The organism is Actinoplanes philippinensis (assembly GCF_900113015.1).
GTDB lineage: Bacteria > Actinomycetota > Actinomycetes > Mycobacteriales > Micromonosporaceae > Actinoplanes > Actinoplanes philippinensis.
The window spans coordinates 1-55,578 of record NZ_FONV01000017.1 but is presented as its reverse complement, the minus strand read 5'-3'; the positions used below and the strand labels follow the sequence as shown (position 1 = coordinate 55,578).

The 55,578-nt window shown below is 70.4% G+C and carries 55 protein-coding genes, 3 tRNA genes and 2 pseudogenes (1 of these 60 only partly in view); 34 read left to right on the top strand and 26 right to left on the bottom strand.

All coding sequences use genetic code 11. The features are described from left to right. The 3 genes in view from BM290_RS37495 to BM290_RS48765 are tightly spaced (at most 41 nt apart) and all read right to left on the bottom strand, a layout consistent with a single transcriptional unit that may run on beyond the window. Positions 1–265, bottom strand: the 5' portion of a protein-coding gene (locus BM290_RS37495) for a polynucleotide kinase-phosphatase (protein ID WP_093620711.1). 2,231 nt of this gene lie to the left of the window's left edge; only the first 265 of its 2,496 coding nucleotides appear in the window; the start codon lies at positions 263–265; the stop codon falls past the left edge of the window. Then, the gene (locus BM290_RS37490; RefSeq protein WP_093620710.1) at positions 262–1,611 is read right to left on the bottom strand and encodes a 3' terminal RNA ribose 2'-O-methyltransferase Hen1; all 1,350 of its coding nucleotides are present in this window, start codon (positions 1,609–1,611) and stop codon (positions 262–264) included. Before BM290_RS37490 ends, BM290_RS37495 begins: the two co-directional genes overlap by 4 nt. 41 nt (positions 1,612–1,652) lie before the next feature. Next, entirely contained in the window at positions 1,653–1,805 is a 153-nt protein-coding gene (locus tag BM290_RS48765; protein WP_177320059.1) for a hypothetical protein, read from the bottom strand. Positions 1,806–2,003: 198 nt separating this feature from the next. Here BM290_RS48765 and fbaA point away from each other — a divergent pair, with 198 nt between their 5' ends. Beyond that, positions 2,004–3,029: a class II fructose-bisphosphate aldolase gene (gene fbaA / locus BM290_RS37485; RefSeq protein ID WP_093620709.1), complete on the top strand. Its 1,026-nt coding sequence runs from the start codon at positions 2,004–2,006 to the stop codon at positions 3,027–3,029. 114 nt (positions 3,030–3,143) lie between these two features. Continuing rightward, positions 3,144–3,665, top strand: a complete 522-nt coding sequence (locus BM290_RS37480) for a hypothetical protein (RefSeq protein ID WP_239143893.1) — start codon at positions 3,144–3,146, stop codon at positions 3,663–3,665. Between the two features lie 3 nt (positions 3,666–3,668). Here the strand turns inward: BM290_RS37480 and BM290_RS37475 are convergent, their stop codons facing one another. Then, a complete protein-coding gene (locus tag BM290_RS37475; protein ID WP_093620708.1) occupies positions 3,669–4,007 on the bottom strand; it encodes a hypothetical protein in 339 nt (112 codons plus the stop codon). A 39-nt stretch (positions 4,008–4,046) separates the two neighbouring features. Beyond that, complete coding sequence (locus tag BM290_RS37470) at positions 4,047–5,234, bottom strand: hypothetical protein (protein ID WP_093620707.1); 1,188 nt, start codon at positions 5,232–5,234, stop codon at positions 4,047–4,049. 55 nt (positions 5,235–5,289) lie between these two features. On the opposite strand from BM290_RS37470, the gene BM290_RS37465 reads away from it, so the two are divergent. Next, complete coding sequence (locus tag BM290_RS37465; protein WP_093620706.1) at positions 5,290–6,279, top strand: ADP-ribosylglycohydrolase family protein; 990 nt, start codon at positions 5,290–5,292, stop codon at positions 6,277–6,279. Between the two features lie 85 nt (positions 6,280–6,364). Continuing rightward, the gene (locus BM290_RS37460) at positions 6,365–6,787 is read left to right on the top strand and encodes a DUF3151 domain-containing protein (protein ID WP_093620705.1); all 423 of its coding nucleotides are present in this window, start codon (positions 6,365–6,367) and stop codon (positions 6,785–6,787) included. A 61-nt stretch (positions 6,788–6,848) separates the two neighbouring features. On the opposite strand, the pseudogene BM290_RS51155 reads toward BM290_RS37460, so the two are convergent. The 3 genes and pseudogenes from BM290_RS51155 to BM290_RS37445 all read right to left on the bottom strand — a co-directional run. Continuing rightward, positions 6,849–8,126: pseudogene (locus tag BM290_RS51155) on the bottom strand (MinD/ParA family ATP-binding protein); the annotation flags it as partial. Positions 8,127–9,186: 1,060 nt separating this feature from the next. Next, positions 9,187–10,143: a diacylglycerol kinase family protein gene (locus BM290_RS37450; RefSeq protein ID WP_093620704.1), complete on the bottom strand. Its 957-nt coding sequence runs from the start codon at positions 10,141–10,143 to the stop codon at positions 9,187–9,189. Next, positions 10,143–11,435, bottom strand: a complete 1,293-nt coding sequence (locus BM290_RS37445) for an adenylosuccinate synthase (RefSeq protein WP_093620703.1) — start codon at positions 11,433–11,435, stop codon at positions 10,143–10,145. Before BM290_RS37445 ends, BM290_RS37450 begins: the two co-directional genes overlap by 1 nt. Positions 11,436–11,526: 91 nt before the next feature. Here BM290_RS37445 and purD point away from each other — a divergent pair, with 91 nt between their 5' ends. Next, the gene (purD, locus tag BM290_RS37440) at positions 11,527–12,768 is read left to right on the top strand and encodes a phosphoribosylamine--glycine ligase (RefSeq protein ID WP_093620702.1); all 1,242 of its coding nucleotides are present in this window, start codon (positions 11,527–11,529) and stop codon (positions 12,766–12,768) included. Here the strand turns inward: purD and BM290_RS37435 are convergent. Continuing rightward, the gene (locus BM290_RS37435; protein ID WP_093620701.1) at positions 12,758–13,339 is read right to left on the bottom strand and encodes a hypothetical protein; all 582 of its coding nucleotides are present in this window, start codon (positions 13,337–13,339) and stop codon (positions 12,758–12,760) included. The genes purD and BM290_RS37435 overlap by 11 nt on opposite strands. Positions 13,340–13,513: 174 nt before the next feature. Between BM290_RS37435 and BM290_RS37430 the strand changes: the two genes are divergently transcribed. Together BM290_RS37430 and BM290_RS37425 are read left to right on the top strand one after the other, a co-directional pair. Then, positions 13,514–14,665 (top strand): sensor histidine kinase, encoded by a 1,152-nt coding sequence (locus BM290_RS37430; RefSeq protein ID WP_093620700.1) that lies wholly within the window; start codon positions 13,514–13,516, stop codon positions 14,663–14,665. Further along, positions 14,662–15,306: a response regulator gene (locus tag BM290_RS37425; protein WP_093620699.1), complete on the top strand. Its 645-nt coding sequence runs from the start codon at positions 14,662–14,664 to the stop codon at positions 15,304–15,306. The genes BM290_RS37430 and BM290_RS37425 overlap by 4 nt, the downstream gene beginning before the upstream one ends. A gap of 32 nt (positions 15,307–15,338) precedes the next feature. Here BM290_RS37425 and BM290_RS37420 read toward each other — a convergent pair whose 3' ends face one another. Further along, positions 15,339–15,791, bottom strand: a complete 453-nt coding sequence (locus BM290_RS37420) for an SCP2 sterol-binding domain-containing protein (protein WP_093620698.1) — start codon at positions 15,789–15,791, stop codon at positions 15,339–15,341. A gap of 130 nt (positions 15,792–15,921) precedes the next feature. Between BM290_RS37420 and BM290_RS37415 the strand changes: the two genes are divergently transcribed. Genes BM290_RS37415 through purB form a run of 3 tightly spaced genes read left to right on the top strand, consistent with a single transcriptional unit; the run spans position 15,922 to position 19,210 of the window. Beyond that, on the top strand, positions 15,922–16,452 hold the full coding sequence (locus tag BM290_RS37415) for an ArsR/SmtB family transcription factor (protein ID WP_093620697.1): 531 nt from the start codon (positions 15,922–15,924) through the stop codon (positions 16,450–16,452). Beyond that, complete coding sequence (locus tag BM290_RS37410; RefSeq protein ID WP_093620696.1) at positions 16,449–17,792, top strand: MFS transporter; 1,344 nt, start codon at positions 16,449–16,451, stop codon at positions 17,790–17,792. The genes BM290_RS37415 and BM290_RS37410 overlap by 4 nt, the downstream gene beginning before the upstream one ends. Beyond that, positions 17,789–19,210: an adenylosuccinate lyase gene (gene purB / locus BM290_RS37405; RefSeq protein ID WP_093620695.1), complete on the top strand. Its 1,422-nt coding sequence runs from the start codon at positions 17,789–17,791 to the stop codon at positions 19,208–19,210. The genes BM290_RS37410 and purB overlap by 4 nt, the downstream gene beginning before the upstream one ends. Before the next feature lie 5 nt (positions 19,211–19,215). Here purB and BM290_RS37400 read toward each other — a convergent pair whose 3' ends face one another. Continuing rightward, a complete protein-coding gene (locus BM290_RS37400) occupies positions 19,216–19,893 on the bottom strand; it encodes a S1 family peptidase (RefSeq protein WP_093620694.1) in 678 nt (225 codons plus the stop codon). A 233-nt stretch (positions 19,894–20,126) separates the two neighbouring features. On the opposite strand from BM290_RS37400, the gene purS reads away from it, so the two are divergent. The 3 genes from purS to purL are packed head-to-tail and all read left to right on the top strand — an operon-like array spanning position 20,127 to position 23,526. Next, on the top strand, positions 20,127–20,381 hold the full coding sequence (purS, locus tag BM290_RS37395) for a phosphoribosylformylglycinamidine synthase subunit PurS (protein ID WP_093620819.1): 255 nt from the start codon (positions 20,127–20,129) through the stop codon (positions 20,379–20,381). Continuing rightward, the gene (gene purQ / locus BM290_RS37390; RefSeq protein WP_093620693.1) at positions 20,378–21,079 is read left to right on the top strand and encodes a phosphoribosylformylglycinamidine synthase subunit PurQ; all 702 of its coding nucleotides are present in this window, start codon (positions 20,378–20,380) and stop codon (positions 21,077–21,079) included. The genes purS and purQ overlap by 4 nt, the downstream gene beginning before the upstream one ends. Positions 21,080–21,117: 38 nt before the next feature. After that, complete coding sequence (gene purL, locus BM290_RS37385; protein WP_239143898.1) at positions 21,118–23,526, top strand: phosphoribosylformylglycinamidine synthase subunit PurL; 2,409 nt, start codon at positions 21,118–21,120, stop codon at positions 23,524–23,526. A 62-nt stretch (positions 23,527–23,588) separates the two neighbouring features. Here purL and BM290_RS37380 read toward each other — a convergent pair whose 3' ends face one another. Beyond that, on the bottom strand, positions 23,589–25,211 hold the full coding sequence (locus tag BM290_RS37380; protein WP_143134067.1) for a carboxypeptidase-like regulatory domain-containing protein: 1,623 nt from the start codon (positions 25,209–25,211) through the stop codon (positions 23,589–23,591). A 277-nt stretch (positions 25,212–25,488) separates the two neighbouring features. Here BM290_RS37380 and BM290_RS37375 point away from each other — a divergent pair, with 277 nt between their 5' ends. The 5 genes from BM290_RS37375 (at position 25,489) to amcA (ending at position 30,219) form a co-directional block, all read left to right on the top strand. Continuing rightward, positions 25,489–25,848, top strand: a complete 360-nt coding sequence (locus BM290_RS37375; RefSeq protein ID WP_093620690.1) for a sterol carrier family protein — start codon at positions 25,489–25,491, stop codon at positions 25,846–25,848. 100 nt (positions 25,849–25,948) lie between these two features. Continuing rightward, on the top strand, positions 25,949–27,559 hold the full coding sequence (gene purF / locus BM290_RS37370; RefSeq protein ID WP_093620689.1) for an amidophosphoribosyltransferase: 1,611 nt from the start codon (positions 25,949–25,951) through the stop codon (positions 27,557–27,559). Positions 27,560–27,595: 36 nt separating this feature from the next. Then, positions 27,596–28,747, top strand: coding sequence for a phosphoribosylformylglycinamidine cyclo-ligase (gene purM / locus BM290_RS37365; RefSeq protein ID WP_093620688.1), 1,152 nt, complete (start codon positions 27,596–27,598; stop codon positions 28,745–28,747). Between the two features lie 172 nt (positions 28,748–28,919). Further along, positions 28,920–30,023 (top strand): cyclophane-forming radical SAM peptide maturase AmcB, encoded by a 1,104-nt coding sequence (gene amcB, locus BM290_RS37360; protein WP_307837962.1) that lies wholly within the window; start codon positions 28,920–28,922, stop codon positions 30,021–30,023. Further along, on the top strand, positions 29,992–30,219 hold the full coding sequence (gene amcA, locus BM290_RS37355; RefSeq protein ID WP_093620686.1) for a multiple cyclophane-containing RiPP AmcA: 228 nt from the start codon (positions 29,992–29,994) through the stop codon (positions 30,217–30,219). Before amcB ends, amcA begins: the two co-directional genes overlap by 32 nt. A 129-nt stretch (positions 30,220–30,348) precedes the next feature. On the opposite strand, the gene BM290_RS37350 is transcribed toward amcA, so the two are convergent. After that, positions 30,349–30,582 carry a DUF3073 domain-containing protein gene (locus BM290_RS37350; RefSeq protein WP_093620685.1) on the bottom strand — a complete coding sequence of 78 codons (234 nt, stop codon included), beginning with the start codon at positions 30,580–30,582 and terminating at the stop codon, positions 30,349–30,351. Positions 30,583–30,764: 182 nt separating this feature from the next. Next, a complete protein-coding gene (locus tag BM290_RS37345) occupies positions 30,765–31,829 on the bottom strand; it encodes a Glu/Leu/Phe/Val family dehydrogenase (protein WP_093620684.1) in 1,065 nt (354 codons plus the stop codon). A gap of 150 nt (positions 31,830–31,979) precedes the next feature. On the opposite strand from BM290_RS37345, the gene BM290_RS37340 reads away from it, so the two are divergent. After that, positions 31,980–32,819, top strand: a complete 840-nt coding sequence (locus tag BM290_RS37340; RefSeq protein WP_093620683.1) for a DUF8083 family protein — start codon at positions 31,980–31,982, stop codon at positions 32,817–32,819. A 282-nt stretch (positions 32,820–33,101) separates the two neighbouring features. Further along, the gene (locus tag BM290_RS37335; RefSeq protein ID WP_014687221.1) at positions 33,102–33,311 is read left to right on the top strand and encodes a BldC family transcriptional regulator; all 210 of its coding nucleotides are present in this window, start codon (positions 33,102–33,104) and stop codon (positions 33,309–33,311) included. 101 nt (positions 33,312–33,412) lie between these two features. On the opposite strand, the gene BM290_RS37330 is transcribed toward BM290_RS37335, so the two are convergent. Continuing rightward, a complete protein-coding gene (locus BM290_RS37330) occupies positions 33,413–33,787 on the bottom strand; it encodes a PPOX class F420-dependent oxidoreductase (RefSeq protein WP_093620682.1) in 375 nt (124 codons plus the stop codon). An 18-nt stretch (positions 33,788–33,805) separates the two neighbouring features. Here BM290_RS37330 and BM290_RS37325 point away from each other — a divergent pair, with 18 nt between their 5' ends. From BM290_RS37325 to BM290_RS37310, 4 genes are all read left to right on the top strand, one after another. Next, the gene (locus BM290_RS37325; protein ID WP_093620681.1) at positions 33,806–34,582 is read left to right on the top strand and encodes a class I SAM-dependent methyltransferase; all 777 of its coding nucleotides are present in this window, start codon (positions 33,806–33,808) and stop codon (positions 34,580–34,582) included. After that, a complete protein-coding gene (locus BM290_RS37320) occupies positions 34,579–35,145 on the top strand; it encodes an RNA 2'-phosphotransferase (protein WP_093620680.1) in 567 nt (188 codons plus the stop codon). Before BM290_RS37325 ends, BM290_RS37320 begins: the two co-directional genes overlap by 4 nt. 82 nt (positions 35,146–35,227) lie before the next feature. Then, positions 35,228–35,809 (top strand): hypothetical protein, encoded by a 582-nt coding sequence (locus BM290_RS37315; protein WP_093620679.1) that lies wholly within the window; start codon positions 35,228–35,230, stop codon positions 35,807–35,809. Beyond that, positions 35,806–37,080 carry a PrsW family intramembrane metalloprotease gene (locus BM290_RS37310; RefSeq protein WP_093620678.1) on the top strand — a complete coding sequence of 425 codons (1,275 nt, stop codon included), beginning with the start codon at positions 35,806–35,808 and terminating at the stop codon, positions 37,078–37,080. Before BM290_RS37315 ends, BM290_RS37310 begins: the two co-directional genes overlap by 4 nt. Before the next feature lie 9 nt (positions 37,081–37,089). Here BM290_RS37310 and BM290_RS37305 read toward each other — a convergent pair whose 3' ends face one another. Continuing rightward, entirely contained in the window at positions 37,090–37,344 is a 255-nt protein-coding gene (locus BM290_RS37305) for a hypothetical protein (protein WP_093620677.1), read from the bottom strand. A gap of 200 nt (positions 37,345–37,544) precedes the next feature. Here BM290_RS37305 and BM290_RS37300 point away from each other — a divergent pair, with 200 nt between their 5' ends. Then, complete coding sequence (locus BM290_RS37300) at positions 37,545–37,895, top strand: hotdog fold thioesterase (protein WP_093620676.1); 351 nt, start codon at positions 37,545–37,547, stop codon at positions 37,893–37,895. 50 nt (positions 37,896–37,945) lie between these two features. Continuing rightward, entirely contained in the window at positions 37,946–38,335 is a 390-nt protein-coding gene (locus BM290_RS37295; RefSeq protein WP_093620675.1) for a hypothetical protein, read from the top strand. Between the two features lie 6 nt (positions 38,336–38,341). Here BM290_RS37295 and BM290_RS37290 read toward each other — a convergent pair whose 3' ends face one another. Then, complete coding sequence (locus BM290_RS37290; protein WP_093620674.1) at positions 38,342–38,650, bottom strand: hypothetical protein; 309 nt, start codon at positions 38,648–38,650, stop codon at positions 38,342–38,344. A 129-nt stretch (positions 38,651–38,779) separates the two neighbouring features. Between BM290_RS37290 and BM290_RS37285 the strand changes: the two genes are divergently transcribed. The 3 genes from BM290_RS37285 to BM290_RS50850 all read left to right on the top strand — a co-directional run bounded on the left by BM290_RS37285 (position 38,780) and on the right by BM290_RS50850 (position 41,464). Further along, positions 38,780–39,265: a permease-like cell division protein FtsX gene (locus BM290_RS37285; RefSeq protein ID WP_143134066.1), complete on the top strand. Its 486-nt coding sequence runs from the start codon at positions 38,780–38,782 to the stop codon at positions 39,263–39,265. A gap of 43 nt (positions 39,266–39,308) precedes the next feature. Beyond that, positions 39,309–40,262, top strand: a complete 954-nt coding sequence (locus BM290_RS37280; RefSeq protein ID WP_143134065.1) for a calcium-binding protein — start codon at positions 39,309–39,311, stop codon at positions 40,260–40,262. A 143-nt stretch (positions 40,263–40,405) separates the two neighbouring features. Next, the gene (locus BM290_RS50850; RefSeq protein WP_093620671.1) at positions 40,406–41,464 is read left to right on the top strand and encodes a calcium-binding protein; all 1,059 of its coding nucleotides are present in this window, start codon (positions 40,406–40,408) and stop codon (positions 41,462–41,464) included. A 57-nt stretch (positions 41,465–41,521) separates the two neighbouring features. Here the strand turns inward: BM290_RS50850 and BM290_RS37270 are convergent, their stop codons facing one another. Next, positions 41,522–42,811, bottom strand: coding sequence for a hypothetical protein (locus tag BM290_RS37270; protein WP_093620670.1), 1,290 nt, complete (start codon positions 42,809–42,811; stop codon positions 41,522–41,524). Positions 42,812–42,991: 180 nt separating this feature from the next. On the opposite strand from BM290_RS37270, the gene BM290_RS37265 reads away from it, so the two are divergent. Continuing rightward, positions 42,992–44,641, top strand: a complete 1,650-nt coding sequence (locus BM290_RS37265) for a hypothetical protein (RefSeq protein ID WP_093620669.1) — start codon at positions 42,992–42,994, stop codon at positions 44,639–44,641. A 79-nt stretch (positions 44,642–44,720) separates the two neighbouring features. Here the strand turns inward: BM290_RS37265 and BM290_RS37260 are convergent, their stop codons facing one another. The 8 genes and pseudogenes from BM290_RS37260 to BM290_RS37225 all read right to left on the bottom strand — a co-directional run bounded on the left by BM290_RS37260 (position 44,721) and on the right by BM290_RS37225 (position 50,339). Next, a complete protein-coding gene (locus tag BM290_RS37260; RefSeq protein ID WP_093620668.1) occupies positions 44,721–45,032 on the bottom strand; it encodes a hypothetical protein in 312 nt (103 codons plus the stop codon). 180 nt (positions 45,033–45,212) lie between these two features. Beyond that, positions 45,213–45,286 (bottom strand) — tRNA-Phe (locus BM290_RS37255). A 13-nt stretch (positions 45,287–45,299) separates the two neighbouring features. Continuing rightward, positions 45,300–45,373: transfer RNA gene (locus tag BM290_RS37250), tRNA-Asp, on the bottom strand. A gap of 57 nt (positions 45,374–45,430) precedes the next feature. Next, a tRNA-Glu gene (locus tag BM290_RS37245) sits at positions 45,431–45,503 on the bottom strand. Between the two features lie 171 nt (positions 45,504–45,674). Then, positions 45,675–46,892 carry a MerR family transcriptional regulator gene (locus BM290_RS50985; RefSeq protein WP_093620667.1) on the bottom strand — a complete coding sequence of 406 codons (1,218 nt, stop codon included), beginning with the start codon at positions 46,890–46,892 and terminating at the stop codon, positions 45,675–45,677. Positions 46,893–47,172: 280 nt separating this feature from the next. Continuing rightward, positions 47,173–47,664, bottom strand: a pseudogene (gene idi, locus BM290_RS50310) (isopentenyl-diphosphate Delta-isomerase); the annotation flags it as partial. An 86-nt stretch (positions 47,665–47,750) separates the two neighbouring features. Next, a complete protein-coding gene (crtI, locus tag BM290_RS37230; protein WP_093620666.1) occupies positions 47,751–49,232 on the bottom strand; it encodes a phytoene desaturase family protein in 1,482 nt (493 codons plus the stop codon). Positions 49,233–49,265: 33 nt separating this feature from the next. After that, a complete protein-coding gene (locus BM290_RS37225; RefSeq protein WP_093620665.1) occupies positions 49,266–50,339 on the bottom strand; it encodes a polyprenyl synthetase family protein in 1,074 nt (357 codons plus the stop codon). 68 nt (positions 50,340–50,407) lie between these two features. Here BM290_RS37225 and BM290_RS37220 point away from each other — a divergent pair, with 68 nt between their 5' ends. From BM290_RS37220 to BM290_RS37205, 4 genes are all read left to right on the top strand, one after another. Next, positions 50,408–51,295, top strand: coding sequence for a phytoene/squalene synthase family protein (locus BM290_RS37220; protein ID WP_093620664.1), 888 nt, complete (start codon positions 50,408–50,410; stop codon positions 51,293–51,295). Further along, complete coding sequence (locus BM290_RS37215; protein ID WP_093620663.1) at positions 51,295–52,617, top strand: cryptochrome/photolyase family protein; 1,323 nt, start codon at positions 51,295–51,297, stop codon at positions 52,615–52,617. The genes BM290_RS37220 and BM290_RS37215 overlap by 1 nt, the downstream gene beginning before the upstream one ends. Before the next feature lie 220 nt (positions 52,618–52,837). After that, positions 52,838–54,187 (top strand): dihydrolipoyl dehydrogenase family protein, encoded by a 1,350-nt coding sequence (locus BM290_RS37210; RefSeq protein WP_093620662.1) that lies wholly within the window; start codon positions 52,838–52,840, stop codon positions 54,185–54,187. A 35-nt stretch (positions 54,188–54,222) separates the two neighbouring features. Beyond that, on the top strand, positions 54,223–55,065 hold the full coding sequence (locus BM290_RS37205) for a Rieske (2Fe-2S) protein (RefSeq protein ID WP_177320058.1): 843 nt from the start codon (positions 54,223–54,225) through the stop codon (positions 55,063–55,065). Positions 55,066–55,578 lie beyond the last annotated feature (513 nt).

The window sequence follows — 55,578 nt, the reverse complement described above, 5'->3', positions numbered from 1 at the left end:
CGGCACGGGCGTGCGACTGCAGGTTGGTGGCGTCGACCACGGTGAGCCGGCCGGCCGCGAGCCGCTTGCCGGCCACGTAGTGCAGCACGTCGAAGGCGTCACCGGACGCGGACTGGTCGTTCTCGTCGTCGGCGACCAGACCCCGGAAGTAGTCCGAGGAGAGCACCTGGGTGGGCTTGAACCGGGCGCGGGCGAAGGTCGACTTGCCGGAGCCGGAGATGCCGACCAGGGCCACCAGCGACAGCTCGGGAACGTCGAGGATCATGCGGACACCTCCTGGGTACGGAAGAGAGCGAGCTGGGTCGGAGCGCCGGTGACCTCGTCGTGCTCACCGACACCACGGATGGTCACCGTGTAGCCGTATTCGTCCGCCGTCCTGGACGCCCACCCGGCGAACTCGGCGCGCGTCCACTCGAAGCGGTGATCCGAATGCCGCATCCCGGTCAGGCCCTCGTAGTGCACGTTGTATTCGACGTTCGGCGTGGTCACGATCACGGCACGAGGCTTGGCGTGCCCGAAGACGGCCGACTCCAGCGCCGGCAGCCGCGGCAGGTCGACGTGTTCGATGACCTCCATCAGCACCGCCGCGTCGAAGCCGCGCAGCCGGTCGTCACGGTAGGTGAGCGCGGTCTGGATCAGCCGGACCCGGTCACCCAGCCGTTCGATCTTGAGCTTGCGGGCGGCCTGGTCCAGCGAGCGGGTGGCCACGTCGGCGCCGACGATCTCGGTGAACGCCCGGTTCTTGACCAGGGCCGCGAGCAGGGCGCCCCCGCCGCAGCCCAGGTCCAGCACCCGGGCCGCGCCCACCTCGGTCAGTGCGGCCACGACCGCGTCCCGGCGCTGCTCGGCCAGCGGCGCCCGGCGGGCCACCGGCAGCTCGGCCTCCTCCTCGGTGACCGGCTGGTCCGCCTCCAGCAGCTGCAGAGCCGTGGTGGCCAGAGACCTGCGGTGCGCCAGGTAGCGGCGGGCGATCAGCACCTTCTCCGGGTGCGCGGCCAGCCAGCCCTCCCCGGAGCGCAGCAGCTTCTCGATCTCGTCCGGGGCGACCCAGTAGTGCTTGCCGTCGTCCAGGACCGGGAGCAGCACGTACAGGTGGTTGAGGGCGTCGGCGAGCCGTACCTCACCGGTCAGAGTCAGGTCGACGTAGCGGCTGTCACCGCCGATCTCCGGCTCGAACGGGATCGGCGTGGCCGTCACCGACCAACCGAGCGGCGCGAAGAGGCGGGTCACCAGATCCGGCGTGCCCCGCAGCACCGGCACCCGGATCTCCAGCGGGATCGCGGACCCGGCGAGCTCGGGACGGTCCTTGGAGACACCGCGCAGCGCGGTCCGGAAGACCTTGGCCAGAGCGCTCGACAACAGGCTGGAGGCGGCGTACGGCCGGTCGTTCACATACTGGCTCAACTCGAAGGCGTCCCGATGCGCCCTCAGCAGCTGCGGATCGACGTCCAGCAGCAGGGCGGCGGTGCAGCGGTCGTCGTCCGCCTCGGGGTAGAGGACGTACGCCGTACCGGTGGGCACGCCGAAGGAGTGCACCTTGCCGGGGTGCTTGACCAGCAGGTAGCCCAGATCGGTGGCGGGCCGGTGGGTGGTCGTCAGAGTGAGCAGCACCCGTCGATCGTGACAGCGGGTGCGTTACCAGGCGATCGAATTCAGCGGTAGTCGTCGTCGAACTCGACGATCCGGTCCTGTTCGCGGTCCGGCTGGTCGTTCTCGTCGTCCTGCCAGCCGGGGATGATCGCTGCCTGCTCGGCGGCGTCGACCTCGGGCGTCTCCACGTCGATCTCTTCCATCGGGTACGTCATCCTCGGCTCCCTCCCGCACGCGCCATCCAGACCTCCATAGTGCGACGTAATCCGGACCCATGCTGCACAAACGGGCATGCTTGGGTTCTGATTTCGAGGCGGTTTCCACTACGCACCGCAACTGCGGAATACTTCCTGCTGGAGGACAGCGCGGTCCTGCCCTCTGCTGCCCGTGAAAAAGAGCAAGGAGCGCACCCGATGCCTATCGCTTCTCCCGAGGTCTACGCCGAGATGATCGATCGCGCCAAGGCCGGCGCGTTCGCCTACCCGGCGATCAACGTGACGTCCTCGCAGACCCTCAACGCGGCCCTTCAGGGCTTCGCCGAGGCCGGCAGCGACGGCATCATCCAGATCTCCACCGGTGGCGCCGAGTATGTCTCGGGCCCCACCATCAAGGACAAGGTCGTCGGCGCTGTCGCGCTGGCCGAGTTCGCCCACCACGTCGCCAAGCAGTATCCGGTGAACATCGCGCTGCACACCGACCACTGCCCGAAGAACCACCTCGACGGCTTCGTCCGCCCGCTGATCGACATCTCGGCGGAGCGCGTGGCCAAGGGCCAGGCCCCGCTGTTCCAGTCGCACATGTGGGACGGTTCGGCCGTGCCGCTCGACGAGAACCTCCAGATCGCCGAGGAGCTGCTGGCCAAGACCGCGGCCGCCAAGATCATCCTGGAGATCGAGGTCGGCGTCGTCGGTGGCGAGGAGGACGGCGTCTCCGCCGCGATCGACGACAAGCTCTACTCCACCGTCGAGGACGGCCTGGCCACCGCCGCCGCCCTGGGCCTGGGTGAGAAGGGCCGCTACCTGACCGCCCTCACCTTCGGCAACGTGCACGGCGTCTACAAGCCGGGCAACGTCAAGCTCCGCCCGGAGATCCTCAAGGAGATCCAGGACGCGATCGGCGCGAAGTACGGCAAGGAGAAGCCGCTCGACCTGGTCTTCCACGGCGGCTCCGGCTCGCTGCTGTCGGAGATCCACGGCGCTCTGGACTACGGCGTGGTGAAGATGAACATCGACACCGACACGCAGTACGCGTTCTCCCGCCCGGTCGCCGACCACTTCTTCCGCAACTACGACGGCGTGCTGAAGGTGGACGGCGAGGTCGGCAACAAGAAGGCCTACGACCCGCGCGCCTGGGGCAAGCTCGCCGAGAACGGCCTCGCCAAGCGGGTCGTCGAGGCCGCCGAGCACCTCCGCTCGACCGGTACCTCTCTCGGCAAGTAAGAAGCACCCGATTCAGCGGTGACGGCCGGTCCCCTTCGTGGGGACCGGCCGTTCTCGTGTTGCGGCACTACACAGAGGAATGGGTACCATCGACCGATCAAGATCGGTTGGACGGTGATCGTGCTCGGAATCGAGGGCTGGAAACCCGAGTGGCATCACGACGCCGAGGCCCTCGCCGCGACCCATCGACACATGTTCGTGCGGCTCATCGGCAAGAAACTTCGATCAAGCTGGCTGATGTGGGATGTCGCTGAGCGTGGATGGTTCGCTGACGGTCCGGTGATCCTCGACTTCGGACTGAGTCGTGTGGAGATCACTCACCGTAAATTCGACGAGTGCGCGATCACCTGGGACCAGATCGACACGACGCTCCCGGTCGACCTCTACGAGCATTTCGACTGGCGACCCGACCCGCACGCCGCGCTGCGCAAAGCCCGGGGCCGGCCGCTCCGGGCGGTCAACGTCCTCGAGCGGACCACCCCCGCCGACTGGCGGCCCCGGGTGCTGCACGCCGTCGAGTTCCTCTTCGACGGCGCGCGACTCGCGATCTACAACGCCATGGACGAGAACGGCATCACCGACGTCCCCGAGGGTGAGCTGCCGGCGGCACACTGGCGCCGGGTGCACGTGGCGTAGGCGTCAGTAGCTGCCGCCGCCACCGCTGTCACCGCCGGAGAACGAGCTGCCGCTGTCGCCACCCCACGACGACCCGCCGCTGTCACCGCCACCCCACCAGCTGCCACCGCTGTCGGAGGAGGACGACGACGAGTCCGGGGAACTCGACGAGTCCCAGGTGCCGCTGCTCCCGTCGGAGTGGTGGTAGTAGTGCGACGACCCGCTGCGGGAGCGCCTCTTGCCAGACCGGCCCTCGTGGTACGCGGCCTTGGTGTTGTGCCTGATCAGCTTCACGACGAACACCACGGCGAACAGCGCGATCACGAGGCCCAGGATCACCGGGACGAACAACAAGGCTTCCATGGCAGCAGTGTGCGGTAGCCGCGCCACTACCCGGAGCCACTATCCCGAGAGAGCGTCCACGGCCTCGTCCAGGGAGTCGGTCACCACGATGAGGCCGGACAGGTCCCCGTGCGGCGAACGGGCCAGCAGCGGCCCCAGCAGATCCGCCACCGGCAGCCGCGACCAGTGCTCCACACCGAGGAACACGTACGCCCCGGACGGCCCGTCGGTCGCATAGAACGTCTTCGTGGCGGCCTGGAAGATCTCCTGCACCGTGCCGGCCCAGCCGGGCGCGAACACGATCCCGCCACGCGCCAGCCGCAGGATCGAGTCCTCCCGTACCGCGTTGGAGAAGTACTTCCCGATCTGCCCGGCGAACAGATTGGCCGGCTCGTGGCCGTACAACCAGGTGGGCAATGCCAGACCGCCGTGCCGCAGCCGCCCGGCCACGTCGAGCGGCGGCAGCGGATGCGCGGCCCGTACCGACAGCGCGGCCGCCGTATACGGCTCGTGATCCATGAAGTGCGGCGCCACCGCCAGCCGGTCGATCGCCGTGGCGAGCTCGGCCTCATCGAACGACGCGAAGTAGGCGCCCAGGTTCGCCGCCTCCATCACCCCGGGGCCGCCGCCGGTCACGATCAGCCGGTCCGCGGCGGCCAGGCGACGGGTCAGGGCCGCCACCATGCGGTACGGCTCCGAGCCCCGTGCCGCCGCATGCCCGCCCATGATCCCGATCGCCCCGCCGGGCCCCTGCACGGCCGCCCACTCGTTGAGCGCCTTGCCGAGCGCGTTGTCGATCCCCGCGTCGTGCAGCCGCTGGGCCAGTGCCTCACGGATGTCCGGAACCGCCCCGCCATGTGCCACGAAGTGCTCGTAGACGACGGTGTCGAACATGCCGGCGAAGCCGTGCTCGGTGAACCCGGCGGACAGGTCCTCGGGGGTGTAGAGCAGCGCCGGATGCGTCGGGTACGGCCGGCCGTCGAACGGCGGGACCACGTGCGCCCCACGCAGGATCAGGTCGGACTCCACCTCGGGACCGGCCAGGTGACAGCCCACGAACATGGTGTCGCGCACATCCACCCCGGTCAGGTCGGGCGGGTCGCGGTCCAGTCGCAGGCCCAGGACGCAGAGGCCGGCCAGGGTGTTCTTGGCCAGATGCACGTCCAGCTCGGCTCGGGTCTCGATCTCGTCGGCGGTCGCGTCGAACGGCGCGTCCCCGCCGAGCACTGGTTGCAGGGGGTCGGGCATGCGTCCATCTTGCTCGACCCGAGCGAGTCGTTGACGTACTACCTAGAGTTGGCCCATGCGCGCTGCGACCGGTTCACTGTTGGGTCTGGCCTACGGCGACTCGCTCGGGAAACCGACCGAGTTCCAGGAGTACGCGACGATCGTGGCCCGCTACGGCCCCGGCGGACCCCGGCAGTTGGTCGGCGAACCCGCCCTGGTGACCGACGACACCCAGATGGCGCTCGCGGTCGGTGAAGCGCTGCGCGAGGCCACGTCGATCACCCCCGGGTCTCTCGAGCCGGTGCTGCGCCGGCGCTTCCTGGAGTGGGCGGCCAGCCCGGAGAACGATCGGGCGCCCGGCATGACGTGTCTGCGGGCCATCGGCAACCTCGCCGACGGCCGGCCCTGGGCGCGGGCCACCCAGGCCGACTCGAAAGGGTGCGGGGCCAACATGCGGGTCACCCCGGTGGGGCTGATGCCGGGGCTCACCGACGACCAGCGCGCCGGGGCGGCACAGTTCCAGGCGGCACTGACACACGGGCATCCGACCGGACTGGCGGCCAGCGAGCTCACCGCGTACGCCGTCTTCTGGCTCCGGGGCGGCCTCGCGCCGTCCGGCCTGCTCGCGGCGCTGCGCGAACGCTGCGCCGAGCAGCGCAAGGTCTACCGCGGCGACTGGCTCGGCGAGTTGTGGCACCGGCCCGCGGTGACCTCACCGGAGGAGTTCATCGCGCGGGGCTGGGACGAGTGCGCGGCCGCCCTGGACCGGGTGGCCGAGGCGCTGGCCGGCGGCGACCACACCGGTGATCCGTGCCTGCGCACCGGCGCGGGCTGGATCGCCGAGGAGGCGCTGGCCACCGCGCTCTACGTCTACCTGGTCTCGCCGGACGAGCCGGTCGCGGTCCTCGGCCGGGGCGCGGCCTCCTCCGGCGACTCCGACTCGATCGCCTGCCTGGCGGGCGCGTTCGCCGGCGCGGCCCTGGGCCTGGCGGCCTGGCCCGCCGACTGGCAGACCCAGATCGAGTATGCCGACCGCCTGTTCCGCCTGGGCCGAGCCTGGGACTGACCGGTGAGAGCCACACCGGAAACCCGGATGGACCGGAATGTGGTGGCGACGGAATGAAAGGAGTCCGGACGGGTTGAATGGGGGCATGCAGAACCTCCTTCCCGAGCCGCCGGCCACCCGACTGCCCGCCGACGCCGAGGCCGACAAAGCCCTGGCCGAGGCCGCCACGACCGGCACCGAGCAGGCCTTCAAGGCGGTCGCCGCCAGGTTCCCCGCCTACAGCGCCGCCTGGGCGCCGCTGGCCGCCGCCGCTCTGGCCGCCGACGAGCCGGTCACCGCATATGCGTACGCCCGCACCGGATACCACCGCGGCCTCGACGCGCTGCGCCGCAACGGCTGGAAGGGCCACGGCCCGGTCCCGTGGGCGCACGAGCCGAACCAGGGTTTCCTTCGCTGCCTGCATGCCCTGTCGCAGGCCGCCGCCGAGATCGGTGAGGCCGACGAGGCGGCCCGCTGTGCCCAGTTCCTCCGTGACAGCGACCCGGCCGCCGCGGACGCCCTGACGTAACCCGGCCCGGCCGACGGTCTGCCCGCCGCCACATCAGGGGGTGGCGGGCAGACCGCGCAGGTCAGAGACCGTCGGCGACCGCTGCGGCGATCTTGAGCCAGGCGTCCTTGGTGTTCGCCGAGAGTTCGCCGTAACGGATCGGCTCACCCGAGTCGATCAGCCGCTCGTAGGGGGCGACCAGCACCGCCCTGGTCCGGGCCGCGAAGTGCTGCTGGATCCACTGCAGGTCGATGTCCTTGCGGGTGGGCGGCATCGTGACAATGGTCACCGCCTGGCGAACGAGCCGCCGCCGGCCGCTCTGCTCCAGATGGTCGAGGGCCCGCGCCGCCGTCTCCGCCGAGTCGTTACGGGCCGACATCGTGATCACCAGCTGGTCGGTGGCGTCCATCGCGGCCTGCCAGTTCTCCGCGCGGACGTTGTTGCCGGTGTCCACAAAGATCAACTTGTAGAACCGGCTCACCACGTCGCGGATCTCCGCGAACGAGGCCGCGGTCAGCATCTCACCGGCGGTCGCCGACTCGTCCGAAGCGAGCACGTCGAACATGCCCTCGCCCTGTGCCCGCACATACTGCGACAGGTCACCGACCCGGCCCTGTGCGCCCTGGAAGAGATGCAGATCACGCATCATGTCGCGGACCGTCCGCGCGTGGAAGTCCTGCTGGGCACGCATGCCCAGAGTGCCCTGGGTCTCGTTGTTGTCCCAGGCCAGCACGTACCCGCCGCGCTTCTGCCCGAACGTCATCGCCAGCAGCAGCACCGCGACCGTCTTGCCGGCGCCGCCCTTCGGGTTGACCACGGTCACCTGCCGCAGCCCGCCGAAGTTGCGCCGCACCATCTCGACGTCCTGCTTGTACTCCAGCTCACGCTGCCCGGGAGCCAGCTTGACCAGCCCGAACATGCCCTTCTGCAGCATCGCCCGCGCCCCCATCGTGGCGCTCTGCTGAGCCGGCCGGGCAAGCCGCCGCCGCGCGAACTCCTCGGCGGTCGGCGTCCCGTCCACCATCCAGTTCAACTCCTGGAACGGATCCGCCTCACCCGCGGGCGACTGCCGTTCCTGCGGCGGGTTCGGCAGCCCGGGTTGCGGTTGGTGGGGCGCCTGCGAGGAGGGCGGCGGGGTGTGTGCGGTCGGCGACGCGGGAGGCGCGGGCGGCCAGGCTGTCCCGGCGCCTTGCCCGCCAACCGCGTGCGCAGATGGTGCGGGCGCGGCGTTCGGGGGTGCGGCGTTCGAGGGCGCGGCGTGCGGGGGCGTGGCGTGCGGGGGCGTGGCGTTTGCGGTGGGCAATGTCGCATTGGCGCCTCGGCCACCGTCGGCCGGCGCGGCGTGAGCTGTGGGCGGCGTCACCGGCGCGGCATGCGGTGGCTGCGGGGTGGGCTGCGCCTTTGGGGGTACGGCCGTCGTGTGCCCGGTCGACCAGGCACCGCCGGACGGCTGGGGGGAGACGGGACGGGTGACCGGCTGCTGACCGCCGGGCCGCCCGTCACCTGCCTGTGCAGAAGCGTCCTGCCGATCCCGGTCCACCGGCTGCACCGCAGCCCGCGGGTCCCGCCCGGCCGCCTGTGCAGTAGCCCTCGGGTCCGGGCCACCCGAAGGCGGGAAGGGGGTCGGCTGGTCCTGACCCCCCGAAGGCGGGAAGGGGGTCGGCTGGTCCTGACCCCCCGAAGGCGGTAAAGGGGTCGGCTGGTCCGGCCCACTCGGAGGTGAGAATGGTGCCCGCTGGTCCGCGCCGGTCGGAGGCGGGAACGCGGTCGGCTGGTCCTGGCCGCCCGGCGGTGGGACCGGTGTCCGCTGATCCTGGCTGTTCGGTGACGGAAAGGCGGGCTGCGTCTCGTCCGGCCGCGGCGGTGTCGGTGACGGGCCGCCCAACGCCGGAAACGCCGCCTGCCGATCGACCGGATGCGGGCTCACCTGCGGTGACGTGACCTGACCCGGCCGGTGCAGCGGCTGCGCCCATGGTGAATCGGCGGCGGTGTGCCCCTCCGGCGGCGCGAACGGCCCCAACGGCCGCTCCGGCTGCTGCTTCCGCTCGGACTGCGGAGGCGCGGCAGGCGCAACCGGCACGGCAGGCGCGCCAGCCGGGGGCGGCACGGCAGGCGCGCCGGCCGGGGGCCGTGAGGAAGGCACGTGCACGCCGGGTGGCAGCGGTGGCCCGTCGGCGGGCCGGAACACGCCCGGCTCGACCTGGACCATCCCGACCGGTGGCAGACGATCGGCCACGGGCACGGCACGGCCGTGCACCGGGGTCTCGGGCTCGTCGGCCCAGAACGGCTCCACGTCCCGGGCCGGCGGCGTCGCGTCGGCTCCCGGGACGTAGACACGGTCGGCGTTCTCGTCCGCCACGGATGAGACCTCCGGTATCACGAAATCTTGGCTCGGCTGCCAGTCCAGAGTTGCACGGACCTCAGCCCGCGTACACCGCCCAAGCGCCCGCTTCGGTCCACCAGGAACGCTTGCGACTGGTCGACCCGGCCACTCCGTCGTCGAGGAACTGCAGGTCACCCTCGCGGGGGAGGACGGACACCGCGCGTCCGCGGACCCGGCGCACCTCCACCCGTACCCTCGTGCCCTTGAACAGCTTCTTGACGACAACCGGGACCGCGACGGCCACCTCGACCCGGCCGTCGGTCGGATCGCCGTCGGCGAGCAGCCGGAGGCCGTCGAACTCGGCGTAGCCGGCGCCGTTGCCGATCACACAGGCGAGCACCGGCTCGGCGCCGTCGGTGAGCACCGCGTCGTCGACCTCGACCCGGCCGCGCCACGGCACCGCCCGCCCGTTGTCGTCGGCCCCACCGAGCAGCGCCCCGTCCAGGGTGACCGAGCCGCCGTCGTTGCGGAGTAGGTCGAGCCGCCGGACTGTGCCGTTCATCACGGCCGCCGCGACGGCTGCCGGTGTCCGGGGAAGGCCGAGCTGAGCCGCCAGGTCCTCGGTGTTGCCCGGGTCGAGCGGCAGGATCGCGACCGGCGGCAGGTCCGGAACGGTCCGGCCGGCGAGCAGGTCGTCGGGCCGCTTGCTGGGCGGCGGAGCATACCGCCGGACCAGCCGGCGCATCACCGCTCGCAGCTGGCTGTCGGTCGCCGACGCGACCACGAGGCGCACCTTGGAATCGGCGTCGGGCCAGGTCAGGCCGTCGGGCCGGGCCGGGCCGTCGAACCGGGCGAGGACCGCGTCGATCTCCTGATCGGAGCCGGCCTGCACGGTCTCCACCCGTGCCCCGGCCTCGCGGAGGGCGTCCGCACAGGCCAGGACGGGGGTACGCGGAGTGGCGCAGACCGCGTTGCAGCCACCGCAACCGGAGTCGCCGGAACCACAGGAATCGCCCGAGCCCTCGGCCAGGCTCAGGAGAACGACGTCGTACATCAGACTCCGCCGAGCACCGAGTGCCGCTCGATGACCGCCTCGCGGCCCGGGCCGACGCCGACGATCGAGATGCGGGCGCCGATCCGGGCCTCGACGAACTCGACGAAGTCCTGTGCCTCCTGGGGCAGGTCCTCGAACTTGCGGCAGCCGGAGATGTCCTGTTTCCAGCCGGGCAGCGTCTCGAAGATCGGCTGCGCGTGGTGGAAGTCGGTCTGGTTGACCGGCATCTCGTCGTGCCGGACGCCGTTCACCTCATACGCCACACAGACCGGGATCTCGTCCAGCCCGTCGTAGTTGTCGAGCTTGGTCATGGCGAAGTCGGTGACGCCGTTGATCCGCTGCGCATACCGGCCGATCACCAGGTCGAGCCAGCCGATCCGGCGCGGGCGGCCGGTGGTGGTGCCGTACTCGTGGCCGACCTCACGCAGGTAGTCACCGAACTTGTCGTGCAGCTCGGTCGGGAACGGGCCCTCGCCGACGCGGGTGGTGAACGCCTTGAGCACCGCGACCACCCGGTCGATCCGGGTCGGTGGGATGCCGGAGCCGGTGCAGGCGCCGCCCGCCGTCGCGTTCGAGCTGGTCACGAACGGGTAGGTGCCGTGGTCGACGTCGAGCAGCGTCGCCTGGCCGGCCTCGCAGAGCACGACCTTGCCGTCGTCGATCGCGTTCGACAGCTCCAGGGCGGTGTCCGCCACGTACGGCCGCAGGCGCTCGACATACGACAACAGCTCCTGGACGACGTCGTCGACCTTCGCCCCGGTCCGGTTGTAGATCTTCGACAGCACCTGGTTCTTGAAGCCCAGGGCGGCCGTGACCTTCTGCCGGAGGATCGACTCGTCGAAGAGGTCCTGCACCCGGATGCCGACCCGGTTCATCTTGTCGGCGTAGGTCGGGCCGATGCCGCGGCCGGTCGTGCCGATCCGGCGGGAGCCGAGGAACCGCTCGGTGACCTTGTCGAGCGTGCGGTTGTAGGAGGCGATGACGTGCGCGTTGGCGCTGATGCGCAGCCGGGAGGTGTCGATGCCCCGGGCCTCGAGCCCGTCGATCTCCTGGAACAGCACGTTGAGGTCGACGACGACGCCGTTGCCGATCACCGGTACGACCCCCGGGGAGAGGATCCCGCTGGGGAGGAGGTGGAGCGCGTACTTCTCGCCGTCGATGACGACGGTGTGGCCCGCGTTGTTGCCACCGTTGAACTTGACCACGTAGTCGAGCCGGTCACCCAGCAGATCCGTGGCCTTACCCTTGCCCTCGTCGCCCCATTGGGCGCCGACCAACACGATCACCGGCACTTTTAGATATGCCTTTCCCCAAGGTCGTACCTGGAGGAGTCCGGGTACTGCGAAAGTTTACGCGACGCCGCCGCAGGTAGGATGGGCCGTCGTGCGCGTACTTCTGATCGGCTCCGGTGGGCGCGAGCACGCGCTTGCCGTCGGGCTCTCCGCCGACCCGTCCGTCGACTACCTGGCCGCCGCGCCGGGCAACCCGGGCATCGCCCAGCTCGCCGAGCTGCACGACGTGAAGGCCACCGATCCGTCCGCGGTCGCCGCGCTCGCCGTCGAGCTGAGCGCCGACCTCGTGGTGATCGGCCCGGAGGCCCCGCTGGTCGCCGGTGTCGCCGACGCGGTCCGCGCCAAGGGCATCGCGTGTTTCGGCCCGTCCGCCGCCGCGGCCCGCCTGGAGGGTTCGAAGGCGTTCGCCAACGAGGTGATGGCCGCCGCCGGCGTTCCGACCGCACGGTCGTTCGACTGCTCGTCGGTCGCCGAGGCCAAGGCGGCTCTCGAGGAGCTCGGCTCGCCGTACGTGGTGAAGAACGACGGCCTGGCCGCAGGCAAGGGCGTGGTCGTGACCGACGACCTCGACGAGGCCCTGATCCACGCCGAGGCGTGCGGCAAGGTCGTCATCGAGGAGTTCCTGCCCGGCCCCGAGGTCTCGCTCTTCGTGGTCACCGACGGCGCCGCGGTCGCGCCGCTGATGCCCGCGCAGGACTTCAAGCGTCTGCTCGACGGCGACGAGGGCCCGAACACCGGCGGCATGGGCGCCTACGCCCCGCTGGACTGGGCGCCGGCGGATCTGACCGAGCGGGTGCTGCGGGAGACCGTCGAGCCGACCCTCGCCGAGATGCGCAAACGGGGTACACCGTTCGCCGGCCTGCTCTACGTCGGCCTTGCGCTCACCCCGGACGGCCCGAAGGTGATCGAGTTCAACGCCCGGTTCGGCGACCCCGAGACGCAGGTGGTGCTCGCCCTGCTGGAGACGCCGCTGGCCGGGCTGCTCCACGCGGCCGCCACCGGCACGCTGGCCGAGCACGCCCCGCTGACCTGGAAGCCGGGCTCGGCCGTCACGGTCGTCGTGGCGAGCCACAACTACCCGGGCGTTCCGCGGACCGGTGACGTCATCGAGGGCGCCGAGCGGCCCGGCGTGATCCACGCGGGCACCGCCCGTGACGCCGATGGCGCACTGGTCTCGGCGGGTGGCCGGGTGCTCAGTGTGACCGCCTCCGGCTCCGACCTGGCCGGCGCCCGCGAGGCGGCCTACGCGCTGGTCGACGGGATCCGTCTGGACGGTGCTCAGTACCGGACCGACATCGGGCTCAAGGCGGTCCGGGGCGAGATCACGCTCTGACCGGCACGAGTTGGTCGGCGGTCCGCAGCAGCGCCGCGGACAGCCACAGCACGCCGGCCGAACCGATCACCAGTCCGCTCAGGTAGAGCCACTCCGGGGCCGAGGCGCGGAGCGCGGCGGCGCACAGCCCCGGGACGTAGAGCGCGAGCGCGCCGCGGGGCAGCACTCCGGCGCGCCACGACGCGGCGCCGAAGAGCACCACGCCGAGCAGGAAGACCAGCGCGACCACCAGGAAGTACGGCCGGCCCGGCCCGGTGAGCACCGCCTCCCGGGCCGCCGCGTCCTGATACTGCAAGACCGCGTGGGTGAGGAACTCGATCGCGAACAACCCGCTGAGCCCGAGGTGGTTCAGGACGAACCCGGCCAGCCCGAGCCGGCCGGACTCACGTCGCTGACACAGGTAGAGCGCGGTGAGGGTGAGCAGCAGCAGCGCGGTGGCGGGCGGCGCCAGGGCGTGGGTGACGGCGTTCTCCGGCACCAGGCCGGCCCGGCGGGCGGCGGCGACCAGGGTGAGAACGCCGCCGGCCAGCCCGGCCAGCGCTGCGAGGCGGTAGAGGATCCGATCGGACACGGTGGGGCTCCTTCGAGAGTGGATGCCTGACACCGTGGCCGGGGCGGCCCGGTCCGGAACAGTGCCGCGCGGCCGGCAGTCGCCGTCCGGCGCCGGCCGGCCGGCACATGACCTCCGGCCAGACATCGACGCCGGCGCTGGTCCGGGGCGGTGGTGGTCACCTAGCGTGGCGGCATGGCTGTGGAAGCTCCGCCGCTGCGCTGGATGGCCTCGCTCCTCTACACCGCCGTCATGCTCACCGGTCTGTACTACGTCAGCGCCGGCCTGGCCCCGGGCTGGTCGCGCGTCGAGCTGGCGGTCTACCTCGGCGGCCTGATCGCGTTGCTCGTGGTCGAGCAGGTGGACTGGCGGCGGCCCCGTACGCGACGGTGGTCGATGGCCATGCTCCTGATCCGGATCGTGCTGCTGGAGACGGTGTACGCAGCGGACGGCGCCGGATTCTCCCGGGCCCTCTTCGTGCTGGTGCCGTTCTTCGCGTACTTCTGGCTGGGCCGAGCCGCCGGCATCGGGCTGGCGACGTTCTACCTGGTGATGGCGCTGACCCGGGCCTCCACGGTCACCGGCGCCCGGACCGACCCGGAGGTCGTCTCCGAGTTGTTCATGCTCTTCATCGGCCTGGTTCTGGCGGTCGCCACCGCTGCCGTCGCGGTCGAGCAGAGCCGGAGCCGGTTGCAGGCGGAACGGCTGGTGGCCGAGCTGACCGCGACGCAGGAGCGGGTCGCCGAGCTGAGCGCCGCGAGCGAACGGAACCGGCTGGCCCGCGACATCCACGACAGTGTCGGCCACCACCTGACCGCGATCAGCGTGCAGCTGGCGAAGGCGGAGGCGTTCCGGGAGCGGGATCCGGAGGCCGCGGACCGCGCGGTCGCCGATGCGCGGCGGGCTGCGAGCCGTGCCCTCCAGGAGGTACGCGAGTCCGTGGGCGCCCTGCGAGCCGAGCCGTTCTCCCTGGTCGCCTCCTTGTACGCGCTGGTCGAAGGGCTGGACGACCCGGATTTCCGGGTGGTCCTCGACCTGGGTGACGCCGAGTTCGACCAGGGCCGGGCGGGTGCGGAGGCGCTCTACCGGGTCGCCCAGGAGGCGCTGACCAACGCCCGCCGGCACGCCGACGCCGATCTGGTCCGGGTGGCGGTCCGCGGCGCCGGGGCCGAGGCGGTGCTGGAGGTCGAGGACAACGGGCGCGGGTTCGAGCCGGAGAGCACGTCCGGCGGCGGGCTGAGTGGCATGCGGGAGCGTCTGGCGGCGCTGGGTGGCAGCGTGCGGGTGGAGTCCCGGCCCGGCCACGGAACCCGGATCGTGGCGCGTGTCCCGGCGGTGGCCCGGTGACCGATCAGCCGGTGCGGGTGCTGGTCGCCGACGATCAGGCCCTGATCCGCGAGGGCATCGCGTCGCTGCTGAGCATCGAGCCCGGCATCGAGGTGGTGGGCACCGCGGCCGACGGCCGGGCCGCGGTCGAGCTGGCCCTGGCGACCACCCCGGACGTGGTGCTGATGGACGTCCGGATGCCGGTCCTGGACGGCCTGCGTGCCGCGGAGCTGCTGCGGGAGCGGCTGCCGGCCTGCCGGGTGCTGATGCTGACCACCTTCGACGACGAGGAGTATGTCGTCCGGGCGCTGCGGGCCGGCACCGGTGGCTATCTGCTCAAGGACCTTCCACCCAAGGACCTGGCCCAGGCGGTACGGCTGGCGCGCGCCGGTGTCGACCAGCACGACAGCGCGGTGCTGCGGCGGCTGGTGACGGCTCTGGACCGCAGCCCGGTGGCGGCCACGCCCCGGACCGACCTGACCGACCGGGAGCGGGCCGTGCTGCGGCTGATCGCCCGGGGCGCCACCAACCGGGAGATCGCCGCGCAGCTTTACGTGAGCGAGGGAACGGTCAAGAACCACGTCTCGAACATCCTGGCCCGGCTCGGCCTGCGGGACCGGACGCAGGCCGCCATCTACGCCCGAGACCACGGCTTTCTCTAGGGGGGCTCTCACCTCGTACCCCAAGAGGGTTGTCAGCCCTTGGGGATGTCGAACAGCTTGGGGATGCTGGTGGCGAGGGTGATGTCGCCCTTGGTCTTGATCTTGCCGGTCATGAACAGCGTCACCGGGTTGCCGGTGCCGGAGACGATCTTGAGGAAGGTCAGGCCGTCCATGGTCATCGCCAGCTTCGGCTCGCGGACCGGGGTGCTTGTCACGGTGCACGTCGCGTTCTCGATCACCGTCTCGTAGGTGTCGGAGGCGCCGCCCGGGCCGCCGGAGATGATCCAGTGGATGACGGTGGCGGTGTTGCCGGCCCGGTCCGCCCGGAACAGCGTGGGCATCCGGTGGAACACCTCGTCGAGGATCTTCGTACGCTTCTCCGAGGCCATCACCTGGGAGATCTTGGCATCCGGCGTGGCCTTGACGAGCTGGGTGAACTCCTTCGGACCGATCGACGCGAGCGCCTCGGGGCTGAAATCAGTCATCAGGTCTTCCTTTCGGCGTCCACCGGTCTACTCGCCGGTAACTTTAGCGAGATTGCCGCCTGCCCGTGCAGTGTGCCACTCCCCAACAAACATTGGACAGTCGGGTCGGCCTGCTCCTAGACTCCCCAACATGTCTTTGGGAGAGGGTGACAAGGCGGCGTTGCGGGCGCTGGCCCATCCGGTCCGGCTGCAGATCATGTCGCTGCTGACCGGTGCCGAGCTGACCGCGGCCGAGGTCGCCCGGGAGCTCGGGCTGACCCACGCCAACGCCAGTTACCACATGCGCAACCTGCTGGCCGGTGGCCTGATCGTGGCGGCCGGCGAGGAGAAGATCCGGGGCGGCGTCGCCAAGCGGTACCGGTATGACGCGCACAGCGAGCCGCTCGCCGGCGCCCGGCCGGACGAGCAGCGCCGGGCCGAGTTCGCGGCGCTCGCCCACGAGCTGATCCGGCGGAGCTCGGCGGCCCACTTCGCGGAGCGTCGCAGCCTGCTCAGCGACGGCGACTTCTGGGTCGATCCGGAGGTGTGGGTGCGGATCCGCGACAAGATCTCCGCGGCGGTCGTCGAGCTGCACGAGGCCGCGCAGCCACCACGCACCCCCGGCACGGTGCGGACGAGCACGACCGTGGCGATGTTCCAGAGCCGGGAGGAGCCGTCGTGACGGCGTTGCGGCACATCCCGTTCCGGTTCCTGCTGGCCGGACGGTCGATCAGCGCGCTCGGCAACTCGTTCGCGCCGATCGCTCTGGCCTTCGCCGTCCTCGACCTCACCGGCTCGACCCGTGACCTGGGCCTGGTCGTCGGCGCCCGGACCCTGGCCAACGTGCTCTGCCTGCTCTTCGGCGGGGTGCTGGCCGACCGGTTGCCACGCCACCTGCTGATGGTCGGGTCGAGCGTGGCCGCCGGGCTGGTCCAGGCCGGGGTCGCCACCCTGGTGCTGACCGGCGGCGCGACCATACCCCTGCTCGTCGGGCTGTCGGTGCTCAACGGCATGGCCGCCGCGCTGGCGCTGCCGGCCAGCGCCGCCCTGCTGCCGCAGACCGTGGACGCCGACCTGCTGCTCCAGGCCAACGCCCTCAGCCGCATCTTCCTGAACAGCGCCATGGTGATCGGCGCCCCGGTCGGCGGCCTGGTCGTCGCCGTCACCAGCCCGGGCATCGGCATCGCGATCGACGCCGTGACCTTCGTCATCGCCGCCGCCTGCTTCGCCGGAGTCCGGGTGGCGAGCCCGGCCCGGGTCGGGAGCGCGGCTCAGGCCACGAGCCCAGGCCACGAGGTGAGCCCGGCCCAGGTCGCGAGCGCGGCCCACGAGGCGAGCGTGGCCGAGGTGGGGAGCCCGGCGCGGCCGGCCGAGCGGTCGCATCTGCTTGCCGACCTGCGGCTCGGCTGGTCCGAGTTCCGCTCCCGGACCTGGCTCTGGGTGGTGGTGGCCGGCTTCAGCCTGCTGAACGCCGCGTGGAGCGGCGGCATGTTCGTGCTCGGCCCGGCCGTCGCCGACGACACCATCGGCCGCTCGGCGTGGGGTCTGGTGCTGGCCGGGGAGACCGCCGGGATGATCGTCGGCGGGCTGCTGGCGATGCGGCTGCGGCTGCACCGGCTGCTGCTGGTCGGCGTGATCGGCTGCTTCGGGATGGCGCTGCCGCTCTTCGTGCTCGGGCTCCACCCGCGACTGTGGGCGCTGCTGCTCGCGACGTTCACGGCCGGGCTGATGCTGGAGCAGTTCGGGGTGGCCTGGGAGACCTCGATGCAGGAGCACGTGCCCGCGGACCGGCTCGCGCGCGTCTATTCGTACGACATGGTCGGCTCTTTCATCGCCATGCCGCTGGGGGAGGTGGCCGTCGGGCCGATCGCGCACGAGGCCGGGCTCGGTGTGACCCTGATCGGCGCCGGGACGGTCGCGACCCTCGCGGTGGCCGGCATGCTCAGCAGCCGGGCCGTCCGCACCCTGCGTCACCGGCTGCCGCAGGACGGGCCGCGGCCCGTGACAGAATCGGTGCCGTGACCATCCCGAACGTGCTCGCCGCCCGGTACGCCTCCGCCGACCTCGTCAGCCTCTGGTCCCCGGAGGAGAAGATCCGGATGGAGCGCAAGCTCTGGCTGGCGGTCCTCAAGGCTCAGCGTGACCTCGGCGTCGACGTCCCGGCGGGTGCCGTCGAGGCGTATGAGGCGGTGCTCGACCGGGTCGACCTGGCGTCGATCGCCGAGCGCGAGCGGGTCACCCGGCACGATGTGAAGGCGCGCATCGAGGAGTTCAGTGAGCTGGCCGGCTTCGAGCAGATCCACAAGGGGATGACGTCGCGCGACCTCACCGAAAATGTGGAGCAGCTGCAGATCCGGGCGTCGCTCGAGCTGATCCGCGACCGGGTGGTGGCGACGCTGGCCCGGCTGGCCGCGCTCGCCGTCGAGCACTCCGACCTGGTGATGACCGGCCGGTCGCACAACGTCGCGGCGCAGGCCACCACGCTCGGCAAGCGGTTCGCCTCGTCCGCCGAGGAGCTGCTGATCGCGTATGAGCGGCTGGACGATCTGATCGGCCGCTACCCGCTGCGCGGCATCAAGGGCCCGGTCGGCACGGCCGCCGACCAGCTCGACCTGTTCGACGGCTCGTTCGACAAGGCCGCGGACCTGGAGAAGAAGGTCGCCGAGCACCTCGGGTTCAATCGGGTGCTGTCCAGCGTCGGCCAGGTCTACCCGCGGTCGCTCGACTTCGACGTGGTCTCGGCGCTGGCCCAGATCGTCGCCGGCCCGTCGTCGCTGGCCACCACGATCCGGCTGATGGTCGGCCAGGAGCTGGTCACCGAGGGCTTCAAGCCGGGCCAGGTCGGTTCGTCGGCGATGCCGCACAAGATGAACACGCGGTCCTCGGAGCGGGTCAACGGTCTCGCGGTGATCGTCCGCGGCTACCTGTCGATGGTCGGCGAGCTGGCCGGCGACCAGTGGAACGAGGGCGACGTCTCCTGCTCGGTGGTGCGCCGGGTGGCCCTGCCGGACGCGTTCTTCGCCACCGACGGCCTGTTCCAGACGTTCCTCACCGTGCTCGACGAGTTCGGGGCGTACCCGGCGGTCATCGGCCGTGAGCTCGACCGCTTCCTGCCCTTCCTGGCCACCACCAAGGTGCTGGTCGCGGCGGTGCGCAAGGGTGTCGGCCGGGAGGTCGCGCACGAGGTGATCAAGGAGCACGCGGTCGGCGTGGCGCTGGCCATGCGGGAGAAGGGCGTGGCGGTCAACGACCTCTTCGACCGCCTCGCGGCGGACGAGCGGCTGCAGCTCTCCCGGGGCGAGATCGACACCCTGGTCGCGGATCGGGCCGCCTTCGTCGGCGCGGCGCCGGCGCAGGTGCGTGCGGTCGCCGATCGGGTCGCTGAGATCGTGGCCCAGCATCCGTCAGCGGCGGCGTACGCACCCGCGCCGATCCTCTAGTTTTCTCAGACCCCCGCGACCGACGTGATCCACGCCCGGTTGTAGGCGACGCTGCCGTAGTACTGGCGGCTCGTGCCGTCCGCCGTCGACGCGACACCCACCTGGGCGCCGTTGTAGACCTGCGGGCCGCCCGAGTCGCCACGCCACGCGTTGCCGTTGATCCGGGTGCTGCCGATCGCCCGGCCGCCGTACGCGTCGGTCTGGTTGGTCGAGGTGACCTGCACCGTGGCGGTCTTCAGCGTCGGTGACGCCGAGCAGCCGGAGTAGCAGGTCATGCCCCACCCGTAGATGCTGTTCGTCGATCCGACCGGCGGGTACGCGCTGGACAGCGGCATGTACGACGTGCTCACCGAACTGCTCAGCCGCAGCAGGGCCAGGTCGTAGCGGGTGGTCGAGGACGCGACGGTACGGGTGACGCCGCCCGAGGCGTAGGTGACGCTGCCGACCCGTACCGACATGGTGCCGCTGACGCAGTGCCGCGCGGTCAGCACGTAGTTGGCCGAGATGATCGTGCCGGAGCAGGTGAAGCTGCCGTTGCTGAAGACGGCCGCGGCCCATGGCGCCGAGGACACGGTGCCGCCTCCGATGATGTTCGGGGTGACCGGCTCGTCGGCGTAGGCGGCGGTGGGGGCGAGCAGGGCCGTGACCGCGCCGGCGAGGACGGCCAGGAGTCGAATGCGCACGTCGAGATCTCCTTCGGGGGAACGTTAATCGAAATCGACGAATGCAAACTAAGACGGGATCGCTGGCAGGCCCACAGTCCAATTGATACATATCACTGACTGATGCCCCCGATGTAAACGCGCATTCCCTGCTCAATGACGCTGGGGTCGGGCTGCCGACACCGACCCCCGGCTCGTCCACGGGGCCTACCGGGTAGGCTTCGCCTGCTTACACCTATCAGTCAGGAGTGCCCGTGGCTCGCGTCGTGGTCGACGTCATGCTCAAGCCGGAGATCCTGGACCCGCAGGGTCAAGCGGTGGCGAATGCGCTGCCCCGGCTCGGCGTCACCGATGTCTCTTCTGTCCGCATCGGCCGCCGGATCGAGATCGATTTCACTGGGGAGCCCGACCTCGACCGGGCTCGTGAGATCGCCGACAAGCTGCTCGCCAACCCGGTGATCGAGGACTTCGAGATCCGCGTCGAGAGCGCTGCGGCGGAGGTCGCCTGACCATGCGGATCGGTGTGGTCACCTTCCCTGGTTCGCTCGACGACGGGGACGCCGCCCGCGCCGCCCGGATCGCCGGCGCCGAGGCCGTGCGCCTCTGGCACGGCGATCCGGACCTGCACGGCGTCGACGCGGTCGTCCTCCCGGGCGGGTTCTCGTATGGCGACTATCTGCGCTGCGGCGCCATCGCCCGGTTCGCGCCGGTGATGGAGTCCATCATCGATGCGGCGCGGGGCGGTCTGCCCGTGCTCGGCATCTGCAACGGCTTCCAGGTCCTGTGCGAGGCACATCTGCTGCCCGGCGCCCTGACCCGGAACCAGCACCTGCACTTCCGCAACCGTGACCAGTGGCTGAAGGTCGAGGCGACGAACACCGCCTGGACCAACGGCTTCACCCCCGGTCAGGAGATCCTGATCCCGGTGAAGAACGGTGAGGGCTGCTTCGTCGCCGACACCAAGACGCTGGACGCGCTGGAGGCCGAGGGCCGGGTCATCGCCCGCTACATCAACGGCAACCCGAACGGCTCGCAGCGCGACATCGCGGGGATCACCAACGAGGCCGGCAACGTCGTCGGCATCATGCCGCACCCGGAACACGCCGTGGAGGCGCTGACCGGCCCGTCACTCGACGGCCTCGGCTTCTTCACCTCCGTCCTGCGCAGCCTGGCGACGGACGGTCAGCTCGCAGGGGGACAACAGTGACCACGCAGGAGAAGCCGAGCGGTTTCGCTGCGACCGACGTGCTCGTCAGCGGCTCCGACGGTCCCGACACCGTCGAGCAGGCGCAGAAGACCTCGGACGAGCTCCAGCCCTACGCCGAGCTGGGGCTCAAGGACGACGAGTACGCCAAGATCCGTGAGATCCTGGGCCGGCGTCCCACCGCGTCCGAGCTCGCGATGTACTCGATCATGTGGAGTGAGCACTGCTCGTACAAGTCGAGCAAGGTGCACCTCAAGCAGTTCAGTGAGAAGGCGCCGCAGAACACCCGGATGCTGGCCGGCATCGGGGAGAACGCGGGTGTGGTGCAGATCTCCGAGAAACTGGCGGTCACCTTCAAGGTCGAGTCGCACAACCACCCCAGCTACGTCGAGCCGTACCAGGGCGCGGCCACCGGCGTCGGCGGCATCGTCCGCGACATCCTCGCGATGGGCGCCCGGCCGATCGCCGTGATGGACCCGCTGCGCTTCGGCGCGCACGACCACCCCGACACCGCCCGGGTGCTGCCCGGCGTGGTCGCCGGCATCGGTGGCTACGGCAACTGCCTGGGCCTGCCCAACATCGGCGGCGAGATCGTCTTCGACCCGTGTTACCAGGGCAACCCGCTGGTCAACGCTCTCAGCATCGGTGTCCTGCCGGTCGAGCGCCTCCAGAAGAAGGAGGCCACCGGCACCGGCAACATCGTGGTGCTGCTCGGCGCACGGACCGGCCGTGACGGCATCGGCGGCGTCTCCGTCCTGGCGTCGGCCACCTTCGACGAGGAGGCCGAGCAGCGCCGCCCGTCGGTGCAGGTCGGCGACCCGTTCATGGAGAAGCTGCTGATCGAGAGCTGCCTCGAGCTGTATGACGCCGGTCTGGTCTCCGGCATCCAGGACCTCGGCGGCGCCGGCCTCACCTGCGCGCTCACCGAGACGGCCGCCGCGGCCGGCACCGGCATGCGCGTCTGGCTGGAGCGGGTGCCGCTGCGTGAGGCCTCGATGTCGCCGACCGAGATCCTGGCCAGCGAGTCGCAGGAGCGGATGCTCCTCATCGTCACGCCGGAAAATCTGGATGCCGTGCTGCAGGTCGCCGAGAAGTGGGGCGTCTGGGCCACCGCCATCGGCGAGGTCACCGCCGCGTCCACCGACGGCACTCCCGGCCGGCTGGTGATCACCTGGAACGACCACGTCGTCGTGGACGTGCCGCCGGGCTCGCTCGCCGACGACGGCCCGGTCTACCAGCGCCCGATCCGTGAGCCGAACGATGTGATGCTGCTGCAGGCCGACCGGGCCGAGACGCTGCCGCGTCCGTCCACCGGCGACGCTCTGCGGGAGACCGTGCTGCGGATGGCCGCGTCGCCGAACCTGTGCGACAAGACCTGGGTCACCGAGCAGTACGACCGGTACGTGCTGGGCAACACGATCCTGGCCCAGCCGGAGGACTCCGGCGTGCTCCGGATCGACGAGGAGACCGGCCTCGGGGTGGCGCTGTCCGTCGACGGTAACGGCCGGTTCGCGCGCCTCGACCCGTACGAGGGCGCCAAGCTCGCGCTCGCCGAGGCGTACCGGAACGTCGCCGTCACCGGTGCCGAGCCGGTCGCGGTCACCGACTGCCTCAACTTCGGCTCGCCCGAGGACCCGCACGTCATGTGGCAGTTCGCCGAGGCCTGCCGGGCTCTCGCGGACGGCTGCCTGGAGCTGGGCACTCCGGTGACCGGCGGCAACGTCAGCTTCTACAACCAGACCGGCGCCGCGGCGATCCACCCCACCCCGGTGGTCGGCGTGCTCGGTGTCTTCGACGACGTGGCCCGCCGCGTCCCGATGGGCTTCCCGCGGCCGGCCAAGGCCGGCGGCGACCTGCTCTTCCTGCTCGGTGAGACCCGCGTGGAGCTCTCCGGCTCGGAGTGGGCCTGGGTGACCCACGGGCACCTCGGCGGTCGCCCGCCGAAGGTCGACCTCGCCGCCGAGCAGGCGCTCGGCAAGGTGATGGCCCAGGCGTCGAAATCCGGTCTGGTCAGTGCCGCGCACGACCTCTCCGACGGCGGTCTGGCCCAGGTGCTCGTGGAGAGCACGCTGCGGCACGGCGTCGGCGCGAAGGTGACCTTCCCGGAGGACGGCAACTCGCCGTTCGTCCACCTGTTCAGCGAGTCGGCGGGCCGTGCCCTGGTGGCCGTGCCGCGCGGGCATGACAAGGCGTTCCTCGCCCTGGCGGCCGAGCACGGTGTGCCGGTCACCCCGCTCGGTGTCACCTCTGAGGAGGCGGCACTGGAGGTGGAGGGTCAGTTCACGATCCCGCTGGAGGAGCTGCGGACGGCCTGGTCGTCGACGCTGCGTGACCTGTTTGGCGGCCCCGCCGAGCAGCCGCCCGCGCCGGTGACTTCGGGTGAGGTCCGTTCGGTGACGCTGGAGCTGAGCCCGCAGGCGCCGGGCGGCCCCATCGAGCCGCCCGCCTGATCGGCATCGCATGAAGAAAGGCCCCGCGCGATCGCGCGGGGCCTTTCTTTCAGCTCAGGACCTCAGTTGTCGTCCCAGTCCCGGTTCGGCCGCTGGCCGTAGGTGCCGCGACCCTGCTGCGGAGGCTGGCCCTGCTGCGGGTAACCGTTGCCGTAGTTGCCACCCTGCTGGGGATAGCCGCCCTGCTGCTGGTCATACCCGCCCTGGTCGTAACCGTCGTAGTTACCGCCCTGCTGGCCGTAGCCACCCTGGTCGTAACCGCCCTGCTGGCCGTAGCCGCCGGCGTCCTGACCGTTCCAGCCCTGGTCGTAGCCACCCTGGTCGTAGCCGCCTTGACCACCGCCGTACTGGCCGCCACCGTACTGACCACCGCCCTGCTCCGGCTGGTAGAGGTTGGTGTGCTCGTCGTACCGCTGGGGCTGCTCCGGCTGGTACAGGTTGGTGTGCTCGTCGTAGCGCTGCTGGCCGCCGTCGTTGTAGCCGCCACCGCCCTGCGCCGCGCCGTAACCGCCACCCTGCTGGCCGTAGGTCTGCGTGGCGCCGTAGTTGCCGCCGCCCTGCTGGCCGTCCCACTGGTTGCCACCGTAGTTGCCACCCGACGGCAGCGGAGCGCCGTAGGGGTCCGGGAACTCGTCCTCGACCGGGGTCCGGTGGATCACCGTGGGAGCGTCGCCGATCCCGCCGCCCATTGCGCCGGGGCGCACGCCCATACCGCCGGCCGGAGCGATCATCGTGGCGTCGTTGCCGCGGCCGGCGCCGACCGGCGCGGCCACCCGGGTGGCGTCGAACCCGCCGCCCACACCCGCCGGGACGGCCTGGCCGATGCCGGTGTCCGAGCTGAGCTCCTCGGCCTTCTTGCGGCGCATCCAGACCAGCACCATGGCGCCGATGCCGGCCGCGACGAGCAGACCACCCATGACGATCAGCAGCCAGTTGCTGCCGCCGTCGTCGGTGTTGTTGGAGGCCTGCTGCGTGTCGTTGCCCCCGATGTTGTTGACACCGGGGTCGCCCTCGGCGGACTCGTCGTCGGTGGCCTCGTCGGTCGGCTTGCTCGTCGCCGACGTGCTCGTGGACGGGGTCGGCGAGGTCGCGGCGGCCGTCTTCTTGATCGTGAGCGGCACGTTCACGGTCCTGCCGGCCGCGCCCTGCACGGTCACGTCGGCGGCCTCGTAGCCGGTCTTCGCCGCGGCGACCTGGATGGCGCCGGCCGCGATCGGCTGGGAGTCGGACGAGTTGAACGTGTAACCGCCGTTGCCGTCCGTCGTGGTCGTGTAGGTGTGGCCCTGGCTGTCCTTCATGACGACCTGCACACCGGAGACCCGGGCGCCGCCGTCGTCCTTGATCCGCCCGGAGACCTGCCGCACCGTCGTCGGCGCTGCGGGGCCCTCGACCGAGATGGTCTCGGTGGCCGCCTGGCTGGCCGCGCCGGTCTGGTCCTTGGAGACGACGGTGATCGTCATCGTCTGCTTCTGACCGGCGGCCACGGTCGGCGCGGTCAGCGTCGCCTGGTAGGTCTTCGACTGGGTGATCGTGTCGCTCGGGCTGCAACCGTTGTTGCACCGACCGGCACTGGTGGTCACATCGGTGTTGAACCGGTTGTTGCCGGGTTCACCCTCGCCACCCAGGTTACTTACGGTGTAGGAAATGGTTACAGTAGAGCCCGACGACACCGTACGCTCGGACACAGAGTCGATCGTCACGCCTGGGGCAGCAGCCTGAGCAGCCGCTGGGATGCCGGCCACCAGTCCCGAGACCAGTGCCAGGAACGCACCGGCCTGGGCCGTCCGGGCACGTAGGTGCGTTGTCACGTCCACCGCCTTCCGGTCGCGCGGTCCCCGGTTCCTTCGATGTCCGGTGGATCCCACGACGTGTACACCGTCGGCAACTATGCCTTGTCATACGTCACTCGCGCGACCCAGGGCGGTGTGCCGTTCTCCTCAAGTCGGGTCGTATCGTCCCGACATGTCTCCTGCGCACAGTAAATCCGAGTCGGTGGCCGAGGCGTTGGACGCGGTCGACCGGGGTGTCGAGCCCGCCCGTACGGTGCTGCGCGATGCCGTGCGAGCACTGCTGACCGAGTTGTCCGCTCGCGCTCCTGGCCGTTCGGTGGAGGTGCGGATTCCACCTTTCGGCGCGATTCAGTGCGTCGCCGGTCCGCGGCACACACGTGGCACACCGCCCAATGTGGTCGAAACGGATCCGATGACATGGCTGCTCGTGGCCACCGGCCGCCTCCCGTGGGACGACGCGGTGCGTGACGGACGTCTCCGGGCGAGCGGTGTACGGACCGATCTCACCGACTACCTGCCACTTCTCGGCTGACGAGCCCGGGTGCCCTTCCCATGGGCTCGCGTACACTGGTCGGTCGGACGGACCAGCGACTTCGCGGTTCGTGCAGACCCCGACATGAGGGAGCGAGCAGGTGCCCCGAGGCGACGGCCTACTGACCGACGATCTCGACCCCCAGGAGCGCGGCCCCCAGGATGCCTGTGGCGTCTTCGGCGTCTGGGCCCCCGAGGAGGAGGTCGCCAAACTCACGTATTTCGGGCTTTACGCACTGCAGCACCGGGGGCAGGAAGCCGCCGGCATCGCGGTGAGTGACGGGTCCGGCGTGGTGGTCTACAAGGACATCGGCCTGGTCTCCCAGGTGTTCGACGAGCCGACGCTGGCGAGCCTCCGCGGCCACCTCGCGATCGGCCACGCGCGCTACTCCACGACCGGTGGCTCCAACTGGGAGAACGCGCAGCCCACGATCCGGGCCACCCCGGCCGGCACGACGATCGCGCTGGCCCACAACGGCAACCTGGTCAACACGGCCGAGCTGGCCAAGGAGGTGGCCGACCGCGGTCTCGAGGTCGGCGACTCGACCTCCGACACCGCCCTGGTCACCACTCTGCTGGCCGGCCGTCCCGATCTGTCGGTCGAGGCCGCCGCCATGGAGCTGCTGCCGACCCTGCGGGGCGCCTTCAGCTTCGTCTTCATGGACGAGCACACCCTCTACGCCGCCCGTGACGCTCAGGGCGTCCGCCCGCTGGTGCTGGGCCGGATGGAGCGGGGCTGGGTGGTCGCCAGCGAGACGGCCGCGCTGGACATCACCGGCGCCAGTTTCGTCCGCGAGGTCGAGCCCGGCGAGATAATCGCCATCGACGAGCACGGCCTGCGGTCCAGCCGGTTCGCGGCGCCCGAGCCCAAGGGCTGCCTCTTCGAGTATGTGTATCTTGCTCGCCCGGACACCACGATCGCCGGCCGCAACATCTATTCGGCCCGCGTCGAGGTGGGCCGCAAGCTGGCCAAGGAGCACCCGGTCGAGGCCGACCTGGTGATCGGCGTGCCCGAGTCGGGCATCCCGGCCGCGATCGGCTACGCCGAGGCCTCCGGTATTCCGTACAGCGCCGGTTTCATGAAGAACGCGTATGTCGGCCGGACCTTCATCCAGCCGTCGCAGACCATCCGTCAGCTCGGCATCCGGCTGAAGCTGAACCCGTTGCGCGAGGTGGTCCGCGGCAAGCGGATCGTGGTGATCGACGACTCGATCGTCCGCGGCAACACCCAGCGCGCCCAGATCCGCATGCTGCGCGAGGCCGGCGCGCTCGAGGTGCACGTCCGCATCTCGTCGCCGCCGGTGAAGTGGCCGTGTTTCTACGGCATCGACTTCGCGACCCGGGCCGAGTTGATCGCCAACGGTCTGGAGATCGACGGGATCCGCCGTTCGATCGGCGCCGACAGCCTGGGTTATGTTTCGCTCGACAACCTGGTCCAGGCGACCGAGCAGCCGAAATCCCGGCTCTGCATGGCCTGCTTCGACGGGGAGTATCCGATCGAGCTGCCGGCCGGCGACCTGATCGGCAAGCACGTCCTGGAGGGCGTGGGCCGCCGGGCGTCGATGCCGGGCGCCACCCCGGAGGCGGCCACCGCCGCCGTCGCCGACCTCGAGAGCGACTACGAGGCCCGCGAGCTCGCGACAGACGACCGCCCGGCATCGGAGCCGCTGGTGGCCAGCCCTGGCGGCGCGACAGCGCTGCACCACCCGTGATCCTTTCAGTTACACAGAACCGCTAAGGGGAGAACCGTGACGCACGTGTCCGAGCGCAACAGTGCCGGATCCAACGGCGCCGAGGGAGGCGACCGTCAGCCCTGGACGGCCGGCTCAGGACGCGGACCGCGCAAGCGCTCGGCCACGTACGCGGAAGCGGGTGTCTCGATCCACGCCGGTGACCGTGCCGTCGAGCTGCTCAAGGCGAAGGTGAAGAAGACCTCCCGCCCCGAGGTGATCGGTGACCTGGGCGGTTTCTCCGGCCTGTTCCGGCTGAACACCGCGAAGTACAAGAGCCCGATCCTGGCGTCGTCCACCGACGGCGTCGGCACCAAGCTGGTGATCGCCCAGCAGCTCGACATCCACGACACGATCGGCATCGACCTGGTCGCCATGGTCGTCGACGACCTGGTGGCCTGTGGCGCCGAGCCGCTGTTCCTGCTCGACTACATCGCCTGCGGCGAGGTCGTCCCGGACAAGGTGGCCGAGATCGGCGCCGGTATCGCGGACGGCTGCCGTTACGCCGGCTGTGCCCTGCTGGGCGGCGAGACGGCCGAGCACCCGGGTGTGCTGCGCCCCGACGAGTACGACGTGTCCGCCACCGGTGTCGGCGTGGTCGAGGAGAGCGAGATCCTCGGCAAGGAGCGGGTCGAGCTGGGTGACGCGGTGATCGCGATGCGCTCGTCCGGCCTGCACTCCAACGGTTACTCGCTGGTCCGGCACGTGCTGCTCGGCGCCGGCCGGATGCGTCTGGACACCGTGGTCGACGACTTCGGCACCCAGCGCACCCTCGGCGAGGAGCTGCTGACCCCCACCAAGATCTACGCCAAGGACTGCCTGGGCCTGATCGAGGAGACCGACGTCCGGGCGTTCTCGCACGTCACCGGCGGCGGCATCCCCGGCAACCTGAACCGGGTGCTCCCCACCACCATGGACGCGATCGTGGACCGCTCCACCTGGCGTCCGCAGCCGATCTTCGACCTGATCCAGGCCAAGGGTCGGATCGAGGACTCGGAGATGGAGGCCACCTTCAACATGGGTGTCGGCATGTTCGCGATCGTCTCCTCCGACGACGCGGACCGGGCGATGGCCTACCTGACCGGCCGTGGTGTCGAGGCGTGGCAGGTCGGCGAGGTTGTCGAGGGCTCCGGCGAGGTGCAGATGATGGGGTCGTACACCCGGGGCTGACCGGAAAGTGATTCTGGTTGGCAATAGTCCGAACGTGAAATGATCCGTGTGTGTCGATGTCCGGCACATGCGGATCTTTCGCATGGACTGTGGAGCGCGAGGCCTAGCCTGACCTGAGTCACACCAGTGCCGGACGGGAGTGTGCGGGGACATGACGGTTGCGTGGAGCGGGATGCGGGGCATCTCGGCAGAACCCGGGTACGTCGTCATGCAGCCCACTACTCTCTGCAATCTCGCCTGCGGGTACTGCTACCTGCCGTTACGCCGGGAGAACCTGCGGATGCCGGTGGCGGTCGCGGAGGCTGTCGCCGCGGGGGTGGCCGGCTTCGCCCGTACCGGACGATTCTCGGTGGTGTGGCACGGCGGTGAGCCGCTCGCCGCCGGCCGGGACCACCTGGCCGCGTTGTTCGCGCCGTTCGGCGCGGCCGTGGAGCACCATGTGCAGACCAACGCGACGCTGATCGACGACGCGTGGTGCGAGTTCTTCGCCGAGCGCGACGTCCGCGTCAGCGTCAGCGTGGACGGCCCTCGCGGCCGCAACGGTGACCGGGTGGACCGGGGCGGCAAGCCCGCCTACGACCAGATCGTGCGGGGCATCGAGCGGCTGCGGGCGCACGACATCCCGTTCTCCACCCTCTGCGTGGTCGGCGATCCCCGGCCCGGCGTCGCCACCGAGCTGTACGACTACTTCCTCGCGCTCGGCTGTGAGGTGCTCGGCATCAACGTCGAGGAGCAGGAGGGCGTCAACACCCGGCTCAACAGCCACGACCCGGCCGCGGTGAGCGCCTTCTGGGCGGAGCTGGTGTCCGCGTGGCGCCGCAACCCACGGATCCACCTGCGGGAGGTGGAGTGGTCGCTGAGGTACGCGTCGGCGGTCCTGGACGGCAATGCCGACGACCTGCTGCCCCGGCGGCTGGATCCGATCCCGACGATCGCCCACGACGGCTCGGTCGTGCTGCTCTCGCCTGAGCTGGCCGGTTTCCACGACCCTCGGTACGGCGACTTCTCCAGCGGCAACGTGCTGACCACACCGCTGCCCGAGATCCTCGCCGGCGCGGAGGACACGCTCTGGATCCGCGAGTTCCTGGCCGGGATCGAGGCGTGCCGCGGCACCTGCCCGTACTTCGGCTTCTGTGGCGGAGCACACGCGGCCAACCGGTACTTCGAACACGGCAGGTTCGACGTGACCGAAACGAACCACTGCCGGAACAGCAAGATTCGCCTATTGGAGGGAGTGCTGGACCATGCCCGAGATCACGAAGCCACGGCTGTCTGAGGACGTGGAGACGGATCCGGTGACGGCACGGGTGCACGACACTCGGGCCGGGCTGGCCGCGCTCATCGCGGAGGCGGAAGTAGCCAGGCAACAGCGCGCCGAGGAGTCACCGGAGGACGGCGGCTCGGCGGTGTGCGCCTGGAACCACTTCGAGAACATTCCTACGTTTTACAACTGGAACAACCGCCCACGCTGAAGATCGACGCGGCTCGGTTGAAGCCCACGCGGACGAACCGCGTGGGCTTCAGTCGTTCAACCGTAGGACTTGTGACCCCGTGACACACGGGAGCACGCGGTAAAGCCGCGTGCTCTGTGGAGAACGGGGTCAGCTCCGCCTTGAAGGAGACCAGGAGTCCTGGTCACCCCAGGTGTCCTGGTCTTCTGCAGCGTCGTCCTCGTCATCGTCGACGAACTCATCGTTGTCGTCGTCGAAATGACGGTCCGATTGGCGGGTTCCCGCCAATTCGCGCTGCAAGGCGGTGAGGTCGGTGTTCGGGGAGTGGTACTTCAACTCCCGGGCCACCTTCGTCTGCTTGGCCTTAGCACGGCCGCGCCCCATGGCTCGACCCCCTCGCACAGAATTCGGGGCAGCCCGAAGGCTGGGCCCCGATGACGTCAGGCATCTCTCGTGGGTCTTACGGTACATGGACGATGCCTAGTTCGGCACCTCGGGTTGCGTGTGACACTGCCGCGCGTCGCGGTTGACCTTTTTCGGCGGCGCGCGGCAGCGTCACGAAGGCCTCAGCCGAGGTAGATCGAGCGCAGCCGGCCGACCTCCGCCATGCGGCGCTCGGCGAGCCGGTCGGCCGCCACCGCCGGCGGCACACCCTCGTCGACGGCCAGCTGGAGCAGGCGCCGGGTGGTCTCGAAGATTCCGGTGGCGCGCAGCTTGGCGCGCTCGAAATTGAAGCCGTGGATCTCGTCGGCGACCTGGATGACGCCGCCCGCGTTCACCACGTAGTCGGGGGTGTAGAGGATGCCGCGGTCCTCCAGGAGCTTGCTGATGCCGGAGTGGGCGAGCTGGTTGTTGGCGCCGCCGGTCACCACTCGCGCCCGCAGCACCGGCACGGTGTCGTCGTTCAGCGCGCCGCCGAGGGCACACGGCGCGTACACGTCGATGTCGGAGGCGATCAGGGTGTCGGTGTCGGCCACCAGCTCGATCTGCGGGTGGGTCGCGCTGGCCCAGGCGAGGGCCGACTCGTTGACGTCGGTGGCGACCACCGTGGCGCCGTCGTCGAGCAGGTGGCCGGCCAGGTACTTGCCGACCTTGCCCAGACCGGCCACACCGACCGTACGGCCGGCGAGCGACGGGGCGCCCCAGGTGTGCTCGGCCGCGGCGCGCATGCCCTGGAAGACGCCCCAGGCGGTGAGGACCGAGGAGTCCCCGGCGCCGCCGTGCTCGACGCTGCGGCCGGTCGCATACCGCGTCTCGCGGGCGACCACGTCCATGTCCTGCACGTAGGTGCCGACGTCGCAGGCGGTGTAGTAGCGGCCGCGCAACGAGTCGACGAACCGGCCGTACGCCCGGAGGAGGGCCTCGCTCTTGAGCTTTGCCGGGTCACCCCAGATGACCGCCTTGCCACCGCCCAGGTCCAGGCCGGCCATGGCGTTCTTGTAGGCCATGCCGCGGGACAGCTTGAGCACGTCGGCGAGGGCGGCCTCCTCGCTCTCGTACGGGTAGAAGCGGGTGCCGCCGAGCGCGGGGCCGAGAGCGGTCGAGTAGATGCCGATGATCGCCTTCAGGCCGGTGTCCCGGTCCTGGCAGAAGACGACCTGTTCGTGCCCGTCGCTGTCGAACACGTCCATGGTGGGTTCTCCTGATCTCTGCGTAGGCCTTCGTGGGGCCATGGTCCCGGCAGGGTGAGCCGGTTACGCCGAGCGTAGTCGTGCGAATGGCGCGCCGATTACGTCGCGCCGGGAAGTTCCCGCGGGCCGGATTCGTGAAAGGATCGCGCCGTGCCGTCACTGTTCGCGTCGTACCTACGGGTTTACGAGCCACTGACCGCCTTCGACCGGGAGCGGCAGGTCTTCTGGCGCGAGTACGCGCGCGAGGGCCGCGATCTGGGCCTGGTCGAGGGTCCCGCACGGCAGCGGACCGCCGTGCTCGAAGCGCTGGGCGCCGGCTGGACCAGGCTGCCCGACCTGCCCGACGAGGCCTACGTGCTGGAGTGGGACGGCGCGGTGCTGGTCTGCCCCTGGAACCTACGGCTGCGGGTCGCCGAGGCCGCTCTGAACGCGCGGGACGGTGTGCCCGCGGTGCTCGCCGACGCGTTCGTCCCGCCGGTGCTGGCCGGCCAGGCGAAAGCGGTCGTGGAGGACTGGCGTAGCGGCGCCAAGGTCCTGGAGCAGGGCGTGCCGCGGGTGCACGAGCAGATCGCCACGTGGGGTGTCCCGCTGCGCTGGTTCGCGTTCGTCGACCTGGAGGAGCGGGAGATCGCGCTGTCCGGCCGGCGGAAGGTGCTGCGATACCGCACCGAGATCTCCAAGGCCCGGCGGCGGGCGCACCGGGCGGTGTCGGTGCTGCGCAAGTCGCTCGGCGACGCGCCGATCACCGAGGCGGTCGAGGAGGGTACGCGCTGGCTGGAGGAGTTCCATCCACGGTCGGTGGTGGAGCTCGACTACGGCGGCCTGGTCAACCTCCTGCCGGAGGACAGCCTGACCGAGGACGATTCCCCCGGACTGGTGGCAGCCGGACTTTCGGCACTTTCTCGCGGTGACGCTGAGTCAGCAAGTGAGGCTTACGAGAAGTTGGTGGCGCGTTGGCGCATCGTCCAACTTCTCGAGCGGTGCAATTGACCTGCGGAAATGGGACAAGCACCCACTTTCCCCCGTCCGCGGGAGCGCTCCCGAAGCGAACACTCTTCGTAATCACGGGTCGTCTAAGCGTGATAATCGGGCCAAACGAGACACTATCTGGCGTATAAAACGCGCAAAAATCGGGCATGCTTCATCCGTCTATCTGGGGACGTTCGTCCGTTCGGCCCATGTCGGACATCGGGGACTAGCCGGACCATGAGAGACGCACCGGCCGGCGGGACCCCGGCCGATGTTTTTTAGGCACCTGTGGAGGAGTGACCGATGGCATCGCGTACGCACGATCCTGAGCCGCTACTAACGCCGGCCGAGGTGGCGTCGATGTTCCGAGTCGACCCGAAGACCGTTACCCGGTGGGCCAAGGCGGGCAAGCTCAGCGCTATTCGCACGCTGGGTGGCCACCGTCGCTACCGGGAGTCGGAGGTCCGCGCCCTGCTGCAGGGGCAGATCCCCACGCAGCGCCAGGGCGACTGACCGAGTCGACCGAGACACGTCGCAAGGGGCGAACGCTGGGGAAGGCGATCGCCCCTTCTTCGTAGAGAGAGAATGCGCCGGCAGATGCCGGCGCTTTTTCTTTATCCGGTCACCAGGACGGCCACGGTGCCGTCGACACCCCGGCGCAACCGGCTGCCGAGCATGGTCAGGCGGCCGACCATCCCGTACTTCTTCTTGATGCCGTCGCCGACCCGGAGCCGGTCGGCGTGGTCGCCGATCCGCGCGGTCGCCTCGATCGCCTCGCCGGTGGGTGTGCCCCGCATGTCGCAGGGGGCGACGGTGACCCGGCCGCTGTTGCGGATCCGCTTGAGCTTGCCGCTGCCGGCCATGGTCCAGAAGGCCAGGCCGCTGCCGTCCGGAACAACCCAGAGCGGGGTGGCGACCGCTCGGCCGTCTCGGCGGAATGTGGTGAGAAGGACGTATTTCTCCGAGCCGAGTTGCTCCAATGCGGTCATGCTTGAAGAGTATTGGCCATGACACAGCCGGCGATCGGTGACGCCTTCGGAGAGATGATCCGCGACGCGTATGCGGTGCACACCGGGGTCGGCCGGCGGCCGCTGGCCGGCGGGCGGTACCCGCGGCCGGTGATCGAGGTGATCGAGCGTGAGGACGGGCTGATCAACGGCGCCCCGGCCGCCCATTACCTGAGCGGGCCGGACGAGTGGCGATCCTTCGACCATCGGGCGGTACGGCTCTCCCGCGGCCGGGTCCTCGACATCGGGGTGGGCGCCGGCCGGATCGCGATCGAGCTGCAGCGCCGGGGCATGGCGGTGACCGGCCTGGACACGTCGGCCGGCGCGATCGAGGTGTCCCGCGAGCGCGGCCTGCGTGACACCGTGCTGGCCACGGTCGACGAGTTCTCCCGGGCGACCGTCCGATACGACACCTTCCTCCTGCTCGGCAACAACCTCGGCCTGCTGGAGAGCGCCGAGCGTGCTCCGGTCCTGCTGGCCGCGCTGGCCCGGCTGGCGGCGCCCGGCGCGCGGATCGTGGCCCAGGGCGCGGACCCGTACGGGACGACCGACCCACTGCACGTGAGCTATCACGAGAGCAACCGGGCCCGCGGGCGGCTGGGTGGGCAGTTGCGCCTGCGGTTGCGGTACAGGGAGCTGGCGACCGACTGGTTCGACTACCTCAACTGCTCGGTCAGCGAGCTGGAGTCCCTGCTCTCGGGCACGTCGTGGCGGCTCAAATCGATCGACCAGCAGGATCGGCCGTACTACGTTGCGGTCATGGAGTTGATGGAATGACCGATCTCAGCCGTGACCAGGTGCGCCTCAGCAGGCGGATGTCCCTGGTCCTGCGGCACCGGCCGGAGTCGGCCGGGCTCACCCTCGACGCGAACGGATGGGTGCCGGTCGGCGAGTTGCTGACCGCCCTCGGCATCACCCGTGCCGAGCTCGACCTCGTGGTCGCGCACAACGACAAGTCACGGTTCGCCGTGCAGACCGGGCCGGACGGCGTCGACCGCATCCGTGCCAGTCAGGGCCACTCCCGGCGGGTCGCCGTGGATCTCGGCCTGCCGCCCGCCAACCCGCCGGCCGAGCTGTTCCACGGGACACCGCGGGCCAACGCCGAGGCGATCCTGCGGGAGGGGCTTCGTCCACGGAGCCGGCACCACGTACACCTCTCGGTTGATCTGCCGACCGCGGTGACCGTCGGCCGCCGCCGCTCGCCGGACGTGGTGGTGTTCAGCGTCGCCGCGGGGGTGATGGTGGAGGAGGGGCACGTCTTCCACCGCAGTGACAACGGGGTATGGCTCACCGCGTCCGTGCCGTCACAGCACCTTTCGATAAAACGGACAAATCCGTAATCTGCCAGGTCGACCGTTCATCCATTGTGGCCGGTGACCGGTTCGCCGGACAGCGGCGGGGGACCGCCGTTAACTTGGACGGATGGGGAGGGTCACTCGGCGTCATCTCACCGACCTTCCCGGCACCCTCGGTCTGTCCGTCGCCCTCGTGATGGCATCGATCCTGGCCGTCCTCGCCTTCGGTCTTCCCGCGCTGGACCGGGCCGTGCCGGCTGAGCGAGCCGTCGCGTCCGGCCGGCCCTATCCGGTGGGCGCCGGGGTCACCGTGGTGCCGCCGCCCGGTGCGGTGCTCGACGTCACTGGCACCCGGCCCGGCAGCGACCGCGGGACGGTGCTGTTCCGGCTCGGCATGGTCCGGTATGCGATAGGTGTCGAACCGTTCGACGGTGACCTGACCGCCGCCGCCGTCCGCCTCCGGCAGCGCATCACCGGCATCAACGGACACCGGATCACCGGCACCCAGCTCGCCGTCTCCACGGCCGGGGGATTCGCCGGGGTGCAGGGCGGCTACACCGCCGGCGACCGGGACGGGCGGTACGCCGTCTTCGTCGCCAACGGGCTCACCATCGAGGTCATCGTCAGCGGAGACGACACCGACCTGGCGGGTGTCCTGCCGGACATCGAGGCCAGCACCCGAACCCTGCGCTACGAGCAGAATTCATGAGCCAACCCGTCCGGCCGGGGACGCCCCGGGTGGCAGTGCTCCTCCGTCGGCCCGCGTTCTGGGTGGTGGTCGCCCTGCTCGCCGCCGGAGCGGTCCGGATCGCCCAGATCGGGTTGCTCTTCCTGGACAGCTTTCCGATCGCGACGATCACCGCGGTCGTGTTCTTCGGGCTGCTGGCCGTACCCTTCTGGCTCTTTCTCGCCGAGCTCGACTTCCTGGAGCGGGAGCCGCCGAGCCTGCGCATCCTGGCCTTCGCCTGGGGCGGCCTCGTCGCCACCAGCGTCTCCATCCCGGGCAGCACCGCCCTCGACAACCTGATCGCCAAACTCGGATCGACCGACCTGGCCGCCGAGTGGGGCGCCGCCCTGGCCGGGCCCACTGTCGAGGAGATCGCGAAGACGCTCGGCGTGGTCGCCATCGTGCTGATCGCCCGCTCCCAGGTGAACAGCGTGCTCGACGGCATCGTCTACGGCGCCCTGGTCGGATTGGGGTTCCAGATCGTCGAGGACGTGGTCTTCGCGGTCGGGGCGGTTCAGCAGGCCGGCGGCGGGGACCGGGTGCAGCCGGTGATCACCACGTTCCTGGTGCGCGGCATTCTCGCCGGCGTTTGGAGCCACACCCTGTTCGGTGCGCTGGCCGGCGCGGGCATCGGCTATCTCGTGGTCAACCGGGACCGGACCCGGGCCCGCCGGATCGCGATGGCCGGTCTCGCCCTGGCCGCAGCGTGGGCCTCGCATTCGCTGTGGAACTCGCCGCTGTTCCGGGAGAGCTTCGGGGACAGCGCGATCGCCCTGCTCGCCGGGCTGCTCTTCAAAGGCCTGCCGCCGTTGCTGCTGGTCCTCTACCTGGTGCGGCGGGCGCACGACCGGGAGGCGGCCTACTACGTGGCCATTCTGGCCACGGTCCGCGATCCGGCCCTGATCACCGAGGGTGAGCTGCGGGTCCTCGGGTCACACTCGCGCCGGGGTGCGGCCCGGCGGCACGCTGCGGCGAGCGCGGGGCACAAAGCCCGGACCGGGGTACGACGACTGCAGCGCGCCCAGGCCGGCCTGGCCGTCGAGTTGAGCCGTGCCGAGGCCGACGTGCCGGACGACGCCGCCGAGGCGCGAGCCGCCGAGGTCCGGGAACGCCGCGCCGCCCTCGCCGCCCTGGGACATCCGGAGGCGGTCGAGGGCGCACGGTCCTGGCGGCACACCGCCTCGACCGTCGGAACCGCGGTGGTGGCCATCGCGGTCCTCTGGGTGACTCTGTCCGCGTTGGGGGGTGGCTGAGTCCCCGTCTCAGACCGTTCCGGCCGGCGGGAGCCCGCCGTCGCCGTCGACGATCAGGTCCGGGGTCCCGTCCTCGTCCAGGTCGACCATCGTCACGTCGACCTTGCCGTCGCCGTCGGTGTCGAACTGGTAGAGGTCCGGCTTGCCGTCGCCGTCGGTGTCCGACACCCAGACATCGGTACGGCCGTCGCCGTTCGCGTCGTTCTTCAGCAGGTCGACACGGTCGTCACCGCGCGTCTCGATGACCTCCTGCGGCTCGCTCATACTGCTTCCTCTCGTCGGCCGCCAGGGCCCGGCGGTGTGCCCGTCTGTACCCAGCGGATCAATCGAACAGTCCCCGATCCTGTGATGGTTGTCGCTGGTGCCGGTCCTGAACGGGCGTAAGGTACGCCGACGTGGATATCGCTGAGGACGGCAAGCAACACCTGTTCACCAGCGGCGGTGGCGGTGCTCTCGCAGAACGTATGGGTATCGAGATCACCGAGGCCACCGCTGAACGGGTCGTAGGAATCATGCCTGTCGAAGGCAACACCCAGCCGTACGGGTTGTTGCACGGCGGCGCCTCCTGCGTGCTCGCCGAGACCCTGGGCTCGGTCGGGGCGGTGCTGCACGGGCAGACCGTGGACCGGCCGTTCGCGGTCGGTGTCGACATCAACGCCACTCATCACAAGGCGGCCCGGTCGGGTCTGGTGACCGGTGTCGCGGTTCCCGTGCACCGGGGGCGGGCCGTCGCGACGTACGAGGTGGTCCTCACCGACGAGTCCGGCGACCGGGTGTGCACGGCCCGGATCACGTGCCTGCTCCGGGGGGCCTGAATTCCCACGTCGCCGTGCGTACCTTGACCGCCCGACGTACCTTTTCCAACGTGACCGACGTACCACAGCACGCATTCGACGACGCCGCGCAGGTTCTGCAGTGTGCGCTCAGCGGCGACACCGCGGCTGTGGCCGACACCTTCGACGCGGTGGTCGATCGTGACGGTGTGGTCGGCGCGTGGGACGTGGCGTGGTGTCTCGCCGCGACCATGGTCGGTCAGGTCCCGCCCGGCGGAGCGTGGACCCTCGAATTCCCGGGCATCGACGACGCCCGATACGACAAGCGCTGGGTGGCCCGGTTCGTCAGCGCCTACGTCAACAGCGACTTCCCCACCGGTGAGGCCCTCTTCGGCGCCGCGATCGCCGACGGCACACTGCCCGACTGCCTGCTGGCCCTCGCCGGGTCCACGGTCGCGACACTGCGCCACCGGGCGGCGTGAGCCCCGCTACTTGCCTCTGAGGTAGAGCGCCTTCGCGTACTGGGCGGCGGCCGCGTTGTTGTACATCGACGCCTGCGACATGAAGAACTCGTTGTCGGCGATCGCCCGGGACGCCTGTGACGTACCCGCCCAGCGGATGTCCGCCTCCGCCTCGGAGAGCCCCCGCGCCTTGAACTGCCGGCGCATCGCCACCCGCCCGGAGCGGAACGCCTCGGCGGCCTCCTCCGCCTGCTTCATGCACGAGAGGGCCTTCTGACTCAGCGCCTCGGCCAGGGTGTAGGCCGCGTTCTCCGCATCGTTCGAGAACCCGTTCACGGCGGCTCCTCCTTGCATCCGAGGTTGTGACCGATCCCGACACTCTGTAGCACCGAGCGACAGCCTTCAAGGCCTTTCGTGACGGGTGTGGACAAGCGCATCACCGTCCGTTGATATAGCTTGCGGATCATGACCGTTCCACAGACGACAAACGACCCCCTCCCATCCGGTCGGCGCTCGTTGCAACTGCTGGCGGTGGCCGCGGCCGCGCTGGTGCTGGGCTCGGTCGCGTCCACCGCGGTGATGCTCCTGGCCGGCTGGCGGTACACACCGGAGCGCGAGTTCACCGTCGCGGTCTTCATGGAGCCGGACGCGGACACCGGCGAGCGCGAGGCGGTGCAGCGCAGGCTGGGGCAGCTGCCGGCCGTCGACGGGGTACGGGTGGAGACGCGCGAGCAGGCGTACGAGAAATTTCGCCGGCGTGTGGGCGGTGACCCTACCCAGATGGAGGGAATCGAGGCCGCCACGATGCCGGAGTCGCTGCATCTGACCACTGTGGGTCGAGACTTCGACTGTGGGCCGCTGCCATCGATCCGGAAGATGGCCGGTGTCGACCGGATCCGGATCGTGATGCGATCCGAGGGTGGCCGCCCGGGAGCCGAACTGGGGTGCTGACCGGGCGCCCCGGGACGGAGACCACTACTCGAACGGGGGCTCGATGAACGTGAAGCACCGTACAGCTCTTGCCACACTGGGCGCCGTCACCACGGCGGTCGCCTCCACCACGCTCGTCGCGGCGCCGGCGTGGGCGGCCTCGGCCGGATTCGCGGCCGCGGCCCGGAGCACCGTGAGTTTCCGGGCACTGATGGGCCAGGCCAACAACGTCTCGATCACCATCTCCGGCCGTACCGTCACGCTCACCGACCGCGTCGCCATCCGGCCCGGCACGGGCTGCCGGTCGGTCGGCCCGACCACGGTGCGGTGCACCACCACCGAGGCCACCGCGACGATCAAGATCGCGTTGGGGGACGGGAACGACCGGGTGCAGAACCGGACCGGCGTGTTCATGCTGGCCGACGGCTCCACCGGCGACGACACCCTGATCGGTGGCTCCGGCACCGACCAGCTCCAGGGCGGGCCCGGCGCGGACCGGCTGTTCGGCGGCGACGGCCAGGGTGAGCTGTTCGGCGACTCCGGGGCGGACCGCATCGTCGGCGGCAGCGGGTACGACTACGTGATCGCCGGCGCGGGCGACGACACCATCACCACCAACGCGGGCGACGACCTGATCCACGGCCAGGAGGGCGACGACACCATCTACGCGGGCGCCGGCAACGACCAGGTCCGGGGCTGGGGCGGCAACGACCTGATCTCGGGTGGCCCCGGGAAGGACTTCCTGATGGGTGACGGGGGTGACGACGCCCTCACCGGCGACTCGGACGACGACATCCTGGTCGGCGAGGTCTACACGGCGGACGGGGATAAAGGTGTGTCGTCCGGATCGGAGGCCGCGGTGGACCGCCTCGATGCCGGCGCCGACGCGTCGGTCGGTGACATCTGCCTGCGGTCGTCGACCAAAGGCACCGCGACGGGGTGCGAGTGGTTCACCGCTGTGGTCACCGACGAATCGGCGGTCGCCACTCGGCTCATGCCCGCCGCTCCGATCGACTGACGTCCCCTCCTCCGATCGGCCGTTTCGTGTCCGAAAGTGATTCAGGTCACGGAATTGCCTGGTGACGTCGAAACGGTAGCGTTCTACGCTCGTGACCTCGGTCGGCCGGATCATCGCGCCAACCTCGACACGGGGGAACACACATGTTCTTGCTCAACCGCCGGGCCCTGTCCGTCATCGGCGCCACCGCGGCGGCGATCGGCTCCACCGCCCTGCTCTCCGCCCCGGCTCAGGCCGCCGCGGCCGGCACCGCGAAGGTCGTCGGGACCAGCGGAGTCGAGTTCACCGCAGCGGCCGGCCAGGCCAACGGCCTCGCCATCACCATCTCCGGCGGGGTCGTCATCCTTGACGACAAGGTCGCCATCACCGCGGGCGAGGGCTGTGCCGCCATCGCGGGCGACGCCACCAAGGTCGCCTGCACCACCACCGACCCGGCCTCCGCGATCACCGTGAACCTCGGCGACCTGAACGACTGGGTCAAGAACCAGACGTCGGTCCGCCTGGTCGCCAACGGCGGCACCGGCAACGACACCATCACCGGTGGGACGGCGGCCGACCGGCTCGACGCGGGCACCGGCAACGACACCGTCTACGGCGGCGCGGGCAACGACTCCATCTGGGGCCAGGCCGGCGACGACAAGATCTACGGCTACAGCGGCAACGACAGCATCTCGGCCGGCGCCGGCAACGACCGCGTCTTCGGCCAGGACGGCAACGACACGCTCTACGGTGGCACCGGCGCCGACCTGCTGAACGGCGCGAACGGCCTCGACAAGATCTACGGCCAGTCCGGCAACGACAAGATCTACGCGGGTTCCGGCGCGGACGCCGACTACAACGGCGACACCGTCTGGGGCGGCTCGGGCAACGACACCATCTACGGCGAGTCCGGCTACGACGAGATCTACGGTGGCACCGGCAACGACACCATCTCCGGCGGCAGCTCCTCCGACGCCCTGTTCGGCGAGTCCGGAAACGACACCCTCAAGGGCGACTCCGGCGCCGACCTGCTGATCGGCGAGCAGATCAACAGCAAGGTCAAGCCGGTCGGCAACGCCAAGGCCAAGGACAAGCTGTACGGCGGATCGAGCGTCGACCTGTGCCTGGCCCTCAAGGGCGCCAAGTACTCCAGCTGCGAGTACAAGAAGTGGTCCGACTACATCAACGTCAGCGGCGTGAGCAGCCTCGCCATCAAGCCCTGATCGTCACCGTCACCGAAACGGCCCGGCCAGATGGCCGGGCCGTTTCGTGTCGTGTGCTCAGCTCGGGAACGAGTCGGGGTCGACCTCCGACGAGCTGGCGTTGCCGCCCAGCCGTACCTTCAGGCTGAGCTCCCAGATCGTGTACTGCCGGGACGTGGTGGTGAACTTCAACGGCGAGTCGAACTTGCTGAACTGACAGTCGCGGGAGAACCGCTTGCCGTCCCAGTCCGTGCCCGACGACATGAACACCTGGTAGGTGCCGTCCTTGATACGGCCGGTGGTGACCTTCTTGTTCCCCCGGATGTAGACGGACACGGACGGCTTCTTGGAACCCGACTTCACCAGATTGATCACGGTGTCCACATTGTTGCCGTTGTCGATCTTGAGTTCGCCGCTGCCACCGGTCGTACGGCTCAGGTAGGTGCCGTTGGCCTTACGCCGGTTCTGATCCTTGGTGACGGCCGGCAGGAACGAGCCGAACCGGTACTTCGCGGCCGGATCGGCGGCGGCGAGAGCCGTGATCGCGGACCGCAGATCGGCGGCCGCGTCGGCCCGGCTGAGCGCGGCGCTGGCCGAGCCGCCGGTGCAGACGCTGCGACTGTCCGCGGAACTGGACACCGACGTCAGCTCGCTCTCCAGCGCCGACAGGGCCGAGACCAGGTCGCTGTGCGCCGCGGTGGCAGCGGCCGGCGCCGTCACACCGGACAGCGCGGACGCCTGCGTCTGGACCGCCTGCGCGAAAGCGTCGGCGGCGCCGGACACCGCCCGGGGAGTGCTGGCCTTGCGCAGGTTGCCGAGCGCCGCGGCCAGCTCCTTGTCGGCGGCGTCGAGCGAACTCTGGAACGCGGCCGGGTCCAGCGGCGGCGCCGCTGCCGCGGTGGTGGTCACCTCGGTCGCCGGCGTCGTGGTCGTCGTGGTGACGTCACCGGCGGCGTTCTTGGTGGTGTCGGCGTTGCTCCCGCGGAAGAGCGTCGGCACCAGGCAGATGCCGCCGACGAGGACGATGCCCAGCGCCACGGCGACGACCTTGGCCCGCTGGCTGAACCGGCGTTGCTGCGGCGCGGCATAACCGGCCCCGAGATAGCCGGGAGCGGGAGGCGGTGTTCCGTACGGGGGCACGGCGCCGGCGGGGGCCACCACCCGGATGGCGACCGCCACCGTCCGCCGGGAGGTCGCACCGGTGGCCGGATCGACCCACGGCAACTCGACGTTCTGCACCATCCCGTCCCGGGCGCCGGGCGGGAAATAGATCATGACGGGCGTGCCGTCCGGCGGTACGGCCACCGTCTTCGCCGTACCCGCCGCAGCCTCGGCGGCCGTCAGATCGACGACGACCTCCGCAGGCATCTCGGGAATGCCACTCCCCGTATTCACGTCCATCCCTAGAGTATTGGAGGGGCAGTCAAGCAAGTCCATCCACCGTTCTCCCCCCTTTGACCGCCGAGCCTCCGGTTCTCCTAAAGGACAGTCGCTCCGCCGCCGATCGCAGAGCGCACCCCCAGCGACTGACCTAAGGACCCCCGCGTAATGCCTCTGAGCTCCCGCCCGGCAGCTGCCGCACTGGCCACCGCCGGTGTCGTCGCCGCCACCCTCATCGCCGCCGCACCGGCACAAGCGGTCGCGGTGACCGACACCACCACGAAGCCCACGACACTGGCCACGCCGAAGAGCATGGCGGCGGCGAACGGAAAGCTGTTCGTCTCCGACGGCAACACGGTCGCCGTCCTCGGCACCGACGGCGTGACCCAGAAGAGCGTCACCGGGATGTTCGGAGCGCGCGACGTCCTCGCGTCACCGTCCGGCGACCGGGTGTACGTGGCGCTCAGCCAGGCCGGCGCCATCGCCGTCCTCGACACCGGCACACTGACCGAGATCGGGCGTTACCCGACCGGTGAATGCCCGGTCCACCTCGCCTTCGCCGGGTCCCGCCTGTTCTACGGCGCCGGCTGCGACCAGTGGGACGGCAGCCTCGGCTCGGTCGACGCCACCACCGGCGCCGACCCGCAGACCGTGAAGACCACCAGGATGTACGCCGCCCCACTGCTCGCCGGCGCCGGGAACACTCTCGTGGCGGGAGTCGGCGGCATCAGCAACGGCCCGGTCTTCACCTACCGCGTCGACGGGGCGACCGTCACCGAGCTGGCACAGAAGGACACCGGCAGCTCCCTCGACCGGGTCGCGATCAGCCCCGACGGCAGCAAGGTCGCCACGGCCGCGGGCTCGCCGTACCACCTGGCGCAGTACGACGCCGCCACCCTGTCGGTGGCCGGATCGTTCGAGACCGGCCCATACCCGACCGATGTCGCCTACTCGCACGACGGCACCATGATCGGAGGCGGGGTCGACAGCGCCTACGGGCCGGGCGGCAACATCGTCGCGTTCGACGTCGCCGCTGGCACCCAGGTCTTCTCCGGCAACGCCCACCCGAAGGCCGCCTACAACCGCCCGGCACCCCTGTCCGGAACCCTGACCTGGTCCGCCGACGACAATCGCCTCTACGCGATCCTCGACGAATTCAACAGCCGCTCCGATCAGCCGAACGTCTACTACCTGGCCGCCGGCTTCGAGACGCCCCCCGCCCAGGCAGTGACGACCACCGAACTGAAGCTCGTTGCGCCCGCGAAGGCCGGTGCCAAGGTCCGCGCCACCGCCACCGTGCCCGGCCACCCGGGCGTGACGGTCCGGTTCGTCCGCTCCAGCCCGGCCGGTGAACTGACCGTGACCGCCACGACGAACCAGTCGGGCGCGGCGACGGTCGACATCCCGGCGCCGGCGGGCGGAGCGATCACCGCCTACTACGACGGCGACGACAGCAACAAGCCGTCGTCCGCCACGGCCGCCTACAAGACCGTCACGACCACCACGGTCACCCTCTCCGGCCAGTACAAGACGGTGAAGAAGGTCGCCTACTTCCGCGACAAGAAGAACATCGTCATCAAGGTGGCGGTCTCCTCACCCGTCAACGGCCGCTGGATCACCGCCGTGCTGCAGGGCAAGTCCGGCAGCAAGTGGAAGACCCTGCAGGCGAAGGACTTCCCCCTCGACGCCTCCGGCCGCTACTACATCGGCCTTGCTTCAGCGAACAAGAAGGTGAAGTACCGCCTGGTGGCCAAGTTCGCGGGCGACCAGTTCGGCAAGTCCTCCTCGGCCACCGGCCGGACCTTCGTCATCCAGTGACCAGCCGATCGGTGTGGGGGTCGCCACTCAGGTGCGGTCCCCCACACCGATCGCTGTTCCAGCCCGGCGCACCGGCTTTTCAGGCGTCCAGCGTGAGCTTGAAGAAGCCGTTGCTGCGATCTGGCTGCCAACCTGCGGCAAGGGCTGCCCGGATGCTCTGTTCGACAGTCAGAGGCGTGACGGGCGTCCCCGGCAGGCCGAGCCAGTTGTCCAGCCGGGGCGAACCGGTCTGCACGGAGAGAACCTGGCCCGGCGTGTCAGCCAGCTCGACGGCGAAGGTCAGCGGCGCCCAGTTGAGTCCCTGGTCGTAGGTCGGTTTGGCTCTGACCGCCCAGCGATAGACCGTGCCGTCGACGGTGATGAGTCGGCTGCCGCCGCGCGGTATGGCCATCGTCGGACCTCCTGATCGTGACCCGCCTGTCACTGTAGGGACGGTGTCGGGCAGTGACGATCGCTTTTGGCGGCCGGGCGCCGTCGTGGCTTCCGGCTCACCGTCGAACCCCGGGAAATGGACGAAGCCCCCAGCCGCGTTTCCGCAGGTGAGGGCTTTCGTACCGAGTTTCGGTGACGGTGGCCAGGGGCGGGGTCGAACCGCCGACCTTCCGATTTTCAGTCGGACGCTCGTACCAACTGAGCTACCTGGCCGTGAACTTACTTGCGGTCCTGACGGGACTTGAACCCGCGACCTCCGCCTTGACAGGGCGGCGAGCACTCCAACTGCTCCACAGGACCTTGCTATGTAACTGTCTTGCTTGGCTCGCCAGTGGCTTGCGACCACTAACTTACCAGTACCCCCAACGGGATTCGAACCCGTGCTACCGCCTTGAAAGGGCGGCGTCCTAGGCCACTAGACGATGAGGGCATCTTCCGCCATCATTGCACATCGCGCTGGCTGCGCGATCGGCAACGCTTGGTGGTTTGTGGCCCCAACCGCGCCCCCCGCTTGAGGCATGCAAAGCATATGCGATGCCCGTCCTGATCTTCAAATCGGTATCCCCCTTTCTTGCAAACACGGCTCTGACCAGGGGAAACGTCAGGCGTTGGCGGAGCGGACCACACGTACCGCCTCGGCCAGGCCGCTCAACGGGGTCACCGTGGGGGGCAGATCGGCCAGTGGCCAGCCCGGTCCGGCGGCCGCGATCACGAGCGGCGGGTGCGGCAGGGCCATCAGGCACTCCAGCTGGGCCACGTTGCCGGTGCCGGGCAACTGGGACCAGAGGACCACCACGGCCGGCCCGGTACGGTCCACCGCGTCCACCAGCGCCCGGGACGGCACCCGGGCACCGAGGAGGCGGCTGGGCACCCCGTTCTCGGCCAGTGCGGCCGCCAGCGCCTCCAGCGGCAGGGTGTGCTGCTCCTCGTCGGCCGCGGCCAGCAGGACTCGGGGAGCCAGTTCACGGGGCGGCCGGGGCACGATGCTGAGCGCCTCGGTGATCGCGCGGGACAGCAGGTGCTCGACCTCGATGAACCGTTTGGTCGCCTCGTACCGTTCGCCGATGCCGATCAGCACCGGCATCATCACGTTGGTCCAGGCGGAGATCACGCCGCGATGGGTGACCGCCGACTCGAGGATGTAGCGCATCGACGGCCCGTCCAGGCGCATCGCCGCCCGGGCCAGTCCACGGGCGGCCGGATCGACGCGGGGGCCGAGCGCGATGGTCTGCCCGCCTCCGGCCCGGCCGTCACCGAGGCCGACGTCGGCGATCATGGCCCCCGACTCGACGAGCGCCAGAATCGACTCACGGGCGGCGGCAGCAGCGGCCCGAAGAGCGGGATCGGCCGAGTCACCCGGCGCGAGCGACCCGGAAGCCCGTGCGGACGCCCCGGAAGCCTGTGCGGACGCCCCGGAAGCCAGCCCGGGTGATCCGGAGGCCGGGCCAGGTGATCCGGGGTCGGGCGCGGAAGATCCAGAGGCCGATCCAGAGACCGATCCGGAGAGCGGGGCAGATGCCCCGGAAGCTGGCTCGGGCGATTCGGAGGCCGGAGCGACGTCCGTGGCGGTCATGGCGTCCGGCTCGGGGCCGGGTGAGCGCCGAGCCCAGGCCGCGGCCTCCGCGGGCGCCACACCCTGCGCGGTGAGCCGCTGCATGACCTGCAGACGGATCATGTCCTCGACGGTGTAGCGCCGATGATGTCCGGGCTCGTGCCGGCTGGGCCCGAGACCGTACCGCTGATGCCACGTGCGCAAGGTGGTCACCGCGACGCCGAGGCGGCGCGCGGCGGCTCCGGCGCTCAGGCCGTCATTTGCCACCCGACCGCTCCGGTGCCGAGGCGGTCAGTGCCGCGGAGGAGTCTGTTCCGGTCAGTGCCGCGGAGGAATCCGCGATGGTTAGCGCCGCGGAGGAATCCGCGATGGGCAGTGCCGCGGAGGAATCCGCGATGGTTAGCGCCGCGGAGGAATCCGTGATGGGCAGTGTCGCAGAGGAATCCGTGATGGCCAGTGCCGCGGACGATGCGGAGGACTCCGAGGGCCCGGCGGACGTCGAGGACGCCCCGGAAGCGAAGGGAGGCTGGTGGTCGAGGTGGGCGGCCAGGCGCCGGGTCACCCCTTCGAGCCAGGGGGCGTACGCCGAAGGCGAGCCCTCGATCTCCCGGAGCAGGTCGTCGACGGTCACCCAGCGCAGTGTCGCCACCTCGTCCGGATCGGGACGGACCTCCACATCGGCCGGCACGTCACCGAGCAGCACGTGGTCGTACTCGCGTTCCACCCGCCCGGTGACCGGGTCCTCGGCGAAGTACACGTAGACGCCGACCTCGCGCAGCGGCATCGCTGTGACGTCGAGCTCCTCGCGCAGCCGCCGGCCGGCGGAGATCGCCACCGCCTCGCCCGGCACCGGATGTCCGCAGCAGGTGTTGCCCCAGCGCAGCGGGAAGCGGGTCTTCACGGCGGCCCGCTGTTGCAGCAGGACCCGTCCGTCGGGCCGGCGCAGGAAGACCGAGAAGGCCCGGTGCAGCATCCCGGGCGCCTCGTGCGCGTCGAGGACCGTGGCGGTCCCGGTGACGCCGCCGGCCGGGTCGACCAGCTCGACGAGCTCGGCCTCGCGGGTAGCCGGCCGGCCGGTGGCGCCGGAGCACGAGGCGGAGACCGCGTGGGACGAGCTGGGGACGTTCATGCGGAGCCTCCGGTGATCCGGGTCGCGGCCAGCTTCCCGGAGATCAGGACCATCGGCACGCCCACGCCGGGCTGGGTGCCGGAGCCGGTGAAGACGACGTTCGGCAGGGTGGGGTGCAGGTTGGACGGGCGGAACGGGCCGGTCTGGGTGAACGAGTGCGCGGCCGCGAAGGGCGTGCCGGCGGCCATTCCGTCGTCGGCCCAGTCGGCGGGGGTGATGATCCGCTGGACTTCGACGCCGTCCCGGAACCCGACGTAGCCGCGGCCTTCGAGGACGCGCAGCAACTCGTCGGCGTATCGCCGGTCCATGCCGCCGCGCCAGTCGATCGGCCCGGACTCGAGGTTCGGCGTGGGGGCGAGCACGTAGTAGGTCTGCCGGCCGTCGGGTGCCGCCGCCGCGTCGGTGTGTGTGGGGTTGGTCACCAGCAGGGACGGGTCGCTCATCAGGAGACCCTTGTTGATGATCTCGTCGAAGGTGCCCTTCCACGCCGTACCGAAATGGATGTTGTGGTGGGCGATCTTGGAATAGGCCTGGCTGGAGCCGATGTGCAGGACCACGCAGCTCGGTGAGTAACGAAGTCGCCGGAGGCGGCGAGCCGGGAGGAGGTCGCGGTAGGCGACCGGCAGGTCGGGGTTGAGCACGACGACGTCGGCCGGGATGTGCTCGCCGCCGGTCGTGACCACACCGGTGGCGCGGCCGTTGGAGGTGAGGACCCGTTCGACAGTGGTGTCGTAGCGGAACGTGACGCCGTGTTTCTCCGCGGCGCCGGCCAGCGCCTTGGGCACCGCGTGCATGCCGCCCTTGGGGTAGTAGACCCCGGCGACCGAGTCGAGGTACGCGATGACGGCGTAGATGGCGAGCGCGTCGTGCGGGGCGAGACCCGCGTACATCGCCTGGAACGAGAAGATCCGCTGGGTACGGGGATCGCGGAAATACTGGTCGATCTTGGGTTGGAGCCGCCGGAACGCACCCATCCCGAGGAGCTTGAGCAGGTTGAGGTTCATCAGGTCGACCGGGGTGTCGAGGTTCCGGTCGATGAAGTGGTCACGCTCGAGCTGCCACAGCTGCCGGGTGAAATCGACGAACCGCAGGTAGCCGTCGGCTTCGCGGGCGCCGCAGACCTTGGCGATCTCGGCCGCCATCCGGGTGGTGTCGGTCCGTACGTCGAGCGTGGACCCGTCCGGGTAGTAAGCCCGGTACGCCGGGTCGAGCGAGGTCAGCTCCAGCCAGTCGTCGAGGTTCTCGCCGACCGCCTGGAGGGGCTCGGCGATCAGCTCGGGCATGGTGAGCACGGTCGGGCCGGTGTCGAAGTCGTATCCGCTCATCGAGAGCCGTCCGGCGCGGCCGCCGGGAACGGGCTCCCGCTCGACGACGGTGACCTGTCGTCCGGCCGCTGCCAGGTGCAGGGCGCAGGCGAGACCGCCCAGCCCGGCCCCGACGATGACGACCCGATCGGTGGGTCCGGTCACTATTCGCACGTCACGGCTCCAAGAAGAGGGGGAGGAAGAACATCATGCCGGGCGGTGCGTGACCGCGGTGGCCAGCTCGATCAGTGCGGCCCGGGCGTCCGGGCGGACGGGAGCGCCGGCGATCGCGGCGACGCCCTCGTCGACGCGGGACCGGATCATCTCCTCCACCTGCGCCGGTGCGCCGGTGGCCGTGATGATCTCCGCCTGCCGGGTGACGTCGGCCACCGCGAGCTCGTCGAGCTGCGCGGAACTGGCCATCCGGCGGGCCAGCATGAGCAGGGTGGTGGGCTTGCCGGTACGCAGATCGTCGCCGGCCGGTTTTCCGGTGACCGCCGGGTCGCCGTAGACACCGAGCAGGTCGTCCCGCAGCTGGAAGGCCTCACCGACGGCCAGGCCGTAGATCCGGTACGCCTCCTCCAGCGCGGGATCGCCGCCGGAGGACGCCAGGGCCAGCCCGAACCCGAGCGGCCACTGCACCGTGTAGCTGGCCGTCTTGTGCCGCGCGACCAGCAGCGCCCGCTCCACCGACCAGTTCGCCGGATCGGTCTCGCCGAGCACGTCGAGATACTGCCCGGCGACCGCCTCGACCCGCATCCGGTCGTAGCGGGTGCGCACGTCGAGGAGGGTGGCCGGGGGCAGCGTGGTCCGGGCGAGCAACTGGTCGGCCCAGACCAGGCACAGGTCGCCGACCAGGATGGCGGCCGAGTCGCCGAACTGCTCGCCGTGCTGGGCGGCGAACAGGCGATGTGCGGTGGGCCGGCCGCGCCGGGTGGCGGAGCGGTCCATCAGGTCGTCGTGGACGAGCGCGAACGTGTGCATGAGTTCAAGAGCGCCGAGGGCGGGTAACACGCCCTCGACCGGTTCGGCGGAACCGACGACGCCGCGCCAGCCCCAGTACGCGAAGGTCGGCCTGATCCGCTTGCCTCCGGCCATGACCAGGTCACGGGCGGTGCGAGCGAATCCACCGAGGGCGGGGTCGACGGTGTCGAGGGAGGCGATCTGGACGGCTAGGAAATCGGCCAGCGTGCCCTCGACGGCGCCGATCAGCGCTCGGTGCGAGACCGGCTGGCGAGGGATCGCTTCGAGGCGATTTCCCTCGAGGGTGTGATTGGCCACGCTCAGTACCGTACCCTAACTTTCGGAAGTTGCGTCGATTCGTGCGTCGATTTAACCGGAGGTCCGGAGTGGAAACCGATCTGGCAGCGGCCTACGAGCGCTGCCGTGAGTTGCATCGCGAGCACGGCCGGACTTACTACCTGGCGACCCGGTTGCTACCGGCCTGGAAGCGGCGACATGTCCATGCCCTCTATGGATTCACCCGATATGCGGACGAAATCGTCGACCGGACCGAGTCCCGACCCTCCGCGGAGCGGGCTGCCCTGCTCACCGCGTGGTCAAACCAGTTCCTCGCCGGACTTCGCGGCGAACCCACCGACGACCCTCTCCTGCCGGCCGTCCTGCACACCATCGCGGTCTTCGACCTCGACCTCGAAGACTTCGAGAAGTTCCTGCGCAGCATGACGATGGACATCACCGTCACGACCTACCGCACCTACGACGACCTCCTCGACTACATGGAGGGGTCGGCCGCCGTGATCGGCACGATGATGCTGCCCATCCTCGGCTCCTCCGACCCGGTCGCCGCCCGCGAGCCGGCCCGCCAGCTCGGCTTCGCCTTCCAGCTCACCAACTTCATCCGCGACGTCGCCGAAGACCTCGAACGCGGACGCGTCTACCTGCCCGAGGAGCACCTCGCCGAGTTCGGCGTCACCCGCCGCACCCTCCAGGAGGGCGTCGCCACCCCGGCCGTGAAAGCGCTGATCAAGGCTGAGGTCGCCCGGGCCCGCGAGCACTACGCCCTCGCCGCGCCCGGCATCCCCCTGCTCGAACCCGCCTCGCAGGCCTGCATGCGCACCGCCTTCCAGCTCTACGGCGGCATCCTCGACGAGATCGAGGCCCTCGACCACGACGTCTTCGGCCGCCGCGCCACCGTCCCCAACCGCCGCCGGGCCGCCGTCGCCGTACGCAGCCTGCTCACCCGGCCCGGCACCCCGGTCCAGCTGGCGGCCTGATGCGTACCGCGGTCGTCCTGCTCACCCGGGACCTGCGCCTGCACGACAATCCGGCCCTCGCCGCGGCCTGCGCCGCCGACCGCGCCGTACCCCTCTATGTCCTCGACCCGGCCCTCGCCGGACTCTCCCCGAACCGCACCCGCTTCCTCCACCAATGCCTCGCCGACCTGCGCGGACAACTGCGCGCCAAGGGCGGCGACCTGGTCGTGCGCCAGGGCGACCCGGTCGCCGAGACGATCCGCGTCGCCCGCGAGACCGGCGCCGGGACGATCCACCTGGCAGCCGACGTCAGCGGCTACGCCCGCCGCCGCGAACGCCGGCTCCGGGAGGAGAGCGAACGCCACCGCATCGCCCTCGAACTCCACCCCGGCGTCACCGTCGTCGAACCCGGCGCGGTCCGCCCGGGCGGCGGCGGAGAGTCCTACCGGGTCTTCACGCCCTACTTCCGGTCCTGGTCAGCGGCACCATGGCGCGGCCAGGCCCAGACACCACAACGGGTCGCCCTGCCGGACGGGCTCACCGCCGGCGACCTGCCCGGCCCGCCGGCCGGAGAATCACCGCACGCCTGCGAGGGCGGCGAGACCGAGGCGCGGCGCCGGCTCACCACGTGGATGCGGCAAGACCTTCCGGGGTACGCCGAAGCCCACGACGATCTACCCGGCGACGGCACGAGCCGACTCAGCCCGTACCTCCGCTGGGGTTGTCTCTCGCCCCTCGCCCTCGCCGAAGCGGCCCGCGACCGTGGCGCCGACGCCTTCGTCCGCCAGCTCTGCTGGCGCGACTTCTACTACCAGGTCACCCGGGTCTTTCCGGGGATCTCCACCGACGCCCTGCGGCCCGGCGCCGACAACGACTGGCGCTACGACGACGACGCCCTGCAGCACTGGAAGGACGGGCTCACCGGCGTCCCGGTCGTCGACGCCGGAATGCGCCAGCTGCGCGACGAGGGCTGGATGCACAACCGGGCCCGCCTGATCACCGCGGCCTTCCTCACCAAACACCTCGGCATCGACTGGCGGCTCGGCGTCGCCTGGTTCTTCCGCTGGCTCCTCGACGGAGACGTGCCGAACAACTCGGGCAACTGGCAGTGGACCGCGGGCACCGGCAACGACACCCGGCCCTACCGGCGGTTCAACCCGATCCGCCAGGCGCTCCGATTCGACCCCGACGGCGTGTACGTTCGTCGTTACGTACCTGAATTGAAGGGGATCAACGGCGCCGCCGTGCACCAGCCGTGGCGTCTCCCCGCGTCGGAATTCCGCAGCCTCGACTACCCGGGCCCGCTCGAGTCACATCGGGACGAGGCGGTCTGGCTGCGTTGATCGGGACCCGCCGGCGGTTGCGTCCGTCAAACACCACCTCCGGCGGGTCTTCGTTTCCGGAAACACCGATGGCGGCCATGAGAACGGCGAGCGCCAGCCAACGCTCGCCATCGCCCCCTCATGGCCGCCGCTTCCTCGGTGTGACCCGCTTCCGCGACCGTCCAGAATCGGCCACCGCGCCGCCCACATGAGGAAACCCGTCAGTGGTTAGCTGAGACCCATGGGTGACGTGCGAAACGTGGACGTGGTGGTCATCGGACTCGGCGTGGGCGGCGAAGAGACCGCCGGGCGGCTCGCCGCAGCCGGGCTCGACGTGGTCGGAGTGGAACACAACCTGGTCGGCGGCGAATGCCCCTACTGGGGCTGCATCCCGACGAAGATGATGGTCCGGGCCGGATCGGCGCTCGCCGAGGCGCGCCGCATCCCCGGCCTCGCCGGCACGGCCACCGTCGAGCCGGACTGGGCGCCGGTCGCCCGCCGCGTCCGCGAGGACGCCACCGACAACTGGGACGACAAGGTCGCCGTCGACCGTTTCACCGGCAAAGGCGGGACGTTCGTCCGGGGCCGGGCCACCATCACCGGTCCGGGTCGGATCAAAATCGGAGAGCAGGCGTACGCAGCCTCGCGCGGCCTGGTCGTCGCAACAGGCACCGTCGCCGTCATCCCGCCGATCGACGGTCTCGCCGGCACCCCGTACTGGACCAACCGCGAAGCCGTCGAGACCACCACCCTCCCCGAGTCCCTCGTCATCCTCGGCGGCGGCGCGATCGGCTGCGAGTTCGCGCAGGTCTTCGTCCGGTTCGGCGTCCAGGTCACGATCATCGAGGGGTCCGGCCGGATCCTCGCCATGGAGGAGCCCGAGTCCTCCGAGGTGGCCGCGTCGGTGATCGGCGCAACCATCCGTACCGGCGTCCGCGCCTCGAAGGTCTCCTACGACGGCGCCTTCACCGTCGAACTCTCCGACGGCAGCACCGTCACCGGCGAGAAACTCCTCGTCGCCACCGGCCGCGCCGCCCGCCTCGGCGACCTGGGCCTGGAGACCGTCGGCCTCGACCCGGCGGCCCGCTTCCTCACCACCGACGACCGGATGCGCGCCGCCGACGGCATCTGGGCGGTCGGCGACGTCACCGGCAACGGCGCCTTCACCCACATGGCCATGTACGAGGCCGACATCGCCGTCCGGGACATCCTCGGCCAGGGCGGACCCGGCGCCGACTACCGCGCGCGCCCCCGCGTCACTTTCATCGACCCGGAGATCGGCGCCGTCGGCTTGACCGAAGCACAGGCGCGCGCCTCCCTGACGAACGTGCGCGTCGGCCACGTCCCGCTCGGCTCCACCTCACGCGGCTTCGTGCACGGGCCCGGCAACGAGGGCTTCATCAAGGTCGTCGCCGACGCCGACCGGGGAGTCCTGGTCGGCGCCACCACAGCGGGCCCGGCCGGCGGCGAGATGATCGGCGCCCTGGCCGTCGCCGTCCACGCCGAGGTGCCGATCAGCACCCTGCTCAGCCAGATCTGGGCGTACCCCACCTTCCACCGCGGCATCGGCGACGCGCTCAAGGCTCTCTGAGGTTTGACCCGGATCCGGGTGGGCACCGTCACACCATGTTGCGGCAGGTACTCACCCGGATCGAACAGGCCGACGCCCTCGACGGCGCCAGCGACAAGCTGCAGGCCGCGGTCACCTCCGCGGTCCGGCCGCGCACCCTGCGCGACCTCCTGCACGGCAGCTGGATGGGGCACCCGCTCCACCCGGTGCTCGTCCAGGTCCCGGTCGGGGCCTTCCTCTCCGCCGCGGTCCTCGACCTCCGCCCCTCCCGCTCCCACGCCCCGACCGCGCTCATCGGCGTCGGACTGGCCGGAGTGCTCCCGGCCGCCGTCGCCGGCTGGGTCGACTGGTCCGAGATGACCAAGGACCGGCGCCGGGTCGGGCTCGTCCACGCCGTCACCAACCTGGTGGCCACCGGGCTCTACGCCGGCTCCCTGATCGCCCGGCTCACCGGGCGATCCACGCGGGGGAAGGCGTTGGCTTTCGCCGGTCTCTCGGTTGCGGGCGCCGGGGCCTTCCTGGGCGGGCATCTGTCGTACGCCCAGGGTGGCGGTATCAGCCACGCGGCGCCCGAGGTGGCGCGCGTGCCGGAGGAGTGGACCGTGGCCGGGTCGCTCGCCTCGCTGCCCGAGGGCAAGCCGGCCGCCCGCCGGGTGGGGGACACCGCGGTGCTGCTCGTTCGCCGAGGTGACCAGGTCAGTGCGCTGGTCGACCGGTGCTCACACGAGGGTGGGCCGCTCAGCGAGGGGGAGCTCGTCGACGGGTGTGTGGTGTGCCCGTGGCACGGAAGCACGTTCCGGGTCGCCGACGGTGCGGTGATCCACGGCCCGGCCGGGAACGATCAGCCGGTGCTGCCGGTCCGGGTGCTCGACGGCATGGTCGAAGTCCGCCGGCCCTGAATCCTGCGTCGTCTGTTCCTGCCTTCCTCCGCGCTCGCCCGTCCTCGTCTGTTCGGATCTTCATTCCTCCGCGTGTCTTCCTCCCACGCGGAGGACTTCAGTGAGGCTGTGTGGCCGCTCTGAGCTGCGGAAACGACTAAGGGTGACCCCCGATTTGGAGGGCGGGAAACCACCGAGTAATGTTTTGGGAGCCGCCAGGGAGACGGGCGAGCGAGCGGGACCTGAACTTTGGGGCCCGGCCGGCCGTCCTGACGGAAAACCTTCGAACTTCGGATCACGGCCTAGCCGTGCGCCTTAGTGCGGAGATACTAGGGCAGATCGGGGCCAACCGGGAAATACCGGTTGACAACACCGCGAAGGCCTAGTAAAGTAGAGCGAGTGCCCCGGGGGCCGACGCTGCGAAAGCGGGTCGACTGAAGGTGTGCGGTTGTTCTTTGAGAACTCAACAGGGTGCTTGATAAGCCAGTGCCAATTATGGCAATACCCCGGCCTATCTACGGATGGGTTGGAGAT

Excerpts from the sequence above, each read along its gene's own strand:
- BM290_RS48765 (WP_177320059.1), bottom strand. The coding sequence starts at position 1,805 with ATGACGTACCCGATGGAAGAGATCGACGTGGAGACGCCCGAGGTCGAC.
- fbaA (WP_093620709.1), top strand. The coding sequence starts at position 2,004 with ATGCCTATCGCTTCTCCCGAGGTCTACGCCGAGATGATCGATCGCGCC.
- BM290_RS37475 (WP_093620708.1), bottom strand. The coding sequence starts at position 4,007 with ATGGAAGCCTTGTTGTTCGTCCCGGTGATCCTGGGCCTCGTGATCGCG.
- BM290_RS37470 (WP_093620707.1), bottom strand. The coding sequence starts at position 5,234 with ATGCCCGACCCCCTGCAACCAGTGCTCGGCGGGGACGCGCCGTTCGAC.
- BM290_RS37465 (WP_093620706.1), top strand. The coding sequence starts at position 5,290 with ATGCGCGCTGCGACCGGTTCACTGTTGGGTCTGGCCTACGGCGACTCG.
- BM290_RS37460 (WP_093620705.1), top strand. The coding sequence starts at position 6,365 with ATGCAGAACCTCCTTCCCGAGCCGCCGGCCACCCGACTGCCCGCCGAC.
- BM290_RS37450 (WP_093620704.1), bottom strand. The coding sequence starts at position 10,143 with ATGTACGACGTCGTTCTCCTGAGCCTGGCCGAGGGCTCGGGCGATTCC.
- BM290_RS37430 (WP_093620700.1), top strand. The coding sequence starts at position 13,514 with ATGGCTGTGGAAGCTCCGCCGCTGCGCTGGATGGCCTCGCTCCTCTAC.
- BM290_RS37420 (WP_093620698.1), bottom strand. The coding sequence starts at position 15,791 with ATGACTGATTTCAGCCCCGAGGCGCTCGCGTCGATCGGTCCGAAGGAG.
- BM290_RS37415 (WP_093620697.1), top strand. The coding sequence starts at position 15,922 with ATGTCTTTGGGAGAGGGTGACAAGGCGGCGTTGCGGGCGCTGGCCCAT.
- BM290_RS37375 (WP_093620690.1), top strand. The coding sequence starts at position 25,489 with ATGTCTCCTGCGCACAGTAAATCCGAGTCGGTGGCCGAGGCGTTGGAC.
- amcB (WP_307837962.1), top strand. The coding sequence starts at position 28,920 with ATGCGGGGCATCTCGGCAGAACCCGGGTACGTCGTCATGCAGCCCACT.
- amcA (WP_093620686.1), top strand. The coding sequence starts at position 29,992 with ATGCCCGAGATCACGAAGCCACGGCTGTCTGAGGACGTGGAGACGGAT.
- BM290_RS37350 (WP_093620685.1), bottom strand. The coding sequence starts at position 30,582 with ATGGGGCGCGGCCGTGCTAAGGCCAAGCAGACGAAGGTGGCCCGGGAG.
- BM290_RS37345 (WP_093620684.1), bottom strand. The coding sequence starts at position 31,829 with ATGGACGTGTTCGACAGCGACGGGCACGAACAGGTCGTCTTCTGCCAG.
- BM290_RS37335 (WP_014687221.1), top strand. The coding sequence starts at position 33,102 with ATGGCATCGCGTACGCACGATCCTGAGCCGCTACTAACGCCGGCCGAG.
- BM290_RS37330 (WP_093620682.1), bottom strand. The coding sequence starts at position 33,787 with ATGACCGCATTGGAGCAACTCGGCTCGGAGAAATACGTCCTTCTCACC.
- BM290_RS37325 (WP_093620681.1), top strand. The coding sequence starts at position 33,806 with ATGACACAGCCGGCGATCGGTGACGCCTTCGGAGAGATGATCCGCGAC.
- BM290_RS37320 (WP_093620680.1), top strand. The coding sequence starts at position 34,579 with ATGACCGATCTCAGCCGTGACCAGGTGCGCCTCAGCAGGCGGATGTCC.
- BM290_RS37315 (WP_093620679.1), top strand. The coding sequence starts at position 35,228 with ATGGGGAGGGTCACTCGGCGTCATCTCACCGACCTTCCCGGCACCCTC.
- BM290_RS37310 (WP_093620678.1), top strand. The coding sequence starts at position 35,806 with ATGAGCCAACCCGTCCGGCCGGGGACGCCCCGGGTGGCAGTGCTCCTC.
- BM290_RS37305 (WP_093620677.1), bottom strand. The coding sequence starts at position 37,344 with ATGAGCGAGCCGCAGGAGGTCATCGAGACGCGCGGTGACGACCGTGTC.
- BM290_RS37300 (WP_093620676.1), top strand. The coding sequence starts at position 37,545 with ATGGGTATCGAGATCACCGAGGCCACCGCTGAACGGGTCGTAGGAATC.
- BM290_RS37285 (WP_143134066.1), top strand. The coding sequence starts at position 38,780 with ATGACCGTTCCACAGACGACAAACGACCCCCTCCCATCCGGTCGGCGC.
- BM290_RS37280 (WP_143134065.1), top strand. The coding sequence starts at position 39,309 with ATGAACGTGAAGCACCGTACAGCTCTTGCCACACTGGGCGCCGTCACC.
- BM290_RS50850 (WP_093620671.1), top strand. The coding sequence starts at position 40,406 with ATGTTCTTGCTCAACCGCCGGGCCCTGTCCGTCATCGGCGCCACCGCG.
- BM290_RS37270 (WP_093620670.1), bottom strand. The coding sequence starts at position 42,811 with ATGCCTGCGGAGGTCGTCGTCGATCTGACGGCCGCCGAGGCTGCGGCG.
- BM290_RS37265 (WP_093620669.1), top strand. The coding sequence starts at position 42,992 with ATGCCTCTGAGCTCCCGCCCGGCAGCTGCCGCACTGGCCACCGCCGGT.
- BM290_RS37260 (WP_093620668.1), bottom strand. The coding sequence starts at position 45,032 with ATGGCCATACCGCGCGGCGGCAGCCGACTCATCACCGTCGACGGCACG.
- BM290_RS37215 (WP_093620663.1), top strand. The coding sequence starts at position 51,295 with ATGCGTACCGCGGTCGTCCTGCTCACCCGGGACCTGCGCCTGCACGAC.
- BM290_RS37210 (WP_093620662.1), top strand. The coding sequence starts at position 52,838 with ATGGGTGACGTGCGAAACGTGGACGTGGTGGTCATCGGACTCGGCGTG.
- BM290_RS37205 (WP_177320058.1), top strand. The coding sequence starts at position 54,223 with ATGTTGCGGCAGGTACTCACCCGGATCGAACAGGCCGACGCCCTCGAC.